At 65.8% G+C, this 56,391-nt stretch carries 55 protein-coding genes (2 of these 55 cut by a window edge); 31 read left to right on the forward strand and 24 right to left on the reverse strand.

The features are described 5' to 3' along the window. From QA609_RS02520 to QA609_RS02530, 3 genes are all read left to right on the forward strand, one after another. On the forward strand, positions 1-1,447 hold the 3' portion of the coding sequence (locus tag QA609_RS02520; protein ID WP_278301008.1) for an aldehyde dehydrogenase family protein. It extends 5 nt beyond the left edge of the window; only the last 1,447 of its 1,452 coding nucleotides appear in the window; its start codon lies beyond the left edge, outside the window; it ends in the stop codon at positions 1,445-1,447. A gap of 62 nt (positions 1,448-1,509) precedes the next feature. Beyond that, positions 1,510-2,667 (forward strand): acyl-CoA dehydrogenase family protein, encoded by a 1,158-nt coding sequence (locus QA609_RS02525; protein ID WP_278301009.1) that lies wholly within the window; start codon positions 1,510-1,512, stop codon positions 2,665-2,667. A 43-nt stretch (positions 2,668-2,710) separates the two neighbouring features. Then, entirely contained in the window at positions 2,711-3,133 is a 423-nt protein-coding gene (locus QA609_RS02530) for a hypothetical protein (protein ID WP_278301010.1), read from the forward strand. A gap of 143 nt (positions 3,134-3,276) precedes the next feature. Here QA609_RS02530 and QA609_RS02535 read toward each other — a convergent pair whose 3' ends face one another. The 4 genes from QA609_RS02535 to QA609_RS02550 all read right to left on the reverse strand — a co-directional run bounded on the left by QA609_RS02535 (position 3,277) and on the right by QA609_RS02550 (position 6,923). Continuing rightward, complete coding sequence (locus QA609_RS02535; RefSeq protein WP_278301011.1) at positions 3,277-3,786, reverse strand: hypothetical protein; 510 nt, start codon at positions 3,784-3,786, stop codon at positions 3,277-3,279. 304 nt (positions 3,787-4,090) lie between these two features. Continuing rightward, complete coding sequence (locus tag QA609_RS02540) at positions 4,091-5,356, reverse strand: amidohydrolase (RefSeq protein WP_278301012.1); 1,266 nt, start codon at positions 5,354-5,356, stop codon at positions 4,091-4,093. 95 nt (positions 5,357-5,451) lie between these two features. Continuing rightward, positions 5,452-6,141, reverse strand: a complete 690-nt coding sequence (locus QA609_RS02545; protein WP_278301013.1) for a hypothetical protein — start codon at positions 6,139-6,141, stop codon at positions 5,452-5,454. A gap of 32 nt (positions 6,142-6,173) precedes the next feature. Beyond that, complete coding sequence (locus QA609_RS02550) at positions 6,174-6,923, reverse strand: DUF5058 family protein (protein WP_278301014.1); 750 nt, start codon at positions 6,921-6,923, stop codon at positions 6,174-6,176. A gap of 179 nt (positions 6,924-7,102) precedes the next feature. Between QA609_RS02550 and QA609_RS02555 the strand changes: the two genes are divergently transcribed. From QA609_RS02555 to QA609_RS02610, 12 genes are all read left to right on the forward strand, one after another. Next, the gene (locus QA609_RS02555) at positions 7,103-7,867 is read left to right on the forward strand and encodes an IclR family transcriptional regulator (protein WP_278301015.1); all 765 of its coding nucleotides are present in this window, start codon (positions 7,103-7,105) and stop codon (positions 7,865-7,867) included. Between the two features lie 545 nt (positions 7,868-8,412). Then, the gene (gene ilvA / locus QA609_RS02560; RefSeq protein WP_278301016.1) at positions 8,413-9,648 is read left to right on the forward strand and encodes a threonine ammonia-lyase; all 1,236 of its coding nucleotides are present in this window, start codon (positions 8,413-8,415) and stop codon (positions 9,646-9,648) included. Between the two features lie 61 nt (positions 9,649-9,709). Beyond that, a complete protein-coding gene (gene gcvT / locus QA609_RS02565; protein ID WP_278301017.1) occupies positions 9,710-10,813 on the forward strand; it encodes a glycine cleavage system aminomethyltransferase GcvT in 1,104 nt (367 codons plus the stop codon). 4 nt (positions 10,814-10,817) lie between these two features. Continuing rightward, positions 10,818-11,192 carry a glycine cleavage system protein GcvH gene (gcvH, locus tag QA609_RS02570; RefSeq protein ID WP_278301018.1) on the forward strand — a complete coding sequence of 125 codons (375 nt, stop codon included), beginning with the start codon at positions 10,818-10,820 and terminating at the stop codon, positions 11,190-11,192. Positions 11,193-11,196: 4 nt separating this feature from the next. Beyond that, positions 11,197-12,567 (forward strand): aminomethyl-transferring glycine dehydrogenase subunit GcvPA, encoded by a 1,371-nt coding sequence (gene gcvPA / locus QA609_RS02575; protein WP_278301019.1) that lies wholly within the window; start codon positions 11,197-11,199, stop codon positions 12,565-12,567. Continuing rightward, on the forward strand, positions 12,567-14,000 hold the full coding sequence (gcvPB, locus tag QA609_RS02580; RefSeq protein WP_278301020.1) for an aminomethyl-transferring glycine dehydrogenase subunit GcvPB: 1,434 nt from the start codon (positions 12,567-12,569) through the stop codon (positions 13,998-14,000). The genes gcvPA and gcvPB overlap by 1 nt, the downstream gene beginning before the upstream one ends. Before the next feature lie 227 nt (positions 14,001-14,227). Then, on the forward strand, positions 14,228-15,646 hold the full coding sequence (gene lpdA, locus QA609_RS02585; protein ID WP_278301021.1) for a dihydrolipoyl dehydrogenase: 1,419 nt from the start codon (positions 14,228-14,230) through the stop codon (positions 15,644-15,646). 664 nt (positions 15,647-16,310) lie between these two features. Further along, positions 16,311-17,075 (forward strand): aldo/keto reductase, encoded by a 765-nt coding sequence (locus tag QA609_RS02590; RefSeq protein WP_278301022.1) that lies wholly within the window; start codon positions 16,311-16,313, stop codon positions 17,073-17,075. Between the two features lie 370 nt (positions 17,076-17,445). Further along, positions 17,446-18,681 carry a diaminopimelate decarboxylase gene (gene lysA, locus QA609_RS02595; protein ID WP_278301023.1) on the forward strand — a complete coding sequence of 412 codons (1,236 nt, stop codon included), beginning with the start codon at positions 17,446-17,448 and terminating at the stop codon, positions 18,679-18,681. Between the two features lie 90 nt (positions 18,682-18,771). Further along, positions 18,772-19,179: an SPW repeat protein gene (locus tag QA609_RS02600; RefSeq protein ID WP_278301024.1), complete on the forward strand. Its 408-nt coding sequence runs from the start codon at positions 18,772-18,774 to the stop codon at positions 19,177-19,179. Positions 19,180-19,304: 125 nt separating this feature from the next. Continuing rightward, positions 19,305-20,381, forward strand: coding sequence for a M20/M25/M40 family metallo-hydrolase (locus QA609_RS02605; RefSeq protein WP_278301025.1), 1,077 nt, complete (start codon positions 19,305-19,307; stop codon positions 20,379-20,381). 148 nt (positions 20,382-20,529) lie between these two features. Continuing rightward, positions 20,530-22,431 (forward strand): PAS domain S-box protein, encoded by a 1,902-nt coding sequence (locus tag QA609_RS02610; RefSeq protein ID WP_278301026.1) that lies wholly within the window; start codon positions 20,530-20,532, stop codon positions 22,429-22,431. A gap of 296 nt (positions 22,432-22,727) precedes the next feature. On the opposite strand, the gene purB is transcribed toward QA609_RS02610, so the two are convergent. After that, entirely contained in the window at positions 22,728-24,113 is a 1,386-nt protein-coding gene (purB, locus tag QA609_RS02615; RefSeq protein WP_278301027.1) for an adenylosuccinate lyase, read from the reverse strand. Positions 24,114-24,281: 168 nt separating this feature from the next. On the opposite strand from purB, the gene purH reads away from it, so the two are divergent. Continuing rightward, positions 24,282-25,919, forward strand: coding sequence for a bifunctional phosphoribosylaminoimidazolecarboxamide formyltransferase/IMP cyclohydrolase (gene purH, locus QA609_RS02620; protein ID WP_278301028.1), 1,638 nt, complete (start codon positions 24,282-24,284; stop codon positions 25,917-25,919). A 383-nt stretch (positions 25,920-26,302) separates the two neighbouring features. Here purH and QA609_RS02625 read toward each other — a convergent pair whose 3' ends face one another. The 3 genes from QA609_RS02625 to carA form a co-directional block, all read right to left on the reverse strand. After that, entirely contained in the window at positions 26,303-27,163 is an 861-nt protein-coding gene (locus QA609_RS02625) for a universal stress protein (protein WP_278301029.1), read from the reverse strand. 91 nt (positions 27,164-27,254) lie between these two features. After that, a complete protein-coding gene (locus QA609_RS02630) occupies positions 27,255-27,791 on the reverse strand; it encodes a hypothetical protein (RefSeq protein ID WP_278301030.1) in 537 nt (178 codons plus the stop codon). 88 nt (positions 27,792-27,879) lie between these two features. After that, positions 27,880-28,956, reverse strand: a complete 1,077-nt coding sequence (carA, locus tag QA609_RS02635) for a glutamine-hydrolyzing carbamoyl-phosphate synthase small subunit (protein WP_278301031.1) — start codon at positions 28,954-28,956, stop codon at positions 27,880-27,882. A 102-nt stretch (positions 28,957-29,058) separates the two neighbouring features. Between carA and QA609_RS02640 the strand changes: the two genes are divergently transcribed. After that, a complete protein-coding gene (locus QA609_RS02640) occupies positions 29,059-29,472 on the forward strand; it encodes an Lrp/AsnC family transcriptional regulator (protein WP_278301032.1) in 414 nt (137 codons plus the stop codon). 18 nt (positions 29,473-29,490) lie between these two features. Here QA609_RS02640 and QA609_RS02645 read toward each other — a convergent pair whose 3' ends face one another. Then, the gene (locus tag QA609_RS02645) at positions 29,491-30,201 is read right to left on the reverse strand and encodes a PHP-associated domain-containing protein (RefSeq protein WP_278301033.1); all 711 of its coding nucleotides are present in this window, start codon (positions 30,199-30,201) and stop codon (positions 29,491-29,493) included. Between the two features lie 52 nt (positions 30,202-30,253). Between QA609_RS02645 and QA609_RS02650 the strand changes: the two genes are divergently transcribed. Next, complete coding sequence (locus QA609_RS02650; protein ID WP_278301034.1) at positions 30,254-31,258, forward strand: diacylglycerol kinase family protein; 1,005 nt, start codon at positions 30,254-30,256, stop codon at positions 31,256-31,258. A 61-nt stretch (positions 31,259-31,319) separates the two neighbouring features. Next, entirely contained in the window at positions 31,320-31,886 is a 567-nt protein-coding gene (locus QA609_RS02655; protein WP_278301035.1) for an NUDIX domain-containing protein, read from the forward strand. Positions 31,887-32,052: 166 nt separating this feature from the next. Here the strand turns inward: QA609_RS02655 and QA609_RS02660 are convergent, their stop codons facing one another. From QA609_RS02660 to QA609_RS02670, 3 genes are all read right to left on the reverse strand, one after another. Then, complete coding sequence (locus tag QA609_RS02660; protein ID WP_278301036.1) at positions 32,053-32,550, reverse strand: CAP domain-containing protein; 498 nt, start codon at positions 32,548-32,550, stop codon at positions 32,053-32,055. Between the two features lie 237 nt (positions 32,551-32,787). Beyond that, positions 32,788-33,108: a hypothetical protein gene (locus QA609_RS02665; protein WP_278301037.1), complete on the reverse strand. Its 321-nt coding sequence runs from the start codon at positions 33,106-33,108 to the stop codon at positions 32,788-32,790. A 69-nt stretch (positions 33,109-33,177) separates the two neighbouring features. Continuing rightward, entirely contained in the window at positions 33,178-34,218 is a 1,041-nt protein-coding gene (locus QA609_RS02670) for a zinc-binding dehydrogenase (RefSeq protein ID WP_278301038.1), read from the reverse strand. A gap of 94 nt (positions 34,219-34,312) precedes the next feature. Here QA609_RS02670 and QA609_RS02675 point away from each other — a divergent pair, with 94 nt between their 5' ends. Both QA609_RS02675 and QA609_RS02680 read left to right on the forward strand, forming a co-directional pair. After that, positions 34,313-34,867, forward strand: coding sequence for a molybdopterin-binding protein (locus QA609_RS02675; protein ID WP_278301039.1), 555 nt, complete (start codon positions 34,313-34,315; stop codon positions 34,865-34,867). Further along, positions 34,864-35,571 (forward strand): 5-formyltetrahydrofolate cyclo-ligase, encoded by a 708-nt coding sequence (locus QA609_RS02680; protein ID WP_278301040.1) that lies wholly within the window; start codon positions 34,864-34,866, stop codon positions 35,569-35,571. The genes QA609_RS02675 and QA609_RS02680 overlap by 4 nt, the downstream gene beginning before the upstream one ends. 412 nt (positions 35,572-35,983) lie before the next feature. On the opposite strand, the gene QA609_RS02685 is transcribed toward QA609_RS02680, so the two are convergent. The 4 genes from QA609_RS02685 to QA609_RS02700 form a co-directional block, all read right to left on the reverse strand. Further along, positions 35,984-36,310, reverse strand: a complete 327-nt coding sequence (locus QA609_RS02685) for a CTP synthetase (RefSeq protein WP_278301041.1) — start codon at positions 36,308-36,310, stop codon at positions 35,984-35,986. Next, positions 36,307-37,224: a glutamine-hydrolyzing GMP synthase gene (gene guaA / locus QA609_RS02690; protein WP_278301042.1), complete on the reverse strand. Its 918-nt coding sequence runs from the start codon at positions 37,222-37,224 to the stop codon at positions 36,307-36,309. The genes QA609_RS02685 and guaA overlap by 4 nt, the downstream gene beginning before the upstream one ends. Continuing rightward, complete coding sequence (locus QA609_RS02695; RefSeq protein ID WP_278301043.1) at positions 37,224-38,888, reverse strand: CTP synthase (glutamine hydrolyzing); 1,665 nt, start codon at positions 38,886-38,888, stop codon at positions 37,224-37,226. Before QA609_RS02695 ends, guaA begins: the two co-directional genes overlap by 1 nt. Positions 38,889-39,008: 120 nt before the next feature. Next, positions 39,009-39,368: a hypothetical protein gene (locus QA609_RS02700; protein ID WP_278301044.1), complete on the reverse strand. Its 360-nt coding sequence runs from the start codon at positions 39,366-39,368 to the stop codon at positions 39,009-39,011. Between the two features lie 156 nt (positions 39,369-39,524). Between QA609_RS02700 and QA609_RS02705 the strand changes: the two genes are divergently transcribed. Both QA609_RS02705 and QA609_RS02710 read left to right on the forward strand, forming a co-directional pair. Next, positions 39,525-39,914, forward strand: coding sequence for a cyclophilin-like family protein (locus QA609_RS02705; protein WP_278301045.1), 390 nt, complete (start codon positions 39,525-39,527; stop codon positions 39,912-39,914). Positions 39,915-39,972: 58 nt separating this feature from the next. Further along, positions 39,973-40,884 carry a hypothetical protein gene (locus QA609_RS02710; RefSeq protein ID WP_278301046.1) on the forward strand — a complete coding sequence of 304 codons (912 nt, stop codon included), beginning with the start codon at positions 39,973-39,975 and terminating at the stop codon, positions 40,882-40,884. A gap of 18 nt (positions 40,885-40,902) precedes the next feature. Here the strand turns inward: QA609_RS02710 and infB are convergent, their stop codons facing one another. Next, complete coding sequence (infB, locus tag QA609_RS02715; protein ID WP_278301047.1) at positions 40,903-42,702, reverse strand: translation initiation factor IF-2; 1,800 nt, start codon at positions 42,700-42,702, stop codon at positions 40,903-40,905. A 200-nt stretch (positions 42,703-42,902) separates the two neighbouring features. Between infB and QA609_RS02720 the strand changes: the two genes are divergently transcribed. Then, positions 42,903-43,148 carry a PRC-barrel domain-containing protein gene (locus tag QA609_RS02720; protein WP_278301048.1) on the forward strand — a complete coding sequence of 82 codons (246 nt, stop codon included), beginning with the start codon at positions 42,903-42,905 and terminating at the stop codon, positions 43,146-43,148. A gap of 4 nt (positions 43,149-43,152) precedes the next feature. Beyond that, a complete protein-coding gene (locus QA609_RS02725) occupies positions 43,153-43,611 on the forward strand; it encodes an NOB1 family endonuclease (RefSeq protein WP_278301049.1) in 459 nt (152 codons plus the stop codon). On the opposite strand, the gene QA609_RS02730 is transcribed toward QA609_RS02725, so the two are convergent. Beyond that, positions 43,608-44,705, reverse strand: a complete 1,098-nt coding sequence (locus tag QA609_RS02730) for a type II CAAX endopeptidase family protein (RefSeq protein WP_278301050.1) — start codon at positions 44,703-44,705, stop codon at positions 43,608-43,610. The genes QA609_RS02725 and QA609_RS02730 overlap by 4 nt on opposite strands. A 251-nt stretch (positions 44,706-44,956) precedes the next feature. Here QA609_RS02730 and QA609_RS02735 point away from each other — a divergent pair, with 251 nt between their 5' ends. Beyond that, entirely contained in the window at positions 44,957-45,613 is a 657-nt protein-coding gene (locus tag QA609_RS02735) for a helix-turn-helix domain-containing protein (protein WP_278301051.1), read from the forward strand. Positions 45,614-45,633: 20 nt separating this feature from the next. On the opposite strand, the gene QA609_RS02740 is transcribed toward QA609_RS02735, so the two are convergent. After that, the gene (locus tag QA609_RS02740; protein WP_278301052.1) at positions 45,634-46,929 is read right to left on the reverse strand and encodes a glucose-6-phosphate isomerase; all 1,296 of its coding nucleotides are present in this window, start codon (positions 46,927-46,929) and stop codon (positions 45,634-45,636) included. A 370-nt stretch (positions 46,930-47,299) separates the two neighbouring features. Between QA609_RS02740 and QA609_RS02745 the strand changes: the two genes are divergently transcribed. Next, positions 47,300-47,770, forward strand: coding sequence for a DUF5812 family protein (locus QA609_RS02745; RefSeq protein WP_278301053.1), 471 nt, complete (start codon positions 47,300-47,302; stop codon positions 47,768-47,770). On the opposite strand, the gene QA609_RS02750 is transcribed toward QA609_RS02745, so the two are convergent. Further along, positions 47,767-48,111 (reverse strand): hypothetical protein, encoded by a 345-nt coding sequence (locus QA609_RS02750; protein ID WP_278301173.1) that lies wholly within the window; start codon positions 48,109-48,111, stop codon positions 47,767-47,769. The genes QA609_RS02745 and QA609_RS02750 overlap by 4 nt on opposite strands. Positions 48,112-48,258: 147 nt before the next feature. Here QA609_RS02750 and secF point away from each other — a divergent pair, with 147 nt between their 5' ends. Both secF and QA609_RS02760 read left to right on the forward strand, forming a co-directional pair. Then, positions 48,259-49,137, forward strand: coding sequence for a protein translocase subunit SecF (secF, locus tag QA609_RS02755; RefSeq protein WP_278301054.1), 879 nt, complete (start codon positions 48,259-48,261; stop codon positions 49,135-49,137). Beyond that, positions 49,134-50,756 carry a preprotein translocase subunit SecD gene (locus tag QA609_RS02760; RefSeq protein ID WP_278301055.1) on the forward strand — a complete coding sequence of 541 codons (1,623 nt, stop codon included), beginning with the start codon at positions 49,134-49,136 and terminating at the stop codon, positions 50,754-50,756. The genes secF and QA609_RS02760 overlap by 4 nt, the downstream gene beginning before the upstream one ends. 28 nt (positions 50,757-50,784) lie before the next feature. On the opposite strand, the gene QA609_RS02765 is transcribed toward QA609_RS02760, so the two are convergent. Then, positions 50,785-51,795, reverse strand: a complete 1,011-nt coding sequence (locus QA609_RS02765; RefSeq protein WP_278301056.1) for a sodium:calcium antiporter — start codon at positions 51,793-51,795, stop codon at positions 50,785-50,787. A gap of 71 nt (positions 51,796-51,866) precedes the next feature. Then, positions 51,867-52,535 carry a ribonuclease HII gene (gene rnhB, locus QA609_RS02770; protein ID WP_278301057.1) on the reverse strand — a complete coding sequence of 223 codons (669 nt, stop codon included), beginning with the start codon at positions 52,533-52,535 and terminating at the stop codon, positions 51,867-51,869. A gap of 181 nt (positions 52,536-52,716) precedes the next feature. Here rnhB and QA609_RS02775 point away from each other — a divergent pair, with 181 nt between their 5' ends. Both QA609_RS02775 and QA609_RS02780 read left to right on the forward strand, forming a co-directional pair. Then, positions 52,717-54,825: a S9 family peptidase gene (locus QA609_RS02775; protein WP_278301058.1), complete on the forward strand. Its 2,109-nt coding sequence runs from the start codon at positions 52,717-52,719 to the stop codon at positions 54,823-54,825. Between the two features lie 131 nt (positions 54,826-54,956). Continuing rightward, the gene (locus QA609_RS02780) at positions 54,957-55,439 is read left to right on the forward strand and encodes an SHOCT domain-containing protein (protein WP_278301059.1); all 483 of its coding nucleotides are present in this window, start codon (positions 54,957-54,959) and stop codon (positions 55,437-55,439) included. A gap of 16 nt (positions 55,440-55,455) precedes the next feature. Here the strand turns inward: QA609_RS02780 and QA609_RS02785 are convergent, their stop codons facing one another. Both QA609_RS02785 and QA609_RS02790 read right to left on the reverse strand, forming a co-directional pair. Next, positions 55,456-56,169 carry a transposase gene (locus QA609_RS02785; RefSeq protein ID WP_278301174.1) on the reverse strand — a complete coding sequence of 238 codons (714 nt, stop codon included), beginning with the start codon at positions 56,167-56,169 and terminating at the stop codon, positions 55,456-55,458. Further along, positions 56,093-56,391: the final stretch of a hypothetical protein gene (locus tag QA609_RS02790; RefSeq protein WP_278301178.1), read on the reverse strand. Its footprint extends 316 nt past the window's final position; only the last 299 of its 615 coding nucleotides appear in the window; its start codon lies off the right edge, out of view; its stop codon occupies positions 56,093-56,095. Before QA609_RS02790 ends, QA609_RS02785 begins: the two co-directional genes overlap by 77 nt.

Here is a 56,391-nt window from a genome sequence, read left to right on the forward strand (position 1 = left end):
CTACGACGGCCCGACAGACCTGTATATCGATGGCGAGTGGACCGCAGCCGAGGCGGGCGAAACGTTCGAGACCGAGGATCCGGCGACCGAGGAGCCCTACGCGACCGTCGCCGAGGGTGCGGAAGCGGACGTCGATCGCGCGGTCGACGCCGCGGCTGCAGCCGCCGAGCGCGACGCCGAGTGGCGCTCGCTGGCCCCCAAGGAGCGAGCCGCACACGTCCGCGCGATGGCTGACGCGATCGAGGAACGCAAGGACGAAATCGTCCTGGTCGAGTCCCACGACAACGGGAAGACCCCCTTCGAGGCGACGCTTGACGTCGACATGGTGATCGACACGTTCCGGTACTACGCGGGCTGGGCCGACAAGGTCGAGGGCGACGAGGTACCCGTCCCCGGCGATCGGCTGAACTACACCGTCCGCGAACCCGTCGGCGTCACCGGCCACGTGATCCCCTGGAACTACCCCTTCCAGCTCGCGGGTCGCAGCCTCGCGCCGGCGCTGGCCTGCGGGAACACGGCGGTACTGAAACCCTCGAGCACGACGCCGCTGTCGGCGCTGTACTACGCCGTCGCCGCCGAGGAGGCGGGGATTCCGGACGGCGTCGTCAACGTCGTTCCGGGTCGGGGGAGCACCGCCGGCAACCGGCTGGCCGAACATCCCGACGTCGACCACATCGCCTTCACCGGCAGCACCGGGATCGGCAAGGGCGTCATGGAGCGAGCCGCTCAGAACGTCACCGGCGTCACCCTCGAACTCGGCGGAAAGGGGCCGAACATCGTCTTCCCCGACGCCGACCTCGAGGACGCCGCCGCGGGCTGTCACTACGGCATATTCATGAACGCGGGCCAGATGTGCTGGGCGGGATCGCGGCTGCTCGTCCACGAGTCGGTCCACGACGAGGTCGTCGAGAAGGTCGTCGAGCGCGCCGAGGGGACGCCGCTCGGCAGCGGGATCGACGACGACGGCCGAATGGGGCCGACGGTCAGCGAGGACCAGCAACAGGAGGTCCTCGACTACATCGAGACCGGGAAAGCAGAGGGCGCCACCGTCGCTACCGGTGGAGGCGTTCCGGAGAACCCGGATGTCGGCCACTTCGTCGAGCCGACGGTCTTCACCGACGTCACCAACGACATGACGATCGCTCGGGAGGAGATCTTCGGACCCGTTCTCTCGGTCATCGAGTTCTCGGACCGCGAGGAGGCGATCGAGATCGCCAACGACTCGCCGTACGGACTGATGGCGGGAATCTGGACCTCGGATCTCGAGACCGCACACGGCGTCGCCGACTACCTCGATTACGGGATGGTGAGCATTAACGAGTTCCCGGTCACCCAGCCTCAGACGCCGTTCGGCGGCTTCAAGCAGAGCGGCTACGGCCGCGAGCAGGGCACCGAGGCGATCCACGAGTACACCCAGACGAAAAACGTCAACGTCAACCTCGAGTAGCGGACCGCGGCTCCGACCGCCTCGAGAACTTTTATAGTGGTGTGTGCCGCGTGTAGGGGTGTATGACGCTTATCGAGAACGCCCTCTCCGAGGAGCACCGGGAGTTTCGCGACCGGGCCGCGACCTTCGCCGAGGAGGTCGTCGAACCCGAGGCCGAACGCATCGAGAACGAGGACGAGTTCCCCCGAGAGGTGATCGAAGCCGCGGGCGAGCGCGGTTTGCTCGGCATCCTGCTGCCCGAGGAGTACGGCGGCGAGGGATCGGACTTCCTCTCGTACTGCCTCGCGGTCGAGGAGATCGCCAAAGCGAGCGGTGCGGTCGCCGAGACGATCCAGGGCCACACGTTCGCCGCGCTGCCGATCGCGAACTTCGGCACCGAGGCCCAGAAGGAGGAGTGGCTCGAGCCGATGGCCAGCGGTGAGTCGGTCGGTGCGATGTTGCTGACCGAACCAGACGCGGGAAGCTCGCCGACCGAGCTGTCGACGGTCGCACGGGACGACGACGACGGCGGCTACCTCATCAGCGGCGAGAAGTCCTTCGGCACGAACGCGGGCGTCGCGGACGTCCACCTCGTCGTCGCTCGCAAGCGGCCCGCTCCCGAGGAGAGCCACGGCGTGAGCGTGTTTCTGGCACCGAGCGCCGACGAAGCCGACGGGTTCGAGTTCGACCGAACGGAGTTCATGGGGATGCGCGGCCACGTCACCGGTGATTCGACGTTCGAGGACGTTCGCGTCGGTGAGGGCGCGCTCCTGGGCGAGGTCGGACACGGCTTCCGCATCGCCATGGGGACGATCGACATGGCCCGGACGGGACTGGGCGCTATCGGGACGGGGATCGCCCGGGCGGCCTTCGAGGAAGCCCTCGACTACGCCGGCGACCGCGAGCAGGGCGGCCAGGCGGTCGGCGAGTACCAGGCGGTGCAGGTGCTGGTCGCCGACATGGACGCCCAGCTCGATTCGGCCCGCCACCTCGTCTACGACTCTGCGACGGCGATCGCCGACGGCGAGGGGAACACGCGCAAGTCGAGCAAGGCGAAGTACGTCGCCAGCGAGGCCGCGGAGTTCGTCACGCGGAACGCGATTCAGATCCACGGTGGGAAGGGGTATCGGACCGACCTTCCCCTCGAGCGCTACTACCGCGACGCGAAGATTCTGAGCATCATCGGCGGCACGACCGAGATCCAGAAGACGACCGTCGCGGGCGAGGCGCTAGGACTGTAACCTCGCCGCGAAACTTTTGTACCGAAGCGCCGACGTCCGGAGTGTGAGCGAGATACGGACCGAGCGGGACGTCGTCGATGTCCACGTCTACATGAACCCGTTCTGGCGGATGACCGACGACGCCAGAGCGACGTTTCGGGAACACGCCGCGGCGTTCGATCGAACACTCGAGCTCGCCCGGAACCCCGAGGCGTTCGTCGACTACCTCGACGACCAGGGCATCGCGACCGCGGCGATCATCAACTACGTGAGCCCGATCCTGGGGTACACCCACGACACCAACGAGTGGGCTGCGTCGTTTCGCGACGCGGCACCCGACCGCGTCCTCGCCTTCGGCGGCTTCGATCCGCGGGTTGCCGACGACCCCGACGCCGAGATCGAAACCGCGCTCGAGGAGCTGCCGCTTTCGGACACCACGCTCGATCGCCTGCTTCGAACGAACGCCCGATCGCTGTTCGGACTGTAGGTGGTTGCCGAGGTCCCGTTCCGCTCGATCGTATACGATCGGTGCAAACGCTACCCGTCGCTGCGATGCGAGGCAATCGGAGGGCCGAACGGATCCTCGTGAACGCCGGCAGGACAACCGATGCGGTACGACCGCGAGGGAGCTCAGTCGTTCGACTCGCTTCCTCGCTCGTACCGAACGTCGACCCACGCTTCACTGCCGGATTCCGGACCGGTAGCCAGCGGAACTTCGTCGACGAGGCTCGTCCGGACGCACTGTTTCCAGGCATCCATCGCCGTCGCGTGGTACTCTTCGACCGTTTCCTCGTCGACGTCGTCCCCGCGGTCGCTGCGGGCGATCGATCGCGACTCCCGTCGCGTCGGAACCGAAACGCGCGTTCGATCCCGGTCGTAGTCGCCGTGGACGTGAACGAACGCCTCGGGAGCCAGCTCGATCGGGAGGGCAGTTCCATCCGACGGAGTGCTCGGCCGATCGTCCGAAACGGAGCGTGTCGCTCGCACCTCGTCCTCGAGTGGCGCCGAAACGCGGAGCACGTGATCGCGACGTTCGGGTCCGTCACGTCGGTTTCGCTCGAACGCTTCGACGATATCCGCGGGGTCGACGACGACGGTTTCGATTCGGTCGACCGTCGTCCGGGGTGTGGATGACGCCATTCCGATCGTACCTGTGTTCCGGAAGCGCTTATATTCACTGCCGAGCAGCGACGGATCCCTCCGACTCGACGGTGTCGATCGATTCTGGACTCGAGGACCGCAAATCGAACTCTCGGCTCGTACCCCGCTACGGAGTCGAAGGCGGCGTCCACCGACAGCCCTCCGTCGCGAACGAGGCGGCCGCTTGCCCGATCCGTGAGACCGCGGTTCCCGCTCCCCCTCGAGGAAGCGAGCGGACGGTCGCTCCGAGCGAACGGGACGGGTGGACGGGGGCGCACTGACGCCCTCGGGCGCGGTCGTACCGTCAGTTTAGCAAAGAGAGCGCCGTCCGTGAGAGAACGGAGACGCCGATCGGAAGACAGTCTTCATCGATATCGAACGTGGGCGTGTGATGGCCGCTGGGATTGCTCGCACCGATACCGATGTACGTCGCTTTCCCGCCGCTCTCGGCGACGGCTTTCATCAGGTAGGTCGCATCTTCGCTCGCTCCGAGTGCGTCCCTTCGGCTGGGCGACGTAACCGCGTCGATCTCCACTGCAGTTTCATAGACGACGTCGACCATCTCCTCGTCGCAGTCCTGCCGTATCGATTCGCCGATGACCGTAACGTCCAGTTCGCAACCGTGCATCCCTGCAGCGTGCTCTAACCGCTCGTATACGGCTTCTTTCATGTACTCCATCAACTGCGTCGAGCCACCTCTCACCTCCGCTTTCGCGGTCGCCGAATCGGCAATTACGTTCGCCGCGTTCTCCGATCGGATCTCGCCGACGTTCACTCGAGTCACACCGTCCTCGTGACGGGGGATCGAATACATGTTGTCTGCCGCAGTGACTAGGGCCTGAACGGCGTTCTGACCGTCGTTCGGGGCGAGGCCGGCGTGTGCGGACTCTCCCTCGAATGCGATGTCGAACCGAGAGAGGGCAAGTGCTTCGTCGAGACCGGCGACGACGGCTCCGGTTTGCCTACCGAGTCCGACGTGTACCCCCATCAGACGATCGAGGTCGGCGACGTGTTCGGTGTTCGCCATCGCCTTCCCGCCGCCGAGCAACTCTTCGGACGGCTGGAAGAAGACCTTGAACGTTCCGCTGAAATCCCGGTTCGACAACTCCTCGAGCGCGCCTAGCCCGAAAGTGATGTGAGCGTCGTGACCGCAGGCGTGCATGAACCCATCATTCGTCGAGCGGAACCCCTCGGCGGCCGGCGCGTGATCCGAGTCGGTCGATTCGTCGATCGGGAGCGCATCGATATCGACGCGCAGGCCGACGCAGGGCCCCTCTCCGTTATCGATGACTGCGACGACGCCGGTGTTACCTCCGGCTACTTCGTCGAGAACAGCGTGGTCGTCGAGCTCGTCTTTGGCCCTTTCCATCCAGGATGACAGTTCTTGCTCGTCCGGAACGCCGAGTCGCTGCTCGCTGTCGATCGCATCGGGTCCGACGTGTATCTCGTCTACGCCGATCCGCTCGATTTCTTCGACGATCTTTGCCGTCGTCCAGAACTCACACCAGCCCGGCTCGGGGTTTCGGTGAAACAGCCGCCGCAACTCTCTCAGGTCTCCGTTCTCTGGCATACGATAACAGGGTTTCAGCACACATTTATATGTTATTTAAATATTCCTACCACTATTCGGTAGTACACTGACGACTGAAAACGGGTGGCGACGTATTACGAGTCCGTCTCGATCATACCGTTCTGCCACATGAGTTTTGCAACGTATATCGTACCGAACACCGAGACGAGGATCACGGCATAGAGCGGAAGACCCGGCAGGAAGGCGAGGAATCCGAACTCCATCAACAGCGTCATCGACAGCGCGATACAGAGCCCGACGGCGGCTACCTTCGGGTAGTCCCTGCCGAACTGGGCGAAGATCGCACCGAAGATCGCCGGAACGAGGTACGACTCGAGCGCGTTCCGGCCGAACTCGGGCATCGCCTCGAACACTGGAACGAGCGCAAAAACGCCGACGGTCAGTATCGTGATATTGACGAAAATCGATCCGGCGATCGCAATAGTAGAGATGATACTCCCCCGTGGCGTTCCCGCTTCGACGTCTGCACTCTCCTGTGCTGCAGCGGCACAGGGCAGACGAAGGTTCGAGATGTTCCCCGAGAGGAACGCCATGTACGTCCCCGGAATACCGAGTACGGGATAGTAGGAGATCGGCTCGATGAACCAAATGAGTCCAAAGGTGACCGCGACGGACAGGAATCCGCCGACTACCGCCCCTGTCGGGGGAACGATCTCGAAGACGGTGAGCAAGGCGAGTGCCGGCCCGAACGAAAGCGCCACCGCGAGCAGACTCGTCGCCCTACCCCATCTGTTGATGTATGGAATGAAGTTAGATTCGTACACGGTGTCGCCCGAACCGGAGGACGAAGACACGGCTACCACCCCCCTCCGGCTACCGTGTGAAGGGCCATTCCAACGACGAGCCCGACGGCCATTGCAGTACCCAGTGCCCACTCACGGATCCACTGGATTTCTTTCTCGTCAGCTACTTTCAGTAGCGAAAGCATGACCAACCCGCCGACCGCAGCGGATCCCATTTCGGGCGCCCCGGAGGTGAACTCTCCGGATACGAAGTACGCGAACGCTCCGAGCATCGCGCCCGAGGTGACGACAGGAAGGAGTTTGTTTCTCCCGCCGACGATCCGTTTTCTCGCCTTTTCCATGTGCGGCGTTCCGAGGGCCGCGACGAGTAGCCACCCGATGCCACCGAGCGTCATCGTCCACACTGCGGTTGCAAACGCTGTTTCAGTGATTCCGTCATCACCGAAGCCGTATCCCAACTGAGAGATACCGAGCTCCGCAGCCGGCAGCTCGAACGCGACTGACCCGATAACCGTGAGCCGCATCCAGGCGACCGGCCCCCCGATGGTGGCGATCAGTGCTAACATCGCTGCAAGTACTGCTATCGCAGGACCGATAGCCGAAATAATACCCGTCCTCAGCCCGGTCTCGAGCTGCTCGTCGGAGAGACCCATTTCCTTTCCGTTTTTCCACGCTCGACGAAGGAACAATCCCGCTTGCAACAACACCACGAAAACCACCGGTGCCGCCGAAATCCATAGCCAGGTGCTGTTTGCTACGTCCATATACGCTGGCGCAACAGCTGTATTGAGGGCCCATTCCATGACAGGCGTTACCTCATAGTGGTGCTTGATAAAGGTACTGGTACGGGGAGATTGGTATACGGAAAAACGGACCGGAGCGAGGGCGAACGCTCCGACGCGCCTTTCGATGAGCAGTATACAGCAAGCGTATACGCCCCCGGGAGAGCCGGTTTTAAGTAGATTATGAGATAACACGGAGTATGGAACCGAACGATGGCGGGGATCGAAGGAAAACCACGGCAACGTCGCTCCGGGTGGTTGATGCCGTCGACGAGTTGGACGGAGCGCGACTGACGGAGGTCGCCGAGGAAGTCGGTCTGTCGACGAGTACGGTGTACACACACCTCAAGACGCTAACCGAGTACGGATACGTTACAAAGATGAACGATCGGTACGAGCTCGGACTGAAGCTTTTCCATCTTGGGGAAGAGGCGCGACGGAGGGACGGTCGGTACGAACTCGCGAGAGAGAGCGCACTCGAGCTGGCCAACACGACGGGCGAGGAGGTGAGCTTCGCCGTCGAGGAGAACGGAAGAAGCACTATCCTCTTCGACGAGGTCAGTAACCCGTCGGTAGAGGGGTTTCAGGTCGGACACCAGTTCTACATGCACAACTCAGCCAGCGGGAAGGCGATGCTTGCCGAGTTTCCGGACGAGTACATCGACGACGTGATCGACAAGTGGGGATTGCCGGAGGAAACGCAGAACACGATCACGGATCGGAACCGGCTGTTCGAGGAGATCGAGACGGTTCGGTCTCAGGGGTACGCGGTGAACGATCAGGAGGCCCTGGAGGGGCTGCGTGCCGTAGCAATCGCCGTAGAGTGCCCAGACGGAACCGTTTTTGGATCGCTGGATATCTCCGGCCCTCCCTACCGGCTTCCCTCCGATGCGGAACTGGTCGAACTTCTTCGCCCGGTCGTTTCCGATCTCGAGCAGGAGTTGGCGTCCAACGAATCGAGCTGAGAGATGTCTACGGCACTCCTGCTCGAGAGGGAGTCTATTACACTCGTACATCTGTAATCACTGTGGTGCCCGCAATCGCCGGAAGGGAGGACCGAACGGCGTACGGATTACAAATGTACTGCCGTACACCACACCTGCTTCGGCGAGAAGAGGTGTTAATTCCTGGTATAGCTACAGGAAAGTTTCCCCACGCTGGAAAGTGAGATCGTCGGTATCGGCGAACCTGGTTCGAGACCGCTTCGATCGACACACGATCGTTGGTCTCGGGCCAGTCGCAGCTCTCGGCGCGTCGAGTCGATGACCCGGCTCCTGTGCAGTGCAATGGACCGGTTTATTCGTGGCCCGCCCTCCCGAGGCCGTTCAACTGCACGGCCAGAGCCGTCCACTCCACACGGCACACGATCGATTGTTGGCGCGGTTCGAAGTAGCCAGCATCGTTCCCCAGTGTGCGGAACGGACTGTGGCGCCTCCACTCGGAATCCCCTCCCGACCTAGCGCTACCGTTATTACGGGTTAGTAACGGATATCGTACGAGGACACCGCATATGACCCGCGACAAGCGAGCGACGAACGTATCAGTTTCCGAGATAGAGCGCGCACGCGGGCGCCTGGACGACTCGGTTGTTCAGCAAACGCCGATCGAAACGAGTCGATCACTCCGAGAGGAAACGGGAGCAGCGGTTCTGCTCAAAATGGAGCATCTCCAGCGAACCGGCTCGTTCAAAACGCGCGGAGCGTACAACAAGCTCGTCCAGGTAACGGAATCGGATCCCGAACTCTCTCGAGTCGTTGCCGCGAGCGCCGGCAATCACGCGCAGGGAGTCGCACTCGCCGCGACGAAAACCGGGCTGGATTCGACCATCGTTATGCCTCAGAACGCGCCGCAGGCGAAGATCGACGCGACAGCGGGGTACGGCGCCGACGTCGAACTACACGGGCACGACTTCCAGGCGGCGATGGAACACGCACGATCGTTAGTCGGAGAGGGATCGCTCTTCGTTCACGCGTACGACGATCCGGATATCGTCGCCGGACAGGGGACCCTCGGTTTGGAGCTTCTCGAACAGGTCCCCGACGTCGATACGGTGATCGTTCCGGTCGGTGGTGGCGGACTACTGAGTGGAATCGCGACCGTCATCGGCGAGCGGGCACCTGAAACACGGATCGTCGGTGTCCAGGCGACCGGTGCGGCAACGCTCCCCGACAGTCTTCAAAAGGGCAACCCACAGGAAAGAGAGTCGGTCCAGACCATTGCAGATGGAATCGCGACCGGCGGGATCTCCCAGCTCACGTACGACTGCATCGAACCCTACGTCGACGAGGTCGTCACCGTCTCGGATACGGAGATCGCCGAGAGCCTCCTGTTTACGCTCGAGCGCACGAAGCAGATGGTCGAGGGTGCGGGTGCAACGACGATCGCGGCTCTCCGCAGCAATCGGCTGGACGTCGACGGCGAGACCGTCGTTCCGGTGCTGTCCGGTGGGAACCTCAGTATGACCGATCTGCAGACGATCCTCACCCACGGGCTCACGGCCCGCGGTCAACTCGTCCGGTTCAGAGTTCACATCGTCGACGAGCCGGGGCGGCTCGAACGGATCTCGGAGATCGTCGCGGATCACGGCGCAAACGTCCGCAACGTTCGACACGAGCGATCGGTCGAAAACCTGGACGTCGGCGAGGCGTACCTCTACTTTCGAATCGAGACGAGCGGGACCGAGCAGACGGATCGGATCATGAACGCCGTTCGCGACGCGGATTTCTCAGTTACGCGCATCAATTAGTACCGGCCACGGCCGTCTCGAACAGGGGAATTTATATAATCGCTCGCTGATTGTATCAGACGTGACGTCGCGCAAGCCACCACTATACCAGATTCATCAACGTGCGGGGGCGGACTTCACCGACTTCGGCGGCTGGGAGATGCCGGTCACGTTCGATTCGATCAGTACCGAACACGATGCAGTACGGGAAACGGCCGGCTGCTTCGATATCAGCCACATGAGCGAAGTCGTCGTTCGCGGACCCGACGCGGCCGCGCTAACGAATCGGCTGACCACGAACGACGTGAACAAGCTGGATCCCGGTGACGCCCAGTACTCGTGCGTGCTGAACGACGAGGGCGTGATACTGGACGATATTGTCGTCTATCGCTACCCGGATCGGGACGGGTACCTCTTCGTCCCGAACGCGGGCCACGGAGCGCAGATGGCCGCCCGGTGGGAGGATCGGGCGTCAGCGCTCGATCTCGATGTAACCGTCGAAGACCAGAGTGAAGGAACGGGAATGATCGCAGTTCAGGGACCCGACGCCGTCGAGGCGGTCGAGTCCGCTACGGCGGACGCTGTCGGGGACCTCTCCCGATTCACGGCTCAGCGAACGGAAATCGACGACGTGAGCTGTCTGGTCGCCAGAACCGGATACACCGGCGAGGACGGATACGAAATCGTCCTTCCGGCGGCCGATTCCGAGACCGTCTGGGCTGCGTTCGACGGGATCCAACCCTGCGGTCTCGGTGCCCGAGATACGCTCCGGTTGGAGGCGGGACTCCTCCTCTCGGGCCAGGACTTCGATCTCGACACCGAGCCTCGAACGCCGCTCGAAGCCGGATTGGGGTTCGTCGTCGACTTCGAGAAACCGTCGTTCGTCGGCAAGGACGCGCTCCTCGAACTCCGGGAAAACGGCGTCGACGAACGGATCGTCGGGCTCCGAATCGAGGAGAGAGCGATCGCACGACAGGGATACTCGATAACGGACGGCGACGACGAGATCGGACACGTGACCAGCGGCACGATGAGCCCGACGTTCGAGGTGCCCCTCGCACTCGGATACGTCGATACGGAGTACGCGGCGGAGGGAACGCAACTCGGTATCGAAGTCCGCAACCGGGTCGTGGATGCGACGGTCGTCGACCAGCGCTTCCTGAACACACTCGAGGCTGATGCCTGATACTATGGAATTCGAAATACCATCCGAACTACGGTACGCTGAATCACACGAATGGGCGGACGATCGCTCGGAGACGGTGCGAGTCGGTATTAGCGACTTCGCACAGGACGAACTCGGCGACATCGTTTTCGTCGATCTCCCGTCCGAAGGCGAGGGGGTCGGTGAAGGTGAGGAGTTCGGCGTTCTCGAGAGCATCAAGGCGGTGTCCGATATCTACACGCCCGTCGCCGGAACGATCGTCGCCACCAACGAGGACGTCATCGACAACCCCGAACTCGTCAACGAGGATCCGTACGGCAGCGGGTGGCTGGTCGAGGTAGAGCCCGAGGGCGAACTCGATCATCTACTCGACGCCTCGGAGTACCAGGAGATGATCTAACCCGATGAGTCATCACACCCAACTGTCGCGGGCGACCCGGACTACCGGGGAGTCGACCGGCAGCCCGTTCGCACCACACTCCGAAGCCGACGTCGAGACGATGCTACAGGCGATCGATGCGGAGTCCGTAGAGGAGCTCTTCGATATACCGAGTTCGGTTCGGTTCGATGGCGAGTTCGGTATCGACGCCGCATCGGAGCAAGAAGTCGTACGGCAGGTAGCGGAGGTGCTCGGTCGGAACGACTCGGCCACCGAGTTTCTCGGACGAGGACGTTACGATCACTACGTCCCGTCGTTAGTCGACCACCTGGCCGACCGATCGGAGTTTCTTACGTCCTACACGCAGTACCAGCCCGAGATTACCCAGGGCTTTCTGCAGGCGCTGTTCGAGTACCAGTCGCTGCTCGTAGAGCTGACCGGTCTGGAGGTCGCGAACTGCTCGATGTACGACGCTGCAACCGCACTCGGGGAGGTGGCGACGCTCTCTCAGCGTGTCCGAAGCGTCACCGGCGACCGTGTACTCGTTCCCGACGTGCTTCGCGACGAACGACGAGCCGTCCTCGAGAACTACGTCAGTGGCGCCTCCCTCGCCGTCGAGGAGTATCCGACCACCGACGGTGTCGTCGAACCCGACGCGCTCGAGGACGTCCTCGACGGCGACGTCGCGCTGGTCTACGTGGAGAATCCGACGACGACGGGGCTCATACAGGAACACCTCGAGGAGATCGGAGAGCATCTGGCTGAGGCCGACGCGATGTTTTGCCTCGGCTCGGACCCGGTTGCCCTCTCCTTGCTTCGGACGCCCGCATCCATCGGCGCCGACGCAGTGATCGGCGACGCGAGCGTCCTCGGGCTGGGCACGGCGTACGGAACGAGCCTGGGGCTGTTCGCGTGCAAGGAGGAGTACCTCCGGCAGGTCCCCGGTCGGCTCGTCGGTGCTAGCCAGGACGAGAGCGGTCACCGGGCATACACGCTGACGCTCCAGACGCGAGAGCAACACATTCGCCGCGAGCGAGCCACCTCGAACATCTGTACGAATCAGGCGTGGGTTGCGCTCCGAACGGCGATTCACGCAGCCGTTCTCGGGCCGGACGGACTCGTCGATCTCGCGAAGAACTGCCACCGGCTGCCGGAAGCTCTGGCGAGAGAGCTAGACGAGATCGAGGGAATCGCTGCGCCCGTTCGGGACGGATACCACTTCCGCGAGTTCAGGGCATCCGTCGAACCCGACGTGGCGGATCTCGTTTCGGAGCTGTACGCGGAGGGATTCGCCGTCCACGCTACTGACGCCGATACGATCCAGATCTGCGTGACCGACGCGAACGAGAATCAAGCCGAGGAGCTCGTTGCAGCGATCGAGGAGGTGGTAGCGTAATGCAACGACACGAGCAAGCGGTCTGGGACGAGACCGGTTCGGAAGGGTACGAACCGCTCCTCTCAGAAAAGGATCGGACGACGGTCGACGTAGACTACGAGGAGTTGCCCGACGACCTCACCAGGGAGACGCTGGAGTTGCCGGCGCTCTCGGAGCCCGAGATCGCCCGCCACTACACGCGACTCTCGCAGATGAACTACGGGATCGACAGCGGTCCCTATCCGCTGGGGTCGTGTACGATGAAGTACAACCCCAAGTTCACCGAGGACGTCGCCGCTCGCACCGAGGCCGCGGTACACCCCGATCGGCCCGAGGAGTCGGTTCAGGGGACACTACAGCTCTATCACGAGCTACAGGAGTCCCTCGGACGTATCGGCGGAATGGATGCGGTGACGCTGCAGCCACCGGCCGGTGCTGCGGGTGAGTTTACGGGAATTCTGGTGGCCAAAGCGTATCACGAGCGGAACGGCGAAGGGGAACGACGGTCGGAGGTGATCGTCCCCTCGAGCGCCCACGGGACGAACTTCGCCAGCGCCGCGATGGCCGGGTACGACGTCGTCGAGCTCCCGGGTGACGACGACGGCCGCATCGACCTGGAGGCGCTACGATCCGCCGTCGGCGAGGAGACTGCGGCGCTGATGTTGACGAATCCGAACACGCTCGGCCTCTTCGAACGTGACATCGAAGAAATCGCGACCGTCGTTCACGATGCAGGTGGACTGTTGTACTACGACGGAGCGAACCTCAACGCGCTCCTCGGTCGTGCCCGACCCGGCGACATGGGCTTCGACATCATGCACTACAACGTTCACAAGACCTTCGCGACGCCACACGGCGGCGGCGGTCCGGGGGCCGGTCCGATCGGCGTCACGGAGGAACTGAGACCGTTCCTCCCCAGTCCGCAGGTCGAAGCCAGAGACGGGAGGTACGAACTGGTCGAACCGGAACACTCGATCGGGAAGGTCCACGGTGCGATGGGGAACTGGCTGGTGCTGATCAAGACCCACGCGTACATCCGCCGGTTGGGCGATTCGGGGTTGAGGGACACCAGCGCCAAAGCGGTCCTCAACGCGAACTATCTCGCTTCGCAGATCGACCTCGAGATCCCGTTCGGTCCGTTCCATCACGAGTTCGTCGCGAGTGCGGGAGAGCGAGACGCGGCGGACTTCGCAAAGCGGATGCTCGACTACGGCGTCCATCCGCCGACCACGAAGTGGCCCGAGATCGTCTCCGAGGCGCTGATGACGGAGCCGACCGAAGCGGAGAGCAAAACGACGCTTGACCAGTTAGCCGGCGCGTTCAACGCCGTCGCCAGCGAAGACGAAGAGACCGTCGCGGCTGCACCCGAAAAGACCAGCGCTCGCTACATCGATCAGACGAGCGCCGCCCGAAATCCACACCTCTCCTGGCACGCGCTGTCCGACGACGCGTAGGTGCAACTCCGTCTTTCTCGGCCGTGCCACACCTGACTTCTCGAGGGGGTCCAGACGAACCACGGTAGCAACTGATCTTCAGCACGCGCCTGATTTCGATAGCCGTACGATCGATGTGCAAATCGCTTCAGTCGTTCCTCCGGACCGGGTGCCGAACGCACGGCCGCTCGAGGGGCAAATTCTCCTCGATCGTAATCGTCAACTCCCTCGAGGGCAGTTACCACGATATGAGTGTCCGCGATACACCCACCAGTACAGACGTCGTCGTCATCGGTGCCGGTCCGGGCGGCTACACCGCCGCTATTCGCGCCGCACAACTCGATCTCGACGTCACGCTCGTCGAGAAGGACGCCTACGGCGGTACCTGCCTCAACCACGGCTGCATCCCATCGAAGGCACTTATTTCGGCGACGGACCTCGCCCACCGTGCCGATGAGGCAGAGAACATGGGGATCCACGCGGAGCTCTCCATCGAGATGTCGGAGTTGGTGGACTGGAAGGATCAGGTCGTCGAGCAGCTCACCTCCGGCGTAGAGAAGCTCTGTAAGGGGAACGGAGTTACCCTCGTCGAAGGAACGGCCGAGTTCACCGGTGAGAATACGGTTCGTATCAGCAACGGTGAAGAGGACGGCGCGGACGCGCTCGAGTTCGAACACGCTATCGTTGCGACGGGGAGCCGATCTGTCGAACTCCCCGGCTTCGAGTTCGACGGAGAGCAAATCCTTTCCTCTCGAGGTGCGCTGGCACTGGAATCGATACCGGAACGGCTGGTCGTCGTCGGTGCCGGCTACATCGGCATGGAGCTGGCGACGGTGTTCGCCAAGGCGGGAACGGACGTCACCGTCGTGGAAATGCTCGACGAGGCACTGCCCGGATTCGACGCCGACGTCACTCGCGTGGTCAAACGACGAGCGGCGGAGCTGGGGATCGACTTCCACTTCGGAAAGGCCGCGAACGACTGGGAGCGTACCGACGATGGAATTCTCGTCACGACTACGTCCGAGGACGGATCGGTCTCGGAGTTCGCCGCGGAGAAAGCCCTCGTCGCGGTCGGCCGCGAACCGGTTACGGGAACCGTTTCGCTGGAGGCTGCCGGTATCGAGACCGACGAAGACGGGTTCGTTCCGACCGACGAGTACGGTCGAACTGACCGAGAGCACATCTTCGCCGTCGGTGACGTCGCCGGCGAGCCGATGCTCGCACACAAGGGGATGTACGAGGGCGAAGCCGCTGCAGAGTACATCGCAGGCGGGTCGACGACGATCGATCCACGGGCCGTACCCGCCGTCGTATTCACCGATCCCGAAATCGCCACGGTCGGGATGTCCGAGAGCGAAGCCACGGAGGCGGGCTTCGATCCGATCGTCGGCGAAACGCATCTCCGCGGAAGCGGTCGTGCGCTCACGATGGACGAGACCAGCGGTTTCGTCAGGATCGTCGCTACAGAATCCGGCACCGTTCTGGGAGCGCAGGTCGTTGCACCCGAGGCCTCGGAGCTCGTTGCTGAACTGGGTCTCGCTCGCGAGGCCGAACTCTCTCTGGACGACATCGTCGAAGCGATCCACGCTCATCCGACGCTCTCGGAGACGGTTCGGGAAGCTGCCGCAAACGCGAAGGGACAAGCGATCCACACCCTCAATCGATAACACTGACCGCTCCGTTCACGCTACCGGTCGATCGACTACCACTCGTCTCTCGGGGAAACGCCGTTCCAGCGGCGATCGGTGACGCCGCGGCGACTTTCGTTCGAGTCTCATCGACCCTCACAGATCGGCCGCTCCCGGTATGCCGAGTAGTATCGGAAAAATTACCTTTTCTGAGTCGTATCGATCATCATATGTATGATATCGGGGCGGGCCAATAGACACCACGACGCTCTCTCGAGCACAGTGAAATACCCTGAAACCGAATATGAGCCGCCATATCGACGATTCCCGCTCGAGTAGCGAGAGATCCGAACGGCGGTGATCGGGAGAGTTCGAACGTGGCTCGAATCACGCCTCGATCCCGTATAACTCCCTTTGAGAGATCCAATCCAGACTTTTCGGAGAAAACGTTCACAAATTCCGTTTCGAGCGCTTCCTCTGGGCTTCGTCAGATCTACTCTGTACTTCTAGTATACTGCTAATCGAATATATATGCGAGATACGATCTCTGTCCGAAGGAGACGAGTCGCTCTTCGGTCTCGGACGTAGCCGAGTGATACCGAGCGGCGCAAACGAAGCGGGCGGGAGAACGGCGTTCGACCGAACGGTCGAGAAACGCATCCCGATACGAGGACTCTTCCGGTCGACTCGAGAACTCCTTCCTATGCAGCTACCACCGATCGGACTCGGCACGATGGGGATCGAGGATCCCGACACGATCGCGACGGCCCTCGAGTGTGGCTACGGACACCTCGATACGGCCCAGATCTACGGGAACGAGACCGTCGTCGGCGAGGGGCTGGCCCGGAGTTCGGTCCCCCGCGAGGACGTGGTCGTCGCGACGAAGGTGTGGGCCGACAGCCTCGCGCCCGACGACGTCCACCGGACCACCGAGGAGAGTCTCGAGCGACTCGGCCTCGAGGGCGTCGACCTGCTGTACGTCCACCGTCCGATCGAGGCCTACGAGCCCGAACGGACGCTGCCGGCGTTCGACGAACTGTACGACGAAGGAACGATCGGCGGCGTCGGCCTGAGCAACTTCTCGGTCGCCGAGCTCGAGACCGCCGCCGACGTCCTCGAGGCCCCGATCGCGGCCCACCAGGTCGAGTACCACCCGCTGTTCCAGCCTGAGGACCTGCTCGCACACGCTCGCGAAAACGGCTACCCGCTGGTCGCGTACTCGCCGCTGGCGAACGGCCGCGCGGGCGAGATCGACGCGGTCGTCGCGATCGCTGAACGACACGAGACCACCCCCGAGGCGGTCTGTCTCGCGTGGCTGGCCGCGAAGGACGGCGTCGTTCCGATCCCGAAAGCCAGCAGCCGCGAGCATCTCGAGGCGAACCTCGAGGCGCTGGAGCTCGAACTCGAGTCCGACGAACTCGAGCGGATCGACGCTGTCGAGCGGACCGAGGAGCTGTTTCCGGAGTAGGTATCCGAAGACCGGTCGACTGGTGCGGTGGCGCGCGCTGGGCGGCGACGAGCGAACAGCGAGTCGCAGTCCTCGAGCGGGCAGGAGCTCTCGCGGTAGTCCTCACGGGAGCAGGTCCTGCTCGCACGAACACGGGGAATTGCCACGCCCTCCCCACCCGGTTCACTCGGTCGCGTTGCTCCCTCGCTTATCGACCGGCCGACAGCGCGCGTCACCGCAGATCGAGTGGATGGCCCGGCATGATACGTCGTCGCCTATACGTAGCGGTGGGTCGCTAGCGCTCTCGAGCACCGGAGCCCGATCTTCCGACCGACGAGCCGAGGACGGCAAACCCAAACCCTTGTTTCGTCGCGGTCACTCGAGACGAACGATGACCGACCTCGCCGACTCGCCGGCCGTGCGCCGGCTCGCCGACTGGGACCACGAGCGACTCGAGGCCCTCGCCGACGAGTACGAGACGCCGCTGTACGTGATGGATCTCGACCGCGTCAAGGAGAACTACAGCCGCTTCGCCGCAGCGTTTCCCGACGCCGAGGTCATGTACGCCGCGAAGGCTCACACCGGGAAGGCGGTGCTCGAGGCGGTCCTCGAGGCCGGCGCCGACATCGAGTGTGCGGCCTGGGGCGAACTCCAGCGATCGATCGACGCCGGGGCGGACCCGAACACCCTCCAGTACACCGCCGTCAACCCGCCGGATCACGATCTGGACTACGCTACCGATCTAGCCGAGGAGGCGCCAGGGCTGACGATCACCATCGGCGCGACGGACACCCTCGACCGGCTGGCCGAACGCGGCTACGACGGCCGGGTCGCCATTCGGATCAACCCCGGGATTGGGACGGGCCACCACGAGAAGGTCGCCACGGGCGCCGACGCGAAGTTCGGGATTCCCTACGAGCAGGTCCCGGAGGTCGCCGACCGCGTCCGCGAGGAGTTCGAACTGGTCGGGCTCCACGCCCACGCCGGCAGCGGCGTCCTGACCGAGGGGCTCGAGGAGCACTGCGAAGCCATCGAACGGGTCGGCGAGATGGCGCGCCGGGTCGGCGATTCGGATCTCGAGTTCGTCGACGTCGGCGGCGGTTACGGCGTTCCCTACCGCGAGGACGAGGAGCCTCTGGACCTCGAGAAGACCTCGAACATGGTCCGCGACGCCGTGGGCGAACTGGAGGCGACGCTGAAACTCGAGCCCGGGCGCTACGTCGTCGCCGACGCGGGACTGATTCTCAGCGAGGTGAACACGATCAAGGAGGCCCCCGATTCGACGGTCGTCGGGATCGACGCCAGCCTGGCGACGCTCATTCGGCCCGCGATGTTCGGCTCCTACCATCCGATGTACAACGTCAGCGCGCCCGACCGCGATCCTCACCCGGTCACGGTCGGGGGCCCGGTCTGTACCAGCGCGGACGTCTTCGCCCACGACCGCCCGGTCGCCCGGCCCGAACGCGAGGACATCCTCGCGATCGGCAACGCGGGCTCGTACGGCTACGAACTCGCCAGCCAGTTCCACTCCCAGCCCCGCCCCGCCGAAGTCGCTCTCGAGGGCGGCGACGCCCGCGTCGTCCGGCGCCGCGAGACGCTCGAGGACGTGACGCGGGTCGAGCAGTAGCTCGACTCCAACCCCCACCGGAACCGAACTTTCAGGCCTGTACGACGGGTGTGTGGTGGTTTTAGACTGCTCGAGCCCGTCGACTATCGTATGAGTACTGTGAGCGAACGACAGTCGACACGAACGACGCGACTGCCGCCCGTTCCGCGCCTCGCCGGGCTGGCGGCGGTGCTCGGCACCTGGATCTTCTGGTCGGGCGTGTTCGTGACGGGCTTCGGCTGGATCGTCACGAACAACGTCCTCGTCGGCGCCGTCGCGGCCGCGTTCGCCGCCTACACCGCGGCGCGTCCGTCGGGCGGTCGGCTCCCCGGACCGGTCGCCCCGCTGATCGTTCTCGTCGCGGGAGCGTGGACCGTCGCGGCGCCGTTCGTCTTCGGCATCGAGACAGGGATCCTGTTCTGGAGCAACGTCGTCGCCGGCGCGCTCGTCGCCGTACTGGCGGCGGCCTGTCTCTACGGAGGCCGAAAGCTCGATGCGGACGCCTCGACGTCCGCATAGCGAGCCCTCTCGAGCGGAGGGTGCCGGATGCGAACCCCGCTGGAGCGGACGAAAGCGGGGGCTTATGACTCGTCGCCGGAAACTGACGGTATCGACGCGCCGTCGCCCGACGACGGCGGATACCCATGAGTTTCGATATCACCACCTTCCACGCCGAGGCCGTCCGGACCCCCTCCCACGAGGACGTCTCGGCGATGCGCGAACTGCTGCTCGAGACGCTGCGCGAGGCCGGCCACGAGCCCGAGGTCGACGCCCGCGGGAACGTGCTGGCGAGTCGCGGAAGCGACGACGGCCCCCACATCGTTCTGAACACCCACTTCGACACCGTCGCGCCCCACGTCCCCTACGACCGGGACGGCGACACGGTACGCGGTCGAGGGGCCTGCGACGCGAAGGGGCCTCTCGCCGCTCTGCTCGCGGCCTTTCTCCGGGCCGAACCGGCTACGGGACGGATCACGCTCGCCCTGACGCCCGACGAGGAGACGCTGATGACCGGCGCCGAACACCTCGGGGAGACGCTGTCGGCCGACGGGTATATCGTCGGCGAGCCGACCGAACTCGACGTCTGTGTCGCCGCCCGCGGTCAGTGTGAGGGGACGATCACCCTCGAGGGAGAAGCCGGCCACGCGGCGAGCGTTCCGGCAGCGGCGAATCCGGTGTTCGGACTCGCCGACGTCCTCGAAGCCCTGCGGAGCTACGACGAGGAGGCGGGTCCGGATTCGGACCCGGTGCTCGGGGAACCGAAGCTGACGCCCTCAGCGCTCTCGGGGGGCGAGGCGCCGAACCGCGTTCCCGGTAGCTGTCGGCTGACGTTCGATCGCCGGAACGTCCCGCCCGAGACGAGCGAGACGTTCCGCGAGGACCTGCAGGCGTCCCTCGAGGCGCGTGTCCCCGACGCCCTCTCGGTGTCGGTCGAGCTGATCCGGCCCGACACGCCGTTTCCGGACCCGTTCGTCACCGACGAGGAGGAGCCGCTGGTGGGCGCGCTCGAGGCCGCGAGCGGAGGCGAGGTCCGTCCGTTCGGCGCGGCGACCGAGGCCGCGTTCTTCGCGGCCGACGCGCCGACCGTCGTCTTCGGACCGGGCGCGCTGGCCGACGACGACGGTCCCGTCGCCCACGCCGAACGCGAGTACGTTCGGCTCCCGGACGTCGAGACCGCAGCCGACGCCGTCGCGGAATCCCTCGATTCGCTGCTCTCGTGATCGTCTCGCCCACGATCGGTCGGAGGGTGAACTGTGTGCGCGCACGATTTCGATAGCTTTAGGGAATTACCGATAACTTCGACTGGTGGCCGACCCGAATCCGAGCGATAACACTATTCGTGGCTGACGTGAAAGGATACACCAGCTAATGACTGCGGAGAAGGCAGAGAGGGGGATCGCCGGCGGATCCAACGAGGCGGTTCGCGAGGCGCTGTCGCTGCGCGAGCAGGCGATGGACGAGGCGCCAGTGGGGATCGTTGTCACAGATCCCGACCGGGCGGCCAACCCGATCACGTACGCAAACGAGGGGTTCGTTCGACTCACCGGCTACTCCAGGGAGGACGTCCTCGGCCGGAACTGTCGGTTCCTCCAGGGGGAACGAACCGATCCGGAACCGGTCGAGCGAATGCGAGCGGCGATCGACGCGGGCGAATCGGTCACCGTCGAACTGCTGAACTACCGGAGCGACGGCGATCCGTTCTGGAACCGCGTGACGATCGCGCCGCTGTTCGACGGCGAGACGGTGACGAACTTCGTCGGGATCCAACAGGACGTCACGGACCGCAGACGACGGGAGCGCGAACTCGAGCGCGAACGCGAGTTCGTCGAGCAGGGGCTCGACGTGCTCGACGACGTCTTCTACGTGATCGGAACCGACCGGCGGCTCCGTCGCTGGAACGAGCGCCTTCCGGAGGTGACCGGCTACACCGACGACGAGATCGCGGAGATGGACGTCCTCGAGTTCGTTCCGGCCGACGAGCGGAAGGCGATAACGCGCTCGATCGAGAACGTTCTGGACGGTGAGACCGAAACCGCTGAGTCGGAGCTGCTCACGGCCGACGGCGAACGAATCCCCCACGAGTTTACCGGCTCCCAACTGACCGATACCGACGGGGAACTGGTCGGCCTCGTCGGCGTCGGACGGGAGGTCTCCGAGCGGACGCGTCACCGGACCGTCCTCGAGTCGCTTCACGAGATCGCGACGACGATCCAGACCGCGGAGTCGGTCGACGCCGTCTGCGAACGAACCGTCGACGCGGCGGCCGACGTCCTCGAGTTCGACCTCTGTTCGCTGCTGCTGTGCGAGGGCGAGTGGCTCGTTCCGCGGGCGACTTCGGCCGACGCCCCGATGGGCGGGAGCCGACCGATGCGCCTCGATCAGGGGCTCGCCGGCAAGACGTTCCAGTCCGGCGACTCCTCCATCGTCGACGAAGTCACCCCCGACGGTGACGCCGACCCCGCGAAGGACTACTACCGATCGGGCTTCAGCGTCCCGGTCGGCGACTCCGGCGTGTTCCAGGCGGCGAGCACCGATACGGCGGCGTTCGACGCCCAGGACGTCGAGTTCGCGGAACTGCTCGTCAGCCACACCGCGAACGCGATCGAGCGGCTCGAACGCGAACGGGCACTAAAACAGCAGAACGATCGCCTCGAGGAGTTCGCCAGCATCGTCTCACACGACCTGCGGAACCCGCTGAACGTGGCCGCGGGCCGGCTCGAACTCGCTCGCGAGGCGTGCGACGACGACAACCTCGAGGACGTCGCGCGAGCCCACGCTCGGATGGAGGCGCTGATCGACGACCTCCTGGCGCTGGCCCGGGAGGGACGGTCCGTACTCGAGTCCGAACCCGTCGACGTCGCGGCGACCGTCGCCGACTGCTGGCGTCACGTCGAGACCGCCGAGGCGTCCCTCGAGGTCGAAACGGAGCGGTCGATCGAGGCGGACCCGAGTCGGTTCCAGCGGCTCCTCGAGAACCTCGTTCGCAACGCGGTCGAACACGCCGGGCCCGACGTGGCCGTTACGGTCGGGGATCTGGCGGACGGGATCTACGTCGAGGACGACGGGCCCGGGATCCCGGCGGAGAAACGTGAGACTGTCTTCGAGACGGGCTACTCGGAGCGTCGGGGCGGAACGGGGTTCGGACTCGGAATCGTCGAACGGATCTGCGACGCACACGGCTGGGACGTAGCCGTAACCGACGGCGCCGACGGCGGGGCGAGGTTCGAACTTACCGGGCTCGAGTTCGTCGACTGCGACCGCGAACGGTGACGCGCACCGCGTCTCACCACTGGGTCGAGATGTACAGCAGAATAATCATACAGACGATCCCGATGAGAAAGAGCACGGCGGTAGCGACCTCGGGAAAGAGTGCCTCGAACATGGGTGTCCGTAGCGGCCGTCAGTTCAAATCAGTACTGGTCGAACGGTCGTAACGCGAGCGAAACTCGAACCGATCGGCCGTCGTCGAATCGGAGCAAACTGCGAGGGAATCGACGACTCGAGACGGCGCTGATCGGCAACTCCGGCCGGACGCTCGAACATCCCGGTGAGGTGGTCAACCGAGATCAGTCGAGACCGTCGACCAGGTCGCTCGAGACGCCCGTGTACGCAGCAGGGGTCAGCTCGCGAAGCTCCCGGCGCACGTCGTCGTCGACCTCGAGGTCGTCGAACAGCTCGTGAAAGTCCTCGAGGGAGACCTCCCGTCCACGGGTGAGCTCCTTGACGCGCTCGTAGGCGCCCTCCTGGCCCTCCCGGCGGAGAATCGTCTGGACGGCCTCGCCGATGATCTCGGGGGTCGACTCGAGGTCGTCGCGCATGACGTGTTCGTTCGGGACGACCTTCTCGAGGCCCGCGGCCGTCTTGTCGTAGCCGATCAGGCAGTGGGCGAGCGCGGCGCCCATGTTGCGTTTGACCGTCGAGTCCGAGAGGTCCCGCTGGAGCCGCGAGGTCGTGACGTAGTCGGCGAGGAAGGCCAGATCGGAGTTGGCCTTCGAGAGGTTCCCCTCGCTGTTCTCGAAGTCGATCGGGTTGACCTTGTGTGGCATCGTCGACGACCCGGTCTCGCCCGCGACGGCCTCCTGGCCGAGGTAGCGATCGGAGACGTAGAGCCACATGTCCAGGTCCAGATCCAGCAGGACGTCGTTGGCACCCCGAAAGGCGTCGAACAGCGCCGCGAGATCGTCACAGGGGTTGACCTGGGTCGTCAGCGGGACGAACTCGAGCCCGAGGTCCTCGACGAACGCCTCGGCGAAGGTCGGCCAGTCGACGTCGGGGTAGGCGGCGACGTGGGCCGCGTACGTTCCCGACGCGCCGCCGAGCTTGCCCGAGAGGTCGTCGGCAGCCGCGCGGATCCGTCCCGTCGCTCGGCCCAGTCGGGCCGCGTAGACGGCCAGCTCCTTGCCGAACGTCGTCGGCGTCGCGGGCTGGCCGTGAGTGCGAGCCAGCATCGGCAGGTCGCGGTGCTCGCGGGCCATCTCGGCGAGTTCGTCCTGCAGGTCGTACAGCGCCGGCAGCAGGACCTCGTCGACGGCCTCGGCGAGGAGCAAGCGGTGGGCGAGGTTGTTCACGTCCTCGCTGGTCAGCCCGAAGTGGATCCAGGGACCGGCGTCGCTGCCCTCGGGCAGGCGGTGGCGGACGAAGTACTCGACGGCCTTGACGTCGTGGTTGGTTGCCTCGAACTCGCCGTAGCCGTCGGTCTCGAGGGTCTTGATCAGCCGGGCGTCCTCCTCGGCGAAGTGTTCGTACAGCCCGCGCAGGTGCTCGCGGTCCTCGAGGGAGAGCTCCAGGGGCGTCGCCTCCAGCTCCGCGAGCGCGACCAGGTATTCGACCTCGACGCGGACGCGAGCCCGCATCAGCGCGGCCTCGCTGGCGTACGGCGAGAGCCGTTCGGTCCGACCCGCGTAGCGGCCGTCGATCGGCGAGACGGCGTACAGGGCGTGGGTGTCGGTCATCGTTCCGATCCTTTCCAGCGCAGTGCAAAAGCGTATCGAAACGAGGAGCCACAACCGTGCATACTTCGAGAATACGAAGGCGAAATACTGCCGTAGCAATGCTTGATCGTGTATATCCCGGCGCTCGAGACCGCAACGGCTTTGCCGATCGCGGGCGCGGATTCGACCATGACCCGAATCGCCGGACTGGCCGGCAACCGAGGCCGCAACCTGTTGAACGTCGCCGACCGTCGACCGGGCGGAGCCGACCTCGCGGTCGTGCTGTCCTACGATCCCGAGGCGCCGGTTCTCGAGGCCGCAGCCGAACGCGGGATCGCCACCGAGGTCGTCCCCCTCGAGGACGGCGTCGATCGCCGCGAGCACGAACGGGCGGTCAACGAGGCGCTGTCCGGCTACGAGTTCGACCTGGTCTGTCTCGACGGCTACATGCGGATCCTCTCGGATACGTTCCTCGAGGCACAGCCGACCACGCTGAACGTTCACCCCTCCTTGCTGCCGGCGTTTCCCGGCGACGACGCCTGGAGCGACGCGCTCGAGGCGGACGTCTCGGTGACCGGCTGTACGGTCCACGTCGTCACCGACGCGACCGACGCGGACGGCGAGATCATCGAGGCGGCGATCGACGCCGGCCCGATCGTCACCCAGGAACCGGTGGCGGTCTACGAGGGCGACGACGAGGAGACGTTGAAAGAGCGCGTGCTCCACGAGGGCGAGTTCCGGGCGTACCCCCGGGCGGTGAAGTGGTTCGCCGAGGATGCGGTGGACGTGGATCTCGAGGCGGGCGAAGTCTCGATCGACGCGGACGTCTCGAGCCCGGAAGACGCGGACCACGGTGGACTCCCCGTGCGGCGTCTCGCCTCGAGCGACCGTCTCAGCACCCTTCGGTACGGCGAGAACCCCCACCAGGACGCCGCGGTGTACGCCGACTACACCTGCGACGAGGCCAGCGTGGTCCACGCCGACCAGTTGAACGAGGGCGCGAAGGCGCTGTCGTACAACAACTACAACGACGCCGACGGCGCCCTGAACCTCATCAAGGAGTTCGACGAGCCCGCTGCGGCAGTGATCAAACACACCAATCCCGCGGGCTGTGCGACCGCCGATTCGCTCGCGGCGGCTTACGAACAGGCCCTCTCGACGGATCCGATGAGCGCCTTCGGCGGCATCGTCGCGCTGAACCGCGAGTGTGACGCCGCGACCGCCGAGCTGGTGATCGACTCGTTCAAGGAGGTCGTCGTCGCGCCCGGCTACACCGACGACGCCCTCGAGATCCTCTGCGAGAAGGAGAACCTTCGAGTGCTCGAGGTGGGCGAGCTGGGGGAGCGAACGGATCGGTTCACCGAGAAACCGCTCGTCGGGGGACGCCTCGTCCAGGAGCGAGACCTGCAGTCGATTACCGTCGCGGACCTCGAGGTCGTCACCGAGCGCGAGCCGACCGACGAGGAACTCGAGTCGATGGTGTTCGCCTGGCAGACGCTGAAACACGTCAAGTCCAACGGGATCCTCCTCGCGCAGGGCACCGAGACCGTCGGCGTCGGAATGGGTCAGGTCTCCCGAGTCGACGCGGTTCGGCTGGCGGCGATGAAGGCCGACGAACACGCCGAGGGGAAAGACGCCGAGGGCGCCGTGATGGCTTCGGACGCCTTCTTCCCGTTCCCCGACGGGATCGAGGAGGCCGCGGAGGCGGGGATCGGGGCCGTGATCCAGCCCGGCGGCTCGGTCAACGACGACGACGTGATCGCCGCCGCGGACGAGCACGGGATCGCGATGGCGTTTACGGGCCAGCGGAGTTTTCGTCACGACTGAACGAGAGGGACCGGAGACGCACTGAGGCCGCCGCTCCGGGGTGAGCGCTACCGTGGGCGTCTCGCGGGCTCCCGATTCGCGCGGCTCGAGACGCTCGATATCGGTTGCAGGAGTACGGTTCGCCGTCCGGCTTCGATCCCGACGATCGCCTCGCGGACGATACGCGGATCGTCGGTTCGAGGATATCTCGGCGACGATAGCGGTCGCTCGCGAGTAGTAGAGAGACGGGGTAGGCCAGTCAGCGGTGACCGAGCGTGGAGACCACGCCGGCCGAAAGGTAGCCGGCTGGCCGTGCCGTCTACCCGCATCTCGTCGCTATCGCTACAAAACACCTCCGGTACGCGGACGCGACCAGCGTCGACACCGAGTTCCCTCGCCTGCAGTTACCGAAGCCGATCCCGTAGCCGACGCCACAGCGCCTCCGGAACGTCCCGTTTTCGCTTGGCCATGATGACGGCGCTCTCGGCTTCCCGACCGATCGCCTCGGGGACGTCCCCGACCAGCGCCCGCCGGAGGAATCCGCCCTCGGCCGCGCCGACGACGGTCACGCCGTGGTCGCTCGAGCGCTCGACGATCGTCTCGACGACCGCTCCCTCGAGGACGGTCTGCTCGACAGACTCGACGGCCCCCAGCGCGGGCGCCGTGCGGTTGAGCAGGTCCCGGGCCTCGGCGACGGTCTCCTCCTCGCGGTCGGGGACGACGGTGACGAGTTCGATCCGGGCGTCGTGGGCGCGGGCCAGCGCGCCCGCGGTCTCGGCGGCGAACTCGGTGTTGGGGCCGCCGGCGACGGGGACGAGCACCGACGAGATGGCGCGTCGGTCCCGGTCGATGCGCTTGACGAGGACGTCGCACGGTGCGTCGGCGAGGATGTCGTCGATGTAACTCCCGAGGACGACGTCGCGGCGACGGGGTCGGCCGCGCCAGCCCAGCAGGATCGCGTCGACGGACTCGTCGGTCGCGACGCCGCGGATCCCGTCGGCGACGCTTCGGCCGAACCGGACCCGGCCCGCCGCGGAGACGCCGTACCCCGTCGCTCGCTCGACCGCGTCGGCGACCAGCGCCTCCCGGTCGTCGACGTCGAACTGACGTCGGGCCTCGCCGAGGGGGACCTGCATCGGGACGGTAACGATCGAAAGTACGAGAAGCTCGAGGTCGCGATCGGTGGCGACGTCGATCGCCGTGTCGAGCAGTCGATCGGCGGTTTCGGGGTTCGCGACGGGAACGAGGAGACGATCGGCTGACATGCGTCGGATAGCTGTACTGTCTCCGTGCAGCGATAAGTAGGCTTTCCCGGCACGGCGAGGGGCGACTCGGGGCAGTCGAGGGCGACGGCCGTCACTCCCGATCCTGCGCGACGAACGCCTCGTAAAACGCCGCCGAGAGGTGGCGGTCCTCCCACGCCCGGCGCTCGGCGTCGTCGATCGACGCTCCCCAGATCGCGAGCAGAGTGACGAACGCGCCGATTCCGGGAACGACCGCGATCGCGAACGTCACCAGCGGCTCGAGGACGAACACGCCGACGAATCGCGAGAACACCGCTCCAGTATCGACGCCGAACAGCGTCCAGCGACCGACGAACGGCGCGAGCGCGACGATCGCGAGCGGGTAGACGACGGCGTTTAGCAGCGGTCCGCCGGAGCCGCGGACGAACGCGAGTCCGAAGTACGTCCAGACGAGGATCGAGCCGACCATCCCGCCGACGCGCTGTGGGGAGACGTTCGTCTCGCTGGCGAGCACCGAGAGGTTGCCGTAGCCGACGACGACCGCGCCGAAGTATCCGATCCAGAAGACGACGACGGCGACGACGACCGTCGCCGCGTGCTCGAGCGGGTGCTGGTCGGCGAAGCCGTCGAGTGCGGGTGGGCGGTCCATTACTCGAGCGAGGCGTCGCCTCGGGGTTCAGCGTTGCGGGTCCGGTTCGAAAACGGCGCGTCGAAACTGCCGGGCGACCGAGCGGGGCTCAGTCGTCGGCGGGGACGGCTCGCTGGCTTCGGTCGCCGGCCATTGCGAGGACGTCGTCGAAGAAGTCGAGGGTGTCCTGCGGACCGGGGTTGGCTTCGGGGTGGTACTGGCGGGTGAGAACGTCGTACTCGACGCCGTCGAGGCCTTCGGGGGTGTCGTCGTTGACGTTGATCTGGGAGACCTCGAGGGCGTCGCCGGGTTCGTCGACGGTGTAGCCGTGGTTCTGGGTCGTCATGACGACGCGACCGGAGTCCAGATCGAGCACGGGCTGGTTGACGCCGCGGTGGCCGAACGTCATCTTCTCGGTAGTGCCGCCCAGCGCGCGGGCGACGATCTGCTGGCCGAGACAGATGCCGGCGACGGGGGTGTCCTCGACGAACGCCTCGACGAGCGAGACCGCCTGCTCGTAGTTCGCCGGGTCGCCGGGACCGTTCGAGATGAACAGCACGTCGGGATCGACCGACTCGATGTCCTCGACGCTCGCGTCGTAGGGCAGGACGTGAACCTCGGCGTCGCGTTCGACCAGCGAGGAGACGATCGAGCCCTTCGCGCCGCAGTCGACCAGCGCGACGGTCTCGCCGTCGTTGCCGGCGCCGTGAACTTCGGCCTCGTCGACGCTGACCTGGGCGCCGATATCGGTGTGCTCGCTCATGCCCTTGCAGGCCTCGAGCTCGGCCAGGGCGTCCTCCTCGGTAACGTCCTCGCCGACGGCGATGCCACACTTCATCGCGCCCTCGTCGCGGATGTCGGTGACGACCTCGCGGGTGTCGAGGTGGTCCATCGCGGGAACGCCCTCGCTCTCGAGCCAGTCGGCGACGTCGTCGGTGAGCTCCCGGGAGAGCACGGCCCGCGGGTGGACGCGGTCGTCCTCGAAGCGTTCCTCGCGAACGCCGTAGTTCCCGATCAATGGGTACGAGAAGGTCAGGATCTGTTCCTCGTAGGACGGGTCAGTCAGACTCTCCTCGTAGCCGGTGTAGGCCGTCGTGAAAACCAGTTCGCCACGAGCTGTTCCCGGAGCGCGACCACGTCCCTCGATTACGTGGCCACCTTCCAGCGCAACGTAGGCAGCTGTCATTACGAACTACGTATTTGATCGGCGGTCATAAGTGTTGCCTTCGAAGCTGAGTTACGAAATTCGTAATCGGTAAGTGCGGGTCGGTCGTAGCTCCGCATCTCCATGGACGAGCTCGATCGACGGATCCTCGATACGCTTCGGCGAGACGCCCGCACGCCGTACACGGAGATCGCCGACGAGGTGGGGACGAGCGAGGGAACGGTTCGGAACCGAGTCGAACGCATGATGGACGACGGCGTGATCGAGCGCTTTACGATCTCGACGCATACGGGCAACGTCAAGGCGATGATCGAGGTCAGCGTCGCCGTCGACGTCGACACGAAGGCCGTCTCCGAACGGATGGCCGAGTGGGAGGAGGTCGACTTCGTCTGGATGGTCTCGGGCGAACAGGACATCGTCCTCGTCGTCGACGCGGCCGACACCCGCGGCGTCAACGATCTCATCACCCAGGCCCGCGACCAGGACGAGGTCGTGAGCACGCAGACACGGCTGATTTTAGACGAACAGCTCGGCTGAGAGCGAACCGGAGGCCGGCTACGAGTCGGTCGCGTCCGGCGCCTCTCCGATCCCCGGCGACGCCTCCGCGAGCAACCCATCCGGATGTTTTCGGCTGTGGATCTCCCGGTAGAGCCGACGCAGCCCGCGATCGAACCGCCCGGTCGCGACTCGAGGCTCGACCCGGCCGTCCCGGATCGCCTCGACGACCGACTCGGGCGTGAGTTCCGCGGCGTCGATCCGCGTGTACGCCCGCCCCGCCTCGAAGGGGTAGTGGGCGTCACTGCCGCCGACCAGGGGCAGATCGTGGCGTTCGGCCAGCCGCTGGACCAGTCGCTCCGTTCGGGGATGCTTGCCGTTGATCTCGATCGCGTCGAACGGTAGCTCCTCGAGTTCCTTGATCGTGCTGTCGCGGTATGGGTGGGCGACGATCGCCGCACAGTCCCGGTCGTGGGCCAGTTCGACGACCTCCGCGGGCGTGTACTCGCCGGGGACGGTCTCGGTCGGCGGGTCGGGGCCGATCACGAGGACGTGTCCGCGCGTCGTCGAAATCTCGATCCCGGGAATCGCCGTCGCGCGCGCCGAGGAAAAGCGCGTGTAGTAGTCGTGGTTCGTCGTCGCGACGCCGTCGAGCCCGCGGGCGTCGATCACGCGTGTGAGCAGTCGAAACCCGTACGGGTCGAACCGGTCGCCCAGCGCCCGGTGACCGTGGAAGAACCGCGTGTGTGCGTGCAGGTCGACGGCAAACATATCTAGTCGAACGTGAACTGGCCGTTTTGTTCTTCTGACTCGTACCGGGCGTATGGAGCGAGACGTCGATCGAGTCGGGCAGTCGAGCGGGGACGTCGCACGGGAGCGCCGAACCGACGCCGACCACGTCGTCATCTGCAACCCGGTGAGCGGTACCGAGGACCACCTCGAGCGCGTGCGGACGCTCGCCCGCGAGCGCGGATTCTCGGTTCGGATCACCGAGGGCGAGGGCGACGGCGTTCGGTTCGCCCGGGAGGCCGGGGCCGACGGCGCCGAACTCGTCGTCGCCTCGGGCGGCGACGGAACGATCAACGAGGTCGTCAACGGGCTCGCAGAGGCCGAGGCCCTTGAGCGGACGACCCTCGCGGTCGTCCCGACCGGGACGGGGAACAACTTCGCGTCAAACCTCGGAATCGACGGCGTCGGGGGCGCTTTCGACGCGATCGATACGGGTCGGCGTCGCCGGATCGACCTGGGCACCGCGAACGGTCGGGCGTTCGTCAACTCCTGTGTCGGCGGGCTCACCGCCGAGGCGAGCGGTGCGACGACCCCCGACGAGAAGCGACGCCTCGGGGTCCTCGCGTACGTCTCCTGCGCCCTCGAGACGATCTCCTCGTTCGACTCCCTGCCGATTCGGGCGACGCTCGAGGGCGGACCCGACGGCAGCGACGCGAACGCACCGGAGACGTGGACGGGCGAGGCGATGCTCGTGCTCGTCGGGAACTGCCGGCGGTTCGGCGGCACCAGACGCGCCCAGGCGAACGTCGAGGACGGGCTGTTCGAGGTAACGATCGTCGAGGACGCCCCGACGACCGACCTGGTCGGCGAGGCCGCACTCGCGGGGCTGTTCGAACGCGGCGAGCGACACATCGTTCGCCACCGCGTCTCCTCGCTCACCCTCGAGAGCCTGCGATCGGAGCCGATCGAGTACAGCCTCGACGGCGAGATGCTCGACGCGGAGACCCTCGAACTCGAGACGGAGGCGAACACGCTCGAGGTCGTGGTCGGGGATCGCTACCGGCCGGATCCCGACGCGGCCGGCGGTCAGTCCGGCTGAGGGCTGGAGTCGGGAGTAGCGAGACGATACTGGTTTCAAGACCCTTTGCAATTGTGTGGGTATGAGTACGCCACAGGACGAGGAACCCCACAAGAACGCACGGCAGGACGTCATCGCCGTCGACGAAACCGACACCGAACTCGAACTCGTCAACCGCCTCGAGGCCCACACCGGCGACGGAATCCGCCACCGGGCGTTCACCTCGCTCGTCTTCGACGAGGACGACAACGTCCTCCTCGCCCAGCGTGCTCCCGGGAAGCGCCTCTGGGGAACGTACTGGGACGGCACCGTCGCCTCCCACCCCGTCCAGGGACAGAGCCAGGAGGAGGCAACCCGCCAGCGACTCGAGGAGGAACTCGGCGTCACGCCCGACCAGTACGACGACCTGCGGGTGACCGACCGCTTCGAGTACAAGCGCTACTTCGAGAACGCGGGCGTCGAACACGAGGTCTGTGCCGTGCTGAAGCTGACGCTATCCGATCGAACGCTCGAGCCGGACGAGGAGGAGGTCGGCGGTCTGATGTGGGTCCCTTACGAGCGCCTGCACTCGAACCCCGAGTGGTACCGACAGCTTCGACTCTGTCCGTGGTTCGAGATCGCGATGCGACGGGACGTTCGCTCCGACTGAGGACGGTTTCGTTCATCGAAACGGCTTACCGACGGGCAAAACGGGTTCCGGCGACCGAACTCGAGCTAGGATCGGAATAGTCGCCCGGAACGGTCGGTCGAACACGGGCTCCCATCCGCGGTTCCGGAACGCCGCCGTCTCTTGTTCAAAAACGGAGAGCGAGCGGTCAGCGACAGTTCGTGCCGAAGTTCTGGGTCACGTACAGTCGACCGTCGGAGGCGACTGCAGCACCGATCCCCTCGGCGGTCCAGGACTCGGAGAGGATGTTTCGCCGGTGGCCAGCGCTTCCCATCCACTGGTCGACGCTCCGGCGGGCGGCCGCGGTCGGCGACTCGTCGGCCGCGTAGTTGAACAGGACGTTCTCGGCCCAGCCCCGGCAGTCGATCCCGAAGCGCTCGTAGCGGTCGGTCATCGTCTCTCCCTCCGGAGACGTGTGCGAGAGGTAGTTCCGGTCGGCCATGTCCCGACTGTGGTACGACGCGACCGCCGCGAGGTCGTCGCGGTAGGCGAGGGCCTCCAGTCCGCGATCCGTTCGGATCTCGTTGACGCGGTCGTGGATCGCCGCCTCGACGGCCGTTTCGAAGTCGTCGTCCTGCGCCGCTACCTGGTTCGTTCCGGCGGCGAGCGCGGAGCCACCGAGGACGGTCACTGCTGCGTTACGCACGAACGATCGCCGCGAGTTGCGTGCCATCGTTTCTGCCTGTTTCCTACTGAACCTTTACTATAGTCGGGCTAACCTCAACCAGCTAACCCAACTGTTCGATCCTGTCACTGTGTCGAAGAAAACGGCACTGGAACGGGGTCGGCCGGCACCGAGGGAAGCGCCGACTCGAGCGAACGGCCGGACTGTCGGGAGGAACCACTGCGATCGAGAACCGAGAGGGGCTCGCTGCTCGAGTGGTCAGGGTCGGGTCGTCGCCCACACCGCCGTCACCGCTAGCAGGACGGCGGGGACGAGCGGGATGACGATCAGGGCGAACAGGTAGTCCGTCGCCGGGGGCCACAGCAGGATGATCCCCGGCGCGACGACGAAGGCGAAGACGATGACGGCTACGAGCGTCCAGCCGCGCCAGTCGAACTCGCGGTCGGCCGCCTCCGGATGGACGGGTTCGTCGACCCAGTCTGCAGTCTCGTCACCGTCGTCGGTCGCCTCGCGGCGGTCGCCCTCCTCGTCGAACGTCGAGGGGTCGTGGACGTAGCCGCCGTCGTCGCTCGAGGTCACGTGCGGGAGTTGCGAGGCGACGGGCAAAGCAGTCACGGTTCCGGCGCTCGAGCGGGGGGTGCTCGAGGGCTACAGCTCGCTGTCGGGGCGGACGACGACCTTCCCGAAGCCCTCGCGGGATTCGATGATCTCGTGGGCGCGAGCGGTCTCGCTCATCGGGAGCACCTCGCGGATCGCGGGTTCGAAGGTACCGTCCCAGACGAGTTCCATCACGTCGTCGACCTGCCCGGGGGTTCCCATCGTCGAGCCGATGATCTGAAGCTGGTTCCAGAAGATGCGCGGGATGTCCGTCTCGGGATTCCCGCCCGCGGTCCCCCCGCAGGTGACCAGCCGGCCGTTCTTCGCGAGGCTCTTGATCGAATCGCGCCAGGTGCCGGCGCCGATGTAGTCGACGACGACGTCGACGCCCCGGTTGCCGGTCTCGCTTCGGACCCACTCCGCGAAGTTCTGCTGCTCGTAGTTGACGACGTGATCGGCGCCGAGTTCGCGCGCGTGCTCGAGTTTCTCCTCCGTGCTGCCGGTGGCGTACACCTCCGCGCCCGCGTAGTCGGCGATCTGGACCGCGGCGTGGCCGACGCCGCCGCTTGCCCCCAATACGAGGATCTTCTCGCCGGCCTCGATGTCGGCCCGATCGATCAACAGCCGCCAGGCGGTCTGAAACACGAGCGAGGTCGATCCCGCGGTGACCCAGTCGACGTCCTCCGGAACCGGGATGAGGTTGTCCTCGGGGACGGCGGCGTACTCGGAGTGAACCCCGGTGACGTGCTCGCCGATGAGATGGAAGTTGACACACAGCGTCGGATCGCCGCTCCGGCAGAACTCGCAGTCCCCGCAGTGGACGCCCGCAGTGACCGCGACGCGGTCGCCCGGCGCGAACCGGGTGACGTCCTCGCCGACGTCCTCGACGACGCCCGCCGCGTCGCTGCCCGGCACGTGGGGCATCTCGAGGTCGAGCGTCGGCAGCCCACGGCGGACCCAGACGTCGAGGTGGTTCAGCGCCCCCGCCTTCACGTCGACCAGCACCTCGTCGTGACTGACCTCCGGGTCGGGGTAGTCGCCGTACTCGATGACGTCCGTCTCGCCGTGTTCGGTGACTTTGACCGCTTGCATACACGCTTTCCGACGGAAACGACCGGCATAACAGTTGGGCCGGCCCTCGACGCGGTCCGCGATTCCTTTATCGCTCGCCCGCACAACGGACGGTATGGAGACGACGGAGCCAGACGACGAGTCCGGAGAGGAGCTGCTCGGGGTCGGCGTCGTTACGATCGCGACGAACCGCTCGCTCAGTACCGACGCAGCCGGCGAGACCATCGAGCTGATCCTCGAGGAGAACGGCTACGAGGTCCCGATGCGCGAACACGTCGGTGCCGACCACGACAAGGTCCAGTCGGTCGTCTCACGGATGGTCGACCGCGACGACGTCGAACTGGTTCTCACGAGCGGGGCGACCAGCATCGAACCCGACGACGTCACGCTCGAGGCGGTTCGACCGCTGCTCGGCAAGGAGCTGTCGACGTTCAACGACCTGTTCTCGACGCTCGCCTACGACGCCTTCGGCTCCCACGTCATCGCGGCGCGGACGCTCGCGGGCGTCTCCGGCGACGTTCCGGTGTTTTGCCTCCCCGGCAACCGCGGGGCCGTCCGACTCGCCCTCGAGAAACTGATCCTTCCGGAGGCGACTCACCTCGTCGCCCTCGCGAACGAGGAGCGGACGGTTACCGATCCCGGGATCGAGAAGGAGCTCGAGGAAGAATGAAAGAACGGATCCGCGAGCGAGTCTGGGACGACCTCGAGGAGAGCGGCGTCGCCCGCTTCCCGTTCCCGCCCCACGGCCGGATTCCGAACTTCGCGGGCGCCGACGACGCCGCCGACCGGCTCGCCGACCAGCCCGAGTGGGAGGCCGCAACGGCGATCAAGGCCAACCCCGACGCGCCCCAGCTTCCGGTCCGTCGCCGCGCGCTCCGGGATGGAAAGACGGTGTACATGGCCGTTCCGCGCCTGCGCGACGAGCGGTGTTTCCTGAAGCTCGATCCCGACGCCCTCGAGGACTACGATGCGGCGACGACGGTCTCGGGGTCCTCCGAGCACGGCGAACAGATCGGCCCAGAGGCCGTCGAAGAGATCGATCTGATCGTCTCCGGGAGCGTCGCCGTCACGGAAAGGGGCGACCGGATCGGCAAGGGCGAGGGGTACAGCGACCTCGAGTACGCCGTCCTCCGGGAGCTCGGCCTCGTCGGCGAGTCGACGACCGTCGCGACGACGATTCACGAGCGCCAGCTGATCGACGACGACGTCGACACCGGCGAGCACGACGTCTCGATGGATCTGATAGTGACGCCCGAAAAAGTACGTCGCCCCGACAGTGGCGGGCAGCCAGCCGGGATCGACTGGGAACTGCTCTCGGCGGAACGCCTCGAGGAGATTCCGGTACTGAAACGGCTTCAAGAGCGACAGCAGTAGCTCGGGAGCGTACTGGTACCACGCTTCAAACGGTTCTATTCGGTAGTACGGAAAGCCATACTGGGACACGACCCCGTGTCCCGAGACAGCGACGGTGACGCGGGCCGGTGCAGGGAACCCGCGTCACCCATCAAGCGGATAACGGTATGGCAATGTGGGGGAAGGGTGCTGTGGTGGGGTTGCTGGAAGTCACGGGTTGGCAGATCGGTGCCACTTGGTGGGGTCTGCCCGTCGACCTCCATCAGTTCGTACGAGTGGCTACCACTTGAACTGGGGAGTCGGTATAGCTGTCTTACGTCGAATTCCCGCAGGCTTAACTCGAGTTTATCCGTTCGAAATAGCTCAATAGAACGTTCACAGCGGCCCCCGACGGGTAAGTTGTCGTTTCGAGGGCGGTTGCCAGTACGAACGGTCAGCCGACCAGCTCTTCGGCGACCAGGGTCGCGTCCATCAGCTGTGGGTCGAGCGCGAGGTCGAGCTGGCCGCGGACGAACTCCGGAACCGTGCGCTCGCCGTAGGCGACCGTCCGGATGTCCTCGTTGAGGTCGCAGACGATCGGAATCGTCGTCGCCTGGTCGATATCGGTCAGTACGTACAGCTCTGCCTCGAGGACGCCCGCCTCCTCGAGGGTCGGTCGCGAGAGGACGCCGCCGATCCGGGCGACGTCGACGCCTTCGGCCTCGAGGGCGTCGCCGATGCCGTCCTCGTCGGGACCGGCGACGATGGCTCGCAGGCTCATTCGTACTCGATGGTCGCGGGCGGTTTGTGGGTGACGTCGTAGACGACCCGCGCGACGGTCTCGTTCTCGCCGGTGATCCGGGACTGGATACGCTGGAGGGTCTCCCAGTCGAGTTCCTGGGCGCGGGCGGTCATCCCGTCGCGGGACTCGACCGACCGAACCGAGACGACCCAGCCGTGGACCCGGTTGTCGCCCTTGACGCCCGTCGCCTTGCCGATCACCGCGGCGAGGGCCTGCCAGGGTTCGTACTCCTCGAGCTCCTCTTCGACGACGTGGCAGGCGTGGCGGGCGACCTCGAGTTTCTCCTCGGTGACCTCGCCGATAACTCGGACTGCAAGGCCGGGGCCGGGGAACGGCATCCGCTCGGCGACGATCTCGTCGAGTCCGAGGTGGCGGGCGACCTCCCGGACCTCGTCTTTGTACAGGTCGCGGACGGGTTCGACGATCCCGTCGAAGTCGACCACGTCGGGAAGGCCGCCGACGTTGTGGTGGGACTTGATCCCGCCCTCGCTCTCGATGCGGTCGGGGTAGATCGTCCCCTGGACGAGGTAGTCTGCGTCCGCGTCCGTCGCCTCGCGCTCGAACTCGCGGATGAACTGCTCGCCGATAACCGCCCGTTTCTCCTCGGGATCGGTGACGCCCGAGAGCGCCTCCAGAAATCGCTCCTTGGCGTCGACGATCCGCAGCGACTCCATGTAGTCGAACGTCTCGCGAATCTGGGCGGTCTCGCCCTTTCGCATCAGTCCGGTGTCGACGTAGACTGGGGTGAGCTGGTCGCCGATCGACTCGTAGGCCAGCGCCGCTGCGACGGAGGAGTCGACGCCGCCCGAGAGGGCGATAACCGCGTTCGCGTCGCCGACTTCGTTCTCGATCTCTTCGACTGCTTCCGGGACGAACGTCTGTGTGTCGACCATCAGTGGGTTACCTCGGTTTCGCCGTCTGTCGTCGTGTCGTCTGTGGTGCGCTCGAGTGCAGCCTCGACCAGGCCGAGAAACGGCGGACTCGGCTGACCCGGTCGGGACGTGTACTCGGGGTGGAACTGCGTGCCCAGGAAGTACGGGTGGTCCTCGAGCTCGAGGATCTCCATACGGTTGCCCGCGGTGCCCGAGAACACGAGCGGCTCCTCGTCGAACCGGTCGAAGTACTCGGGGTTGACCTCGTAGCGGTGGCGGTGGCGTTCCTCACAGGAGGTGTCGCCGTACAGCTCGTACGCGAGCGTCTGGGGTTCGATCACCGTCGTGTGCTCGCCCAGTCGCATCGTTCCGCCCATATCCTCGACCTCGTACTGCTCGGGCAGGATGTCGATAACGGGGTGGGGCGTCTCCTCGTTCATCTCGGCGGAGTGGGCGTCCTCGAGTCCCAGCACGTTCCGGGCGTACTCGACGACGGCCATCTGGAAGCCCAGACAGAGCCCGAGGAACGGAACGTCGTTCTCGCGGGCGTAGCGGACCGCCTCGATCTTCCCCTCGGAGCCGCGCATACCGAAGCCGCCGGGGACGATGACGCCGTCCATCCCCTCGAGCTGGTCGTCGTGGTCGTCCGCTAGCTCGTCGGCGGCTACCCAGTGGACATCGACGTCGACGCCACAGTCGAAGCCGGCGTGTTTCAGCGACTCGTGGATCGACATGTAGGCGTCCTCGAGGTCGTACTTGCCGACCAGCGCGACGTCGATCGAGCCGTCTTTCTCCGTCGTGACGATCTCCCGCCACTCGTTGGCCCGCTGGCCCTCCGGTAAGGCCTCGCTCGCGAGTCCGAAGTGCTCGAGGACGTACTGGTCGAGTCCCTCCTCCTCGACCATCAGCGGGACGCGGTAGACGTCCTCGACGTCCGGGTTCGAGAACACCGCCTCGGTCTCGATGTCACAGAACAGCGCGATCTTCTCCTTCGTTTTGGGCTCGAGGCGGTCCTCGCAGCGTCCGACGATCACGTCGGGCTGGAGCCCGATCGAGCGAACCTCCTTGACCGAGTGCTGGGTCGGCTTCGTCTTCTGCTCGCCGTTTTTCGAGTACGGGACGAGAGTGACGTGGGTGAAGAGGATATCCTCCTCGTCCTCCTCGTGGGCGAACTGCCGCAGCGCCTCGAGGTAGGGCATCCCCTCGATGTCGCCGACGGTGCCGCCGACCTCGACGATGCAGACGTCGGTCCCCTCCGCAGCCTCCCGGATGCGTCGCTTGATGTCGTCGGTGATGTGGGGGATGATCTGGACCGTCTTCCCCAGATAGTCGCCGGCGCGCTCCTTCTTGATGACGTGCTGGTAGGTCTTCCCAGTCGTGACGTTGTGATCGGAGGTCATGTCGACGTCGAGGAACCGCTCGTAGTTCCCCAGGTCGAGGTCGACCTCGCCGCCGTCCTCGAGGACGTACACCTCCCCGTGCTGGTAGGGGTTCATCGTCCCCGCGTCGACGTTCAGGTAGGGGTCGACCTTCACCGCGGTGACGTCGAAGCCGGCGTTTTTCAGGAGCCGACCGGTGCTCGCGGCCGTGATCCCCTTCCCGAGACCCGACATAACCCCGCCAGTGACGAAGATGAACTTGTTGCCCAGCGAGGGATCATAATGAGTGTCCGATTCCGTCGGCATACCGAGTGTCCGCGCGAGCAGTTGAAAACGATTTCGGGACCGGGTCGTGCCCGGTAACGACTGTCAGTGCCGACGGTGACAGGTTCGAGCCTCGGCTCCCCGGATGTCGCGGAAAACCCGCTACGACGCGCCGGGATCCTCGTCCTGTATCTCCACGATCCGGGACTGGTCTACGTACTCGATCTCCCCGCCCAGTCGAAGCTGGATCGTTCGCCCGGGTAGGTCCGGATCGTCGTCGTCAGTCGGCTCCTCCGGAACGGAGACTGCCGTTACACCGTCGACCGAGACGTCCCGCCGCTGGATCGGGTCGTCCTCGTACTCGATCGTCTCCCAGGTCTCGAGGTCGAAGTCGTCGATATCCTCGCCGAAGTACTCCTCCGGTTCCTTGTCGACCGTGTCCTCGGTCTGGGACTCGCCCGTTGTCCGGTTATCGTCGAACTGAACCTCCTCGTGTTTGTACTGTTTGAGATGAACCAGCATGGCCTAACACACCACAAACACGTAGTTAACGATTGGAGTGGAAGGAGCAACCCGTTAATCAGTGCCGGCGTTCCGCCGACGGATCGGTTCGGGCGGACGTCGGTCGTTCCTGCGGCGATCGGTAGCTCGAAAGGGCCTCCGAGCGACGACGCTGGTATGGACTCCCGTTCCGACCTCCGCGTCGTCGTCGGCGACCGCGAACTGACCGCGACCTGGGCCGACGGCGCGCCCGAAACCCGGGTCGCGCTCGAGGACACCCTCCCCGTCTCGAGCGACGCGACCCGCTGGGGCGACGAACTGTACATTTCGGCGTCGCTCGAGGCGCCCCTCGAGGACGGCCGGGAGGTCGTCCCCGAGGGGGCGATCGCCTACTGGCCCGCGGGCGAGAAGCTGTGTCTATTCTGGGGACCGACGCCGGCCAGTGTCGACGACGAACCCCGAGCCGCGGCACCCGTCACCGTCGTCGCGCGCGTCGACGAGACGGAACCGCTCGTCGGGCTGGACGGCGGTGCCGAACTGCGCCTCGAGCGCGCCGGCGACCCCTGACCCCCGGCGAACACGTCAAGCACGTATCTTTTTGCGATCGCGTCGCGTACGGCCGCGTATGTCCCTCGAACACCGCCGGCCGGTCGCGAGCGCCGGACGGCCGGATCTCGGCTTCCAGGCCGCGTTCGGCTTCTATCTCGGGCTCGTCGCCGGCGGTCTCGTCGCCCTCGTCGGGCTGGCGGCCGACGTGACGACCGCGACGCTGCTCGGCACGTTCCCGACGGTTGTCACCGCCATCACGCTCGTGGGCCACGTCCTTGCGAAGCGGTCCCACGGTCTCCCTCAGCGGATCGGCCGTCGCCGTCCCCTGCGTCTCGCCTGTTACCTGCCGGCGATCGGCTTCGCAGCGGCGGCCGTCGCGCCGAGCGTGACTCCGATCGGCTCCGCCACGCGCTACTTCGCCGTGACGATCCCCCTCGCGGTGGTAGTCGGCGTCACCGCGTTCGGACTCGAGCGACTGTGCCGGAAGCAGTACGTCGTCGCGATCACCGCCGACGAACCGACCGTCGTGTGGACGTACCAGCCGGCGAGTGCGTTCTCGAACCCCGGCTTCTGGATGCCGATGCTGGCGTTCGCAGCTATGGGCCTCAGCGCGAGTCTCGCCACCGGAAGCGTGATCGGGCTACTCTGGATCGCCTTCGGCGCCCTCATCGCCGTCGGAGGCTGGATGGTAAACGTCGGCGACGCCAACGGCAAGCAGTACTACGGAACGCGGTTCTCACTCGACATCGACGCGAAAAAACAGCAGACCGAGTTGCGCGCCCACGAGCGCGGCATCCGCCACGACGCGGGCCGCTCGAGAAAGCTGATTCCCTGGGAGAAGATCTCCGAGATTCGACTCACCGACGACGAACTCGTCCTCGAGCGACGGTTTCGAAACATCCGCTGCGACCGGGAGGCGATCGACGATCCCGAGGCGGTGTACGAGGCGCTCGGGGAGGTGAAAGCGCGAACCGAAACGCGAAACTGAGCCGTAGAACGACGGTCGCTACTTGCCCCAGAACGGATCCCGGCTGCGCTGCTTGTCGAGATACATGTTCAGCGCCTCGAGTTCGTCGCCGGGGATCTCGCTCGAGAGCTCCTGTTCTAAGATCTTCGCGTGTTTCTCGGGGATCTCGATCCAGAGCTCGTCGTCCTCCTCGATCTGGCGGCCGACGGTGGGGCCGTCGATGGCGACCGAGACGCGGTTGCCCGCGCGGGCCTCGTCGACGTCCTCGCCCTGTTCCTGGATCCCCTTGACCTGGCCGACGCGTTCGGGCTCGTTACCCTCGAACTTCACGACGTTCGCGTTGTTCTGGACGGTGCCGGAGTTGACTTCGACACCGACGACCGCGGGATCGTTCTGTCGGAAGGTGTGATCGGGCAGGATCCGAAAGCGCGCGGGACGGACGATGTTCTCGAGGATGGTGTCCTGCTGGGCGCGCTCGAGTTCGTCGACGAACTCCTCGTACTCCTCGATCAGCTGGTAGATGACCTCGTCGGTGAAGACGCGGACGTCCTCGATCTCGGCGCGCTGCTCGGCATCGCCGAGCACGTCGACGTTGAAGCCCAGAATCACCTGTTCTTTCCCCTCCTCGGCCGTCGAGGCGACCGAGACGTCTCGGGGTGCGACGTCGCCGACCTCCGCGCGGACGATCGGAACCTCGGCCTCCTCTAAGGCGTCGGCCATCGCCTCGAGGCTGCCGAGCGTGTCGGCCTTGACCACGACGCCGGCCTCCTCGGTGTCGACGGCGATGCTCGCGAGCTCGTCCTCGACCTCCGCGACGACGTCCGCGCGGTCGCGGTCGCGGATGACCCGAACCGGGGCGCCCGCGATCGCGTCGCCCAGATCGGGCGCGGCGACCTTGATCCCGGTCGCGGCCGACACTTCGTCGACCTTCTCGAACCGGCTCTCGGTGCGGATCTCCTCGAGCGGGCGGGGCTGGAGGAGCGCGCGGACGTCGGTGACGATCGGCTCGTTCGTCCCGCCGACGACGATCGTGTCGCTCGCCCGGAGCGTCCCGTCGTAGAGCACCAGGTCGATCGTCTTCCCGAACCCCTTCTCCTCTTTGACCTCGAGGACGGTGCCGACGCCGGGGCCGGTGACGTCGATCTCCATCTCCTCTTTCATGTAGCGCTGGGAGAGCCCCATCATCACGGCCAGCAGGTCAGGCACCCCTTCGCCGGTCATCGCCGAGACGGGGACGACGCCGACGTTGCGCTGGAAGTTCTGAACCCGCCAGTACAGGTCCGCCGAGAACCCCTCGTCCGAGAGGTTACCGATGATCTCGTAGAGGCTCTCGTCGAGGCGCGAACGGACGCGGTCCGATTGGGCCTCGTAGGTCGCGTTGATCGGCGAGTCCTCGTTTGCGTTCCAGCCGGGGACGGTGTCGATCTTGTTCGCGGCGACGATAAACGGCGTCTCCGATCGCTGAAGGATGTCCAGCGCCTCGAGGGTCTGGGGCTGGAACCCGTCGTTGACGTCGACGACGAGGATCGCGATGTCGGCCAGCGCGCCACCCCTCGAGCGAAGCGTCGTAAACGAGTGGTGGCCCGGCGTGTCGATGAACAGCAGGCCGGGCAGGTCGAAGTCGTCGGGGTCGACGAGTTCGCCCGCGATCGACGAGATGACGTCTAGCGGCACCGCGGTGGCGCCGATGTGCTGGGTAATCGCGCCCGCTTCACCCTCGATGACTGCGGAGCCGCGGATCTTGTCGAGGAGGCTGGTCTTGCCGTGATCGACGTGTCCGAGGACGGCGACGATCGGCGTTCGTAAAGATGTGGGGTCGTGCGTATCCGAATCAGACATGGTGACCACCCGAGAAGGTCTTGGGTAAACCGTCCGTAGGACGGTAGTTAAACCCATCGTCACGGCGCTCGGGTTTGCAGGTCGACCCGAGTGACGGCGCCGCAAGCGGTACTCGGAGAGCCGGCCGAGGTCGGCGCCCGCGGAACTCAGCGCTCGATCGGCCCGTGGACTTTAATAGCAACTAGTAAGTACGGGGTAGCATGAGCGAAGTGCTCGCCGAGAACCTCTCGGGGAAGTCCGTCATGGGGTCTGACGGGACGGAACTGGGAATGCTCTACAACATCACGACCGAGATCAAATCGGGGACCCTCCACGACCTCGTTATCGAACCGAACGACGAACTACCGAACCAGACGATCGACTTCGACACCGACGACGACGGGCGGTTCCGCGTGCCAATCAACCGCGTCCGCGCCGTGAAAGACTACATCGTCGTTCAGCGCTAACCGTATGTACGTTCTCGACTCCTCGGCTTTTATCCACGACTATCACACGACCGAACAGATCGCGACGATTCCGCTCGTCCGCGAGGAACTCAAAGACGAGAGCGCCTATCGCTACGACGCGATGGAGGGCTCGGGGATGCACATCCACATCCCCAACGAGGACACGACCGAGAAGGTCAGCCGTGCAGCGAACGAATCGGGCGACCTCGAGGTCCTCTCGGACACCGACGTTCGGCTCGTCGCCGCCAGCTTCGAGCTCGACGCCACCCTCGTTACCGACGACTACGCGATGCAAAACGTCGCCGAGAAGCTAAACGTCGACGTCGAGGTGATCGCCCGGGAGGGGATCGACGAACAGCGCAGCTGGCGGTTCCAGTGTCAGGGCTGTGGCCGCGAGTTCGACGAGGAAAAGGAGCGCTGTCCGATCTGCGGGTCGGGACTGGCGCGCAAGAACCCGAGTTAGGCGACCAGGATAATCATCTGGATCGCGTTGTACGCGCCGTGGACCAGCGCCGGCACCACCAGGTTCTCGGTCCGTTCGTAAATGAATCCCAGCACCAGCGAGAGGCCGAACAACACGGCCAGGCTCGCGAGGATCTGTCCGGGACCTGCGGTCGCGTACGCCGAAACGTGAACCCCCGCGAAGATGACGCTCGTGACGGCGATGGCACCGTACCGCGAGAACGTCTCGTACAGCGACTTCTGGATGACGTTTCGGTAGAGCAGCTCCTCGAAAGGGCCGACTACCAGCAGCATCCCGGGAACGATCACGACGAGCAGCTCGGGGTTCTGTTCGACCTGCTGGGTCGTGCCGTGGTCGGCGGTGTCGACGCCGACGGCGGTCATCGCGATCGAGATCGCGATCAGCGCACCGAACAGCAGGACCAGCCCGCCGACCGTCCAGCCCACCGACCGCAGGCTCGGCACCTCGAGGTCGAGAAACGACAGGTCGTACCCGCGAAGCGCCATGGTGATCGCCGCGACGGAGCCGAGCCCGAGCGCCGCCGAGAGGTACTGCAGAAGCTGGCCCTGCGTGCCCTCGACCCCGAGAAAGGGGGCGAGGACGATGCTGACCAGCGCCATCGCGATCAGCCCGGCGAAGCCGACGACGGTCATCGTCGAGAACCGAAGCGCCCGCTCGATCAGGCCGCGCGCCGAGACCCCGCCGTAGTCGGCGGCCGCGACGCCGATCGAGCCGCCGGCCGCAGCGAACGCCAGAAAGAGCAGCGAAACCGTACCGCCGAAACCGGGAACGGTGGTCGATCCGGTGACGCCCTGATTGAGCGCGTACCCGGTCAACAACACGACACCCAGACTGGAGCCCGCGGCGAGGGCGGCGCCAGGTACCGCGCCGAGCGCACCGTGGCGGCGAGCCAGGAAGGCGACGACGGAGACGACCGCGAGCGCCGCCGCCAGCTGGACGAACGGATCCTCGACCCCGCCGCGGACGGGAGCGAGGACGGCGACCATGGCGATGACTGCGGGAACGACCCCGACCGACGGGACGATCGAGTCGTCGGTCCCGCTCCCGTCGCCGGAGCGTGCTGTCTCGTTCATATCCGTGCATTCGATCGCGCACTCATAGGGGCTCCGTAATCGATCACCAGCACCGCCACCGCAGCGCGACCCCCCTCGAGCGAACGAAGAGTTAACAGCCGGGATACAGAACGCACGCTCATGGAGCGTGAGCGCGTACCGCGAACCGAACGCCGCGTCGGTCGACGACCGATGGCGAGTACTCGCCGAGCCGCCTCCTCGGGAGACGGTCGTGGCCCTCGAGGCGGGACCGAACTCGGGCGGTGAGCGCAATGAGTTTCATCGCCGAGTACTCGCTGTCGAACCACCCGATCATGCAGACTGCACGCCGGCGGGTTCCCGAGGTGAGCGTCGAAGTCGAGGACGAACAGCCCGACCGCCGCGAGGGTTCCCATCTGACCTTCCGAGCGATCGGCGAGGAGGCAGAGCTCGAGCGGTTCTTCGGGGTACTGGCCGACGATCCGTCGGTCGAGACGTTCGAACGGCTCTCGACGCTCTCCGAGCGGTGTCTCTTTCGCGTTCTGCTCACTCCCGAAGGGGAGCGGGGGATGACCTACGTTGACGCCGTCGAGTTCGGCGTCACGCTTCTCGACATCGAACTGCAGGAGGAAGGAGTCCGCTACCGGGCGCACTTCCCGAACCGCGACGCGCTGTCGGCCTACCGGGAGTGTTGCGAGGAACGCGAGTTGGCGTTCACGCTGCATCGGCTCTACCGGAGCGAGAACGACGAGACCGAAAAGTACGACCTCACGCCCCGCCAGGCTGCCGTCCTGCGTCGCGCGCTGGAACGCGGCTACTTCGACGTCCCCCGGAACGTCTCCGCAGAGGAGCTGGCCGAGGAGTTCGAGATCTCGAGCCAGGCGCTCTCGGCGCTGCTTCGGCGCGGCCAGCGGGCGGTCCTGCGGGACGCGTTCGGCGGCGAGGAGTAGGTACGACCGTCGGTCGGCGGTTACCGTTCCACGCGGAGCTCGGTCTTCTCCGCGACGGCGTCGGCCTCCTCGAACTCGCCGCCGCCGAGCAGCCCGCGAGTCGCCTTCTTCGCCCACTCCACGGCGGGCTGTTCGAACGTGTTGACGCCGTACAGCTCGCCCGCGAGGACGCAGGCCGCCTCCATCCCGTACAGCAGGCCGCCGAGCTCGTACTCGTCGACCCGCTCGAGTTCGATCCGGACGTTCGGTCGCCCCGCCGCGGCGAGGCTGGCCTCCGTCGCCTCGAACTCCGCGTCGAGCAGCTCGCCCAGCGTCGCGTCGCCGAGGTAAGCGAGGTCGTCGACCTCGGTGTCGGGTATCGCCCGGTCGTCGGCCTCTCGCGGGGTGACGAACGTGACGACCTTGTCCCGCGGTCCGGCGCGGTAGAGCTGGAGCTGGGAGTGCTGGTCGGTGACCCCGAGCGCGCGAAGCGGCGTCTGCCCGAGATCGTCTTTCCCCAGACTCTCGGCCCACAGCTGGGCGAACCACTCCGAGTAGGTCTCGAGGGACTCGGCGTAGGGAACCATCGCGTTCATCCCCGCGCCGCGGGCGTCCAGCGCGTAGCTGGTCGCACCGTAGGCGTAGGCCGGGCAGTCGAACAGCGAGCCCGAAAGGGTCTCGGCCTCGGCTGCGGCGCCCTCGAGCAGGGCGTCGAGGTCGTGGCCACAGACCGCGGCGGCGACCATCCCCACCGCGGAGAGCGCCGAGAACCGGCCCGGGACGCCGTCGGGAACCTTCAGCGACGGCAGGTCGTGACGGTCGGACAGATCGCGGAGGGGACCGGAGTCGCCCGTCGTCACGATCGTCCGCTCGGTCCAGTCGACGCCCGCGTCCTCGAAGGCCTCCCGGACCACGAGGAAGTTCGCCAGCGTCTCCGCCGTCGTCCCCGACCGGGAGACGACGTTGATCGCCGTCTCCTCGAGCGGGAGGGCCTCGAGGCGGTTCGAGACCCACGCGGGATCGACGTTGTCGAGGTAGACGGTCTCGGTGTCGGAGTCGAGCGCCTCGGTGATCGTCGCCGCGCCCAGCGCGCTGCCGCCGATGCCGACCGTGATCAGGGCCTCGGCGTCGGCGACTGGTTCGACCGCCATGCGGATCTCGTCGGGATCGGTTCGCTGCGGAAGGTTCAGCGCCTCGTACCCGTGTTCCCCGTCGGCCATTCCGTCCTCGATGCGTTCGTGTGCGTCGGCGACCTGCTCGTCCAGGCGCTCGAGGGAGCCTCGAGAGACGCCCGGTGAGGCGACCAACGCGAGCGCGTTGCCGATGTCGACGTCCATGCTCGAGAGGGCACCCGCCTGCGGTAAAGGCGTTCCGTCATCGGGTGTCGAGGTGACCGAAGGCACTCAGCGAATCGCCTGGGAGACGGGTACACGTTCCGCGACCGGTCCGAAGCGGACCGTCTCGAGTAGCTCCGGTCGCGCGTCGACGCCCGGGAGACGCGGTTTCGGTCGTTCTGGGAGTCCTCCTGTACCGCCGTTGAACGCTCGGCGGCGGCGTGTTCGAGCCGGAGTTCGCGCGGTTTCTCGGCGCGATCGCCTTTCTCGCCGCAGGGATGCTCGGTTCACTCCTTTTCCGTGTCGACCGCCGACTCGCGGCGACGACGAGGAATCCGAAACCCCGAAACCCGCCACGCGCCTACGAGCCGCCATGACCGAACAGACGGGCACGTTCGTCGTCACCCACGCCGAGAACGAGTCGGCCGTCGTCCGCGACGTCGAAACCGCACAGGTACACACCCTCTCGTCGAACCCCGGGCTCGAGGTCCACGACGTCCTCGAGGCGACTGTCGCACCCGAGCCGCCGCTGGAGGTCGCCTGGGAGGTCGTCGACGTCGCCGATCGACGGACGATCGAGCTGGTCGACAGCGACCTCGAGCCGACCACTCACGAGAAGGAGCTTGCGGCCGACGCCGAGGTCGGCGAACTGATCCAGGAGGAGCGGGCGGGAACCGGTGAGATCCACGTCTTCAACCTCGAGGACGACGTCGAAGCCGCAGCGCGGGACGTCCTCGAGGACGAGGAGACGGTCGCCCGGGCCGCGCGGCTCGAGGCGGTGCGCGTCGAGGTGCGTCGCTCGGCCGACGACGGCGTGTTGAGCGTTCGCTACCTGCCGGACTAACCCTGGTTGGGTCCGCCCTTGCTCTGGACGCGCCAGCTGCCCTGGATGCCACAGGCCTCGCGAACGTCGTACTCGATCTCGGTGTCGTCGACGATTCGCGAGCCCCCCTCGACGGCCTCGATCCGTAGCGGGACGTCGAGCGTGTTGCCACAGCAGCCGACGCCGACGAACTCCTCCCAGACGTCGCCTTCCTCGGCGGTGTCGCGGGTCTTGCGAAGGAACGCCCGGAACGACGGCTTCTCGACCTGAAACCGACCCCACTCGGAGAGGTCAGCGGGGTAGGAGACGACGACTCGCTCGGCGAAGGCGTCCCGGGCGGCGTCGGCCGGCTCCTCGACCATCGTCGACGATTCGGGTGTCTCTGCGGTCATACTCCCGGCTATGGGCTCGAGCGGTTTCAGCCCGTCGTCGATCCCGTGTTATTCTCACTACCGTGCGGCGCAGAAATTAGGAAGGCTTACACGCCCCGACTGCCAGGTGGCTGGTATATGGGGTATTTCGACGTACCGGAGATCGATTACACCCGGTACAGCGACCGCCAGCTGGCGGCGGTGCCGCTTGCGGTTCTCGGGGTCGCACTGCTCGTTCTCACCGGCTCGTTTCTGCTGTTCGGAACGCCAGTCCAGCTCGGGATGGATTTCGCCGGCGGAACGGAGCTGACGGTTCAGACGTCCGCATCGGAGGGTGAGATTCCTGAGGCGTTCGACGAGGAGCCCGAATCGGTCCAGTCGGTCGCCTCGGAGGAGAACCAGTACATCGTCCAGTTCGCTTCGACGAATCAGGAGGCGTTGAGCGAGCAGGCCGAGGCGAACTTACAGCCCGACGGCGACGCCGCGGTCATCCAGCAGGTGTCGTCGACGTCGGCGAGCTTCGGCGAGCAGACCCAGCAGACCGCACTGCTCGGAATCGCCGTCGCCTTCCTCGGGATGAGCGTCCTCGCGTTCGTACTCTTTCGGACGTTCGTGCCCTCGATCGCGATCGTCGTCTCGGCGTTTTCGGACATCGTGATTCCGCTGGCGTTCATGTCTATCGTGGGCATCCCGCTCTCGCTGGGGACGGTTGCCGCCCTGCTCATGCTGATCGGGTATTCGGTCGACTCCGACATCCTGTTAAACAACCACGTCCTCCGTCGCGGCGGAGACTTCTACGAGAGCACCCACCGTGCGATGCGGACCGGAGTGACGATGACGGTCACGTCGATGATGGCGATGCTCGTGATGGGCGTCTCGGCGTGGCTCTTCGGCGTCGAGCTGCTGTCGTCGATCGGTATCATCCTCTTCGTCGGTCTCGCGGCCGACCTGATGAACACGTACATGCTGAACCTGAGCCTGCTTCGGTGGTACAAGTTCCACGGGGTGGCGCGATGAACCCGATCGCCTTCGTCAAGGAGTACTGGCGGATCCTCCTGCTGGTGCTGTTCGTCAGCGCCGCGCTCGTCGCGCTGTTCGTCCCCGGCGGCGTGATGGACGACGACACCCTCGTCGAGGAGGAAGACGAGGAGTTCGACGAGGGGATCACCAACCTCGAGTACGGGCTCGGACTCGACGGCGGAACCCGAATTAGCGCACCGCCCGTTGGGATGAGTGCCACCATCGACATCGAGCCCGAGCAGGAACGCGAGGTCGAGTCGACGCTCCAGGACGAACTCGAGATCGATGCCGCGGACGTCATTGTCCGGTTCCACGAGGACGACAACCGCTTCACCGCCGAGGTGTTCGCCGAGGAGGTCACCGCTGCGGAGTTCGCCGCCGCCCTGCAGGAGGCCGGTGTCGACGTCGACGAGGGTGACGTCAACGGCGAAGTCACCCAGCAGACCCGCGACGAGATCATCCAGACGATCGAGCTGCGGATCAACGAGGCCGGCCTCTCGGGCGGGACCGCCTACCAGGAGGCGACCGTCGGCGACGGCTACTACATCGTCACCGAGGTTCCCGGGATGAGCCCCGCGGAACTGCGCGAGATGCTGACCGAGCGCGGTGACGTCCAGATCGTCGCCTACCACCCCGGGGAAGACGGGAACCAGACCAACGAGACGGTCCTCCAGGGCGAGGAGTTCGCCAACGTCGGCTCGGCGTCCTATGACGACCAGCGCGATCAGAACTACGTCCCGGTCACGGTCGACGATAGCGAGGACGCCGACGGGAGCAGTCCCGCGGCCGACTACCAGGCGGCGATGAACGAGTACGGCTTTACCGGCGAAGGGGCCGGTCAGTGTACCATCCACGACCGCGAGACCGGCGAGTTCGACTTCGACCCCGAGAACCCGCAGTGGTGTCTGCTCACCGTGGTTGACGACGAAGTCGTCGACGCCCACAGCATGAGCCCCGATCTAGGCGAGAGCATGGCGTCCGGTGCCTGGGTGAACGATCCCGTCTTCCAGATGATCGTCCCGACCCAGCAGGACGCCCAGAACCTCGCCGTCAACCTCCAGTCGGGCGCCCTGACCGCGCCGCTCGACTTCGAGCAGGAGCAGACGTTCTCGCTCGAGCCGGCCCTGGCCGACCAGTTCAAGACCTACTCGCTGCTGATCGGCGTCCTCTCCGTACTAACGGTCAGCGGGATGGTCTACCTGCGATACAACGATCGCCGCGTTGCCGCACCGATGATCCTCACGGCGCTCGCGGAGGTAGTCATCCTGCTCGGCTTCGCGGCGCTGATACGCATGCCGCTGGACCTCTCTCACGTCGCCGGGTTCATCGCCGTCGTCGGGACGGGGGTGGACGACCTCATCATCATCGCCGACGAGGTGATGGACGAGGGCGACGTCAGCTCTCAGCGCGTCTTCGAGTCGCGGTTCCGCAAGGCGTTCTGGATCATCGGCGCCGCCGCGGCGACGACGATCATCGCGCTGTCGCCGCTGGCCGTGTTGAGCCTCGGCGACCTCCGCGGGTTCGCCATCATCACGATCCTCGGCGTGCTGATCGGCGTGCTCGTCACCCGTCCCGCCTACGGCGACATCCTTCAGCGCCTGCTAACCGACAAGTAGGAACGGCCGCCGACCTCCGATTCGCCTTCTACGTCGGGACGACGTTCGAGAGCCCGAGACTCTCGAGGACGAGCCAGCCGACGAAGATCCCGTACGAGCCGAGCAACAGCCAGGCCTCCCGCTCCGAGAGCAGCATGTCGGTCCGGGCGATCGCGAAGAAGACGACCGTCGCGAGGACGAGAAACGCCATCATCGGCACGATGTGGGCGAACGTGATCGCAAGCGAGCCCGCGACCAGCACGCCGGCCGGGACCGCGACCAGCAGGTCGAAGACGTTGCTTCCCAGGACGTTCGCGAGACTGACCGACGGCCGATCCGCGCGGGCCGCAGCGATGCTGACGAAGACGTCGGGGACGCTCGAACCCGCGGCGACGACGATCATCCCCCAGAGGAAGGCGGGGGTGCCGAAGGCGTCACCGAGCCCGATCGCGGCCCGGACGAGCCCCTCGACGCCGACGACGATGACGACCAGTCCGGCCCCGAACCACAGCCAGGTTCGGAGTCGGTTCACGGAACGGTCCGCCTCCAGTTTGTCCTCGGTCGCGTCGAGGTACTGGGTGAACACGTAGAGCCCGTACAGCGCGAGGGGGAACAGCGCGAGCCACCGCGTGACCTCCCCCTGCAGCCCGGCCCCCTCGAGGGGGTAGTAGATCACCGCCAGCGAGAACGTCAGCAGGAGTACGGCGACTGCGAGCATGTAGAACAGCGCCTCCTTGTAGACGAGCTTTCGGCTCGTCTCCATCTCTCCGGAGCCGACCAGCACGGCGAGTCCCGGGATCACGAGCAGGTTGAAGACGGCCGAGCCCACGATCGCGCCGACGCCGAGCTCGAACTCGCCGTGGACCAGGGTCGCGAGCAGCACGCTCACCAGCTCCGGCATGCTCGAGCCGACCGCGGCGATCACTGCCCCCTGGACGACCGGCGGCACGCCGTAGCCGACCGCGAGCCGATCGGCCGCGTCCTCGAGCCAGACGCTTCCCTTCCAGACGACGCCGGTCGCGACTGCAGCGAGGCCAAGCAGTAAGACGACATCGAGCACGACGTATCAGCTACCACGTAGGTCGGGACCGCGCATAAAACGACGACATGCAGCCGACAGGGATCGGTTCGTCAGAACTGCTCGAGGCCAGTCTGCTCGGCGTCGGCGAGGACGTCCGCGCAGGTCGACCACGACTCGCGGGCGAAGGGCGGTAGTTCGCCGCGGTCTGCGACGTGAGACTCGAGGAACGCCCGCGTGGTCGGATCGCTCGGGTAGCCGCTGCCGACCGGGCCGTACTCGTCGGCCAGCGCGGCCATCGAGGCGTCGCGTTCGACCTTGGCGACGATGCTCGCCGCGCCCACGATCGGGTCCTCGTCGTCGGCACCGTGTGCGGCCGTTAGCTCGAGGTCGCGCTCGGGCTCGCAGGCGTCGGCCACTCGACGGGCAAAGCGGTCGGCGTCGGTGTCGCAGGCGTCACAGCGGCCGGACGCCGGCGAATCGGCGGAGAGGCCGGCGGCCTCGAGGACCCCGTCGATCGCCTCGGCGTGAGCCCTGACCGCCAGCGAGTTCATATCCGTTTCGGGGTCGTCGATCAGGGACGGCGTGATCTCGCTGACGCCGACGGCGATTCGGTCGTCCTCGCGCAGGGTCGCCGCCAGCTCCTCGCGGCGCTCGGGAGCGAGTCGCTTCGAATCCGCGATTCCCTCCGGAAGCGCGTCGGTGTCCTCGCAGTGGACGGCCGCAGCGAACATCGATCCCAGTGCGGGTCCCTTCCCCGCCTCGTCGACGCCGAATGGCATGGCTCGAGGATCCGTCGCGACCCGCTAAACCGTTTCGTTGTTCGAACACCGAGCCCCTTCCTCCCGGGAGCCATCTCGTCGGAAACCCGCGGTGCCCCGTCCGAGGGAGTCGAACAGATCCTGCGAGGCGGTTCCGGGTGGGCCCGCAACACATATCACAGGTCGATGAAACGTAGTTGGCGTGACCGAACGATCCGAGCTTCCGCTGGAAGCGTTCTACGACCTCACGGAGATCACCGACGTCGCGGTCTCGCCCGACGGCGATCGGGTCGCGTTCACCGCGACCGAGTACGAACAGGACGCCGACGAGGCCGTCGCCTCGCTGTTCGTCGTCCCGACGGACGGCGCGAGGGAGCCACACCGGCTGACGACCGTCGCCGGCGCCTCGAGTCCGGCCTGGAGCCCGTCGGGAGACGAACTCGCGTTTCTCGCCGCGCGGGAGGCGGACGTCGGGCAGCGAGTCGGGTGGCAGGACCGGGGGGACGAGGGAGACGACTCGAGTGTGGCGGACGGGGACGAAGACGCCGACGCAACGGACGCTGCGAACGGGTCCGAAGCCGACGACGAACCGAAACCGCAGGTGTGGCTGTTCGACCTCGCTCGGGGCGGGGACGCCCGGCAGGTGACCGACCGCGAGGAGGGCGTCGCGGAGTTCGACTGGAGCCCGGACGGCGATCGGCTCGTGATCGCCGCACGAGATCCGACCGACAACGAGCGGGAGTACCTCGAACAGGTGCGCGAGGGCGGACCGATCGAGACGACGCGCCTCCAGCACAAGGTCGACGGGACCGGCTGGACCGACGACGTGACGAGCTACCTGTTCGTCGTCGACCTCGAGTCGGGCGAGACCGAGCGCCTCGACGACGCCTACGGCGGCGGCGCGTTCCAGGACGTCACGGGGATGGAGCCCCGCTGGGGGCCGACCGACCGCATCGTCTTCACGTCGTGTCGACTCGAGCGACCCGACGACACGCTGGTTCGGGACGTGTACACGATTTCCCCCGACGGCTCGGACCTGCGGCGACTGACCGACGGCGAGTGGCAGTGCACGCGGCCGTCCTGGCGCGAGGACGGAACGCTCGGGTTCGTCGTCCGCGATCCGGAGGACTGGACGAAGCCCGACGAGTTCTACTACCACGACGGCGAGGAACCGCGGTCGTTAACGGCCGATCTCGACAGGGGCGTCGCCCGCGGGGCGACGATCAACTGGGTCGACGACGCGGCGTACGTCCTCGTCGGCGACGAGTCCCGGACGCGGCTCGTTCACGCCGGGATCGACGGCACGGTCGAACGAACCTTCGAGGCCCAGGGCGACGACCGGGCGATCCTCGCGTTCGACGTCGCCGACGACGGCTCGACGGCCGCGCTCGTGTTCTCACACCCCCAGGCGGGGACGGACGTCCACGCGGTCGCAGTCGACGACCTCGAGGCGAGCGAGGAACCCGAGTCGCTCCGGCGGCTTTCCGCGGTCAACGCGGACCTCACCGACTCGTACCCGATGCCGGAGGCCCGCCGCGTCGAGTGGGAGTCCGACGGCTGGACCATCGACGGCATCGTCTACCACGACCCGGCGATCGACCTCGAGGACGGCCCCCACCCGCTCGTGGTGGCGATCCACGGCGGTCCCCTGTCCTACGACGAGCCGGTGTTCAGCTTCGCCCACGCGGCGCTGACGAGTCGCGGCTACGTCGTTCTCCGGCCGAACTACCGCGGCGGCACCTCCCGCGGGCGGGAGTTCGCCGACGTGTTGCGCGGCCGTTGGGGCACCGCTGAGGTCGACGACATCGTCGCGGGGGTCGAGGAGCTCGTCGATCGGGGCTGGGCCGATCGCGACCGTGTTTTCGGCTACGGCTTCTCCTACGGCGGCATCGCCCAGGGGTTCCTCGTCACGCAGACGAACCTGTTCGCCGCGGCCGCGCCGGAACACGGCATCTACGACCTGCGCGCGGACTTCGGAACCGGCGACTCGCACAACTGGATGGAGGCCGACTTCGGCCTCCCCTGGGAGAACCCGGAGGGCTACGACGCTGCCTCGGCCATCCTCGACGCCGGCGAGATCGACACGCCGCTGCTCGTGACGGCGGGTGGCGAGGACTGGCGCTGTCCACCGTCGCAGTCCGAACAGCTCTACACCGCCGCACGCAAGCAGGGAGTCGACGCGAAACTGATCGTCTACCCCGACGAGCACCACAACATCGGCGATCCCGACCGTGCGATCCACCGCCTCGAGCAGGTACTGGCGTGGTACGAGACACACGATCCGGGAATCGAGGGCCAGTCCGAAGGGTAAGTGAGTCGTTTCTCGGCGGCCGCGATCGGGCTGGCCCGGGCCTCACGCTCCCGCAGGCGATTGCGCCGCGCTCGAGCGGGACGTGTTGCCCGATCTACAGCTTTTTGGGCCGAGTCGTCGTTAGCGATGGTATGAGCGGTATCGATCCCGTCGAACGGATCAAACTGTATCCCGCGATCCTCGCCTTTCCCGCACTCGGCGTGTTGATCGTCGGTGGCCTTCTCGGCAGCACGGCGCTCCTCGCGGCCGGCATTCTCGGGTTGCTCGCCGTCCCGATGCTCGTGTTGCTGTTCGGCGATTCCGAGACGGTCGAGCGGTGGTGGGGAGCGGAGACCGCTGACCGACTCGACGCCGATACCGAGGAGACGAACGCCGAAAACGACGCATTCGAGGTGCTGAAACGACGATATGCGTCCGACGATATCGACGAGGCGACGTTCGAACGCAGAGTGCAAACCCTCCTCGATGCGAACGCGCTAGCGGAGTCGAGTCCTGGTTCGAACGACCCGCCATCGGATGAACGTACGCGTGTTGATGACAGGACCGACAGTAAACTACCTCACCCTACTTCGCTCACCCCATACGAGGGTCGCTCGTTGAGGGTGGGGCTTTGATGTGGACTCCCGGCAATCAGTCGCCAGCAATAGGCTGGTAACACTCACCGTTCAACGTCCCACCATTCAAACGCACGTCTACTGGTGCGTCTCCGCTCCCCGGCTTGGGCGAGGAACAGAGTCTATGTTGTCGTTTTCGAGCGTATCGTAGCCCGATGTTCTTCGCTGCATTGTAGTCCGCGTTCACTTCGTACCCGCACTTCTGGCATTCAAACTGTTTTCCGTGGCGGTTGTCCTTGTGCGTGAATCCGCAGTCCGTCCGAGAACAGCGTTGAGACGTGTGGTTCGGCTTGACCTGTTCCACCAAGATACCGCGTTCCGGGGCCTTGTAGGAGACGTACTCGAATAGAAGTCGGAACGCCCAGATATGGTGCCACTTCGCCTGCGGAAGTCGCTCTCGAATATCGGTCAACTCCTCGAAAACGATCACGCCACAATCGTGTTCGACGGCCTCCGTGACGATCTCGTTAGCGATGGTGTGAATGTACTGTTTCCGCCATGCTTCCTCTCGCTTGCCAAGTCGGAGCAAGGCGTTGTGTGCAGCTTGCGTGCCGCGCTGTTGCATCTCGCCCCGTCGTTTCTCGAACTCACGGCACCAATGATCGTAGTCGTTTCCTTGCCAGAACGTGCCGGTTGAAGCCACTGCGAGACCGTTAACGCCGAGGTCGATACCGAGAACTGTTTGGCTCGGTATCTTCCGAAACCTCGGACTCGTCGGCAGAATCGCTATCGTGCTTCCGGGTGGTGATGTGGAAGTAGAACTCGTCGGTCGCTTTGTCGTATTGGAGTGTACTTGCTCGGAACTCGTACTCCTCAGAGAGCACGTACTGTTCGTAGGGTGTTGGACTATCTGCCGGGAGCTCGAAGTCACACTCAATGCGACCGTTAACCGTCGAAAGCGAGACTTTGTTCCGGTAGAACGTTGCACTCCGTTTGTCATAGACCATGCTCC

It is taken from the genome of Natronococcus sp. A-GB7 (genome assembly GCF_029688865.1).
Lineage (GTDB): Archaea > Halobacteriota > Halobacteria > Halobacteriales > Natrialbaceae > Natronococcus.

Excerpts from the sequence above, each read along its gene's own strand:
- QA609_RS02525 (WP_278301009.1), top strand. The coding sequence starts at position 1,510 with ATGACGCTTATCGAGAACGCCCTCTCCGAGGAGCACCGGGAGTTTCGC.
- QA609_RS02535 (WP_278301011.1), bottom strand. The coding sequence starts at position 3,786 with ATGGCGTCATCCACACCCCGGACGACGGTCGACCGAATCGAAACCGTC.
- QA609_RS02540 (WP_278301012.1), bottom strand. The coding sequence starts at position 5,356 with ATGCCAGAGAACGGAGACCTGAGAGAGTTGCGGCGGCTGTTTCACCGA.
- QA609_RS02550 (WP_278301014.1), bottom strand. The coding sequence starts at position 6,923 with ATGGAATGGGCCCTCAATACAGCTGTTGCGCCAGCGTATATGGACGTA.
- QA609_RS02555 (WP_278301015.1), top strand. The coding sequence starts at position 7,103 with ATGGAACCGAACGATGGCGGGGATCGAAGGAAAACCACGGCAACGTCG.
- ilvA (WP_278301016.1), top strand. The coding sequence starts at position 8,413 with ATGACCCGCGACAAGCGAGCGACGAACGTATCAGTTTCCGAGATAGAG.
- gcvH (WP_278301018.1), top strand. The coding sequence starts at position 10,818 with ATGGAATTCGAAATACCATCCGAACTACGGTACGCTGAATCACACGAA.
- gcvPA (WP_278301019.1), top strand. The coding sequence starts at position 11,197 with ATGAGTCATCACACCCAACTGTCGCGGGCGACCCGGACTACCGGGGAG.
- gcvPB (WP_278301020.1), top strand. The coding sequence starts at position 12,567 with ATGCAACGACACGAGCAAGCGGTCTGGGACGAGACCGGTTCGGAAGGG.
- lpdA (WP_278301021.1), top strand. The coding sequence starts at position 14,228 with ATGAGTGTCCGCGATACACCCACCAGTACAGACGTCGTCGTCATCGGT.
- QA609_RS02590 (WP_278301022.1), top strand. The coding sequence starts at position 16,311 with ATGCAGCTACCACCGATCGGACTCGGCACGATGGGGATCGAGGATCCC.
- lysA (WP_278301023.1), top strand. The coding sequence starts at position 17,446 with ATGACCGACCTCGCCGACTCGCCGGCCGTGCGCCGGCTCGCCGACTGG.
- QA609_RS02600 (WP_278301024.1), top strand. The coding sequence starts at position 18,772 with ATGAGTACTGTGAGCGAACGACAGTCGACACGAACGACGCGACTGCCG.
- QA609_RS02605 (WP_278301025.1), top strand. The coding sequence starts at position 19,305 with ATGAGTTTCGATATCACCACCTTCCACGCCGAGGCCGTCCGGACCCCC.
- QA609_RS02610 (WP_278301026.1), top strand. The coding sequence starts at position 20,530 with ATGACTGCGGAGAAGGCAGAGAGGGGGATCGCCGGCGGATCCAACGAG.
- purB (WP_278301027.1), bottom strand. The coding sequence starts at position 24,113 with ATGACCGACACCCACGCCCTGTACGCCGTCTCGCCGATCGACGGCCGC.
- purH (WP_278301028.1), top strand. The coding sequence starts at position 24,282 with ATGACCCGAATCGCCGGACTGGCCGGCAACCGAGGCCGCAACCTGTTG.
- QA609_RS02625 (WP_278301029.1), bottom strand. The coding sequence starts at position 27,163 with ATGTCAGCCGATCGTCTCCTCGTTCCCGTCGCGAACCCCGAAACCGCC.
- QA609_RS02630 (WP_278301030.1), bottom strand. The coding sequence starts at position 27,791 with ATGGACCGCCCACCCGCACTCGACGGCTTCGCCGACCAGCACCCGCTC.
- carA (WP_278301031.1), bottom strand. The coding sequence starts at position 28,956 with ATGACAGCTGCCTACGTTGCGCTGGAAGGTGGCCACGTAATCGAGGGA.
- QA609_RS02640 (WP_278301032.1), top strand. The coding sequence starts at position 29,059 with ATGGACGAGCTCGATCGACGGATCCTCGATACGCTTCGGCGAGACGCC.
- QA609_RS02645 (WP_278301033.1), bottom strand. The coding sequence starts at position 30,201 with ATGTTTGCCGTCGACCTGCACGCACACACGCGGTTCTTCCACGGTCAC.
- QA609_RS02650 (WP_278301034.1), top strand. The coding sequence starts at position 30,254 with ATGGAGCGAGACGTCGATCGAGTCGGGCAGTCGAGCGGGGACGTCGCA.
- QA609_RS02655 (WP_278301035.1), top strand. The coding sequence starts at position 31,320 with ATGAGTACGCCACAGGACGAGGAACCCCACAAGAACGCACGGCAGGAC.
- QA609_RS02670 (WP_278301038.1), bottom strand. The coding sequence starts at position 34,218 with ATGCAAGCGGTCAAAGTCACCGAACACGGCGAGACGGACGTCATCGAG.
- QA609_RS02675 (WP_278301039.1), top strand. The coding sequence starts at position 34,313 with ATGGAGACGACGGAGCCAGACGACGAGTCCGGAGAGGAGCTGCTCGGG.
- QA609_RS02680 (WP_278301040.1), top strand. The coding sequence starts at position 34,864 with ATGAAAGAACGGATCCGCGAGCGAGTCTGGGACGACCTCGAGGAGAGC.
- QA609_RS02685 (WP_278301041.1), bottom strand. The coding sequence starts at position 36,310 with ATGAGCCTGCGAGCCATCGTCGCCGGTCCCGACGAGGACGGCATCGGC.
- guaA (WP_278301042.1), bottom strand. The coding sequence starts at position 37,224 with ATGGTCGACACACAGACGTTCGTCCCGGAAGCAGTCGAAGAGATCGAG.
- QA609_RS02695 (WP_278301043.1), bottom strand. The coding sequence starts at position 38,888 with ATGCCGACGGAATCGGACACTCATTATGATCCCTCGCTGGGCAACAAG.
- QA609_RS02700 (WP_278301044.1), bottom strand. The coding sequence starts at position 39,368 with ATGCTGGTTCATCTCAAACAGTACAAACACGAGGAGGTTCAGTTCGAC.
- QA609_RS02705 (WP_278301045.1), top strand. The coding sequence starts at position 39,525 with ATGGACTCCCGTTCCGACCTCCGCGTCGTCGTCGGCGACCGCGAACTG.
- QA609_RS02710 (WP_278301046.1), top strand. The coding sequence starts at position 39,973 with ATGTCCCTCGAACACCGCCGGCCGGTCGCGAGCGCCGGACGGCCGGAT.
- infB (WP_278301047.1), bottom strand. The coding sequence starts at position 42,702 with ATGTCTGATTCGGATACGCACGACCCCACATCTTTACGAACGCCGATC.
- QA609_RS02720 (WP_278301048.1), top strand. The coding sequence starts at position 42,903 with ATGAGCGAAGTGCTCGCCGAGAACCTCTCGGGGAAGTCCGTCATGGGG.
- QA609_RS02725 (WP_278301049.1), top strand. The coding sequence starts at position 43,153 with ATGTACGTTCTCGACTCCTCGGCTTTTATCCACGACTATCACACGACC.
- QA609_RS02730 (WP_278301050.1), bottom strand. The coding sequence starts at position 44,705 with ATGAACGAGACAGCACGCTCCGGCGACGGGAGCGGGACCGACGACTCG.
- QA609_RS02735 (WP_278301051.1), top strand. The coding sequence starts at position 44,957 with ATGAGTTTCATCGCCGAGTACTCGCTGTCGAACCACCCGATCATGCAG.
- QA609_RS02740 (WP_278301052.1), bottom strand. The coding sequence starts at position 46,929 with ATGGACGTCGACATCGGCAACGCGCTCGCGTTGGTCGCCTCACCGGGC.
- QA609_RS02745 (WP_278301053.1), top strand. The coding sequence starts at position 47,300 with ATGACCGAACAGACGGGCACGTTCGTCGTCACCCACGCCGAGAACGAG.
- QA609_RS02750 (WP_278301173.1), bottom strand. The coding sequence starts at position 48,111 with ATGGTCGAGGAGCCGGCCGACGCCGCCCGGGACGCCTTCGCCGAGCGA.
- secF (WP_278301054.1), top strand. The coding sequence starts at position 48,259 with ATGGGGTATTTCGACGTACCGGAGATCGATTACACCCGGTACAGCGAC.
- QA609_RS02760 (WP_278301055.1), top strand. The coding sequence starts at position 49,134 with ATGAACCCGATCGCCTTCGTCAAGGAGTACTGGCGGATCCTCCTGCTG.
- rnhB (WP_278301057.1), bottom strand. The coding sequence starts at position 52,535 with ATGCCATTCGGCGTCGACGAGGCGGGGAAGGGACCCGCACTGGGATCG.
- QA609_RS02780 (WP_278301059.1), top strand. The coding sequence starts at position 54,957 with ATGAGCGGTATCGATCCCGTCGAACGGATCAAACTGTATCCCGCGATC.